Source organism: Thalassolituus sp. ST750PaO-4 (genome assembly GCF_020320405.1).
Classification (GTDB): Bacteria; Pseudomonadota; Gammaproteobacteria; order Pseudomonadales; family Oceanobacteraceae; genus Venatoribacter; species Venatoribacter alkanivorans.
Map to the genome: position 1 here is coordinate 258,672 of NZ_JABVCB010000005.1, position 57,060 is coordinate 315,731.

At 56.3% G+C, this 57,060-nt stretch carries 54 protein-coding genes (2 of these 54 running past the window's edge); 28 read left to right on the plus strand and 26 right to left on the minus strand.

What is annotated here, in order from left to right:
* Positions 1-191: the start of an alpha/beta fold hydrolase gene (locus HUF18_RS03605; RefSeq protein WP_225691179.1), read on the minus strand. The gene continues 778 nt to the left of window position 1, outside the view; the window shows 191 of its 969 coding nt (coding positions 1-191); its start codon is at positions 189-191; its stop codon lies off the left edge, out of view.
* A gap of 369 nt (positions 192-560) precedes the next feature.
* Between HUF18_RS03605 and hemB the strand changes: the two genes are divergently transcribed.
* Together hemB and ppk1 are read left to right on the plus strand one after the other, a co-directional pair.
* Entirely contained in the window at positions 561-1,571 is a 1,011-nt protein-coding gene (gene hemB / locus HUF18_RS03610) for a porphobilinogen synthase (RefSeq protein WP_145467637.1), read from the plus strand.
* A 9-nt stretch (positions 1,572-1,580) separates the two neighbouring features.
* Complete coding sequence (ppk1, locus tag HUF18_RS03615; RefSeq protein ID WP_225691180.1) at positions 1,581-3,677, plus strand: polyphosphate kinase 1; 2,097 nt, start codon at positions 1,581-1,583, stop codon at positions 3,675-3,677.
* 87 nt (positions 3,678-3,764) lie between these two features.
* On the opposite strand, the gene HUF18_RS03620 is transcribed toward ppk1, so the two are convergent.
* From HUF18_RS03620 to ppx, 8 genes are all read right to left on the minus strand, one after another.
* Complete coding sequence (locus tag HUF18_RS03620) at positions 3,765-4,976, minus strand: DUF1302 family protein (protein WP_225691181.1); 1,212 nt, start codon at positions 4,974-4,976, stop codon at positions 3,765-3,767.
* Positions 4,976-5,779 (minus strand): outer membrane lipoprotein-sorting protein, encoded by an 804-nt coding sequence (locus tag HUF18_RS03625; protein ID WP_225691182.1) that lies wholly within the window; start codon positions 5,777-5,779, stop codon positions 4,976-4,978. The genes HUF18_RS03620 and HUF18_RS03625 overlap by 1 nt, the downstream gene beginning before the upstream one ends.
* Positions 5,779-6,765 carry a hypothetical protein gene (locus tag HUF18_RS03630; protein ID WP_225691183.1) on the minus strand — a complete coding sequence of 329 codons (987 nt, stop codon included), beginning with the start codon at positions 6,763-6,765 and terminating at the stop codon, positions 5,779-5,781. Before HUF18_RS03630 ends, HUF18_RS03625 begins: the two co-directional genes overlap by 1 nt.
* The gene (locus HUF18_RS03635; RefSeq protein ID WP_225691184.1) at positions 6,758-9,319 is read right to left on the minus strand and encodes an efflux RND transporter permease subunit; all 2,562 of its coding nucleotides are present in this window, start codon (positions 9,317-9,319) and stop codon (positions 6,758-6,760) included. The genes HUF18_RS03630 and HUF18_RS03635 overlap by 8 nt, the downstream gene beginning before the upstream one ends.
* Complete coding sequence (locus HUF18_RS03640) at positions 9,316-10,560, minus strand: acyl-CoA dehydrogenase family protein (protein ID WP_225691185.1); 1,245 nt, start codon at positions 10,558-10,560, stop codon at positions 9,316-9,318. The genes HUF18_RS03635 and HUF18_RS03640 overlap by 4 nt, the downstream gene beginning before the upstream one ends.
* Positions 10,557-12,320, minus strand: coding sequence for a HesA/MoeB/ThiF family protein (locus tag HUF18_RS03645; RefSeq protein WP_225691186.1), 1,764 nt, complete (start codon positions 12,318-12,320; stop codon positions 10,557-10,559). The genes HUF18_RS03640 and HUF18_RS03645 overlap by 4 nt, the downstream gene beginning before the upstream one ends.
* Positions 12,321-12,714: 394 nt before the next feature.
* Entirely contained in the window at positions 12,715-13,602 is an 888-nt protein-coding gene (locus tag HUF18_RS03650) for a PAS domain S-box protein (RefSeq protein ID WP_225691187.1), read from the minus strand.
* 242 nt (positions 13,603-13,844) lie between these two features.
* Positions 13,845-15,347 carry an exopolyphosphatase gene (gene ppx / locus HUF18_RS03655; protein WP_225691188.1) on the minus strand — a complete coding sequence of 501 codons (1,503 nt, stop codon included), beginning with the start codon at positions 15,345-15,347 and terminating at the stop codon, positions 13,845-13,847.
* Positions 15,348-15,573: 226 nt separating this feature from the next.
* On the opposite strand from ppx, the gene trxA reads away from it, so the two are divergent.
* Positions 15,574-15,900: a thioredoxin TrxA gene (gene trxA, locus HUF18_RS03660; protein ID WP_145467618.1), complete on the plus strand. Its 327-nt coding sequence runs from the start codon at positions 15,574-15,576 to the stop codon at positions 15,898-15,900.
* Between the two features lie 179 nt (positions 15,901-16,079).
* Entirely contained in the window at positions 16,080-17,348 is a 1,269-nt protein-coding gene (rho, locus tag HUF18_RS03665) for a transcription termination factor Rho (protein WP_145467616.1), read from the plus strand.
* A 146-nt stretch (positions 17,349-17,494) separates the two neighbouring features.
* On the opposite strand, the gene rpoH is transcribed toward rho, so the two are convergent.
* The 4 genes from rpoH to ftsY all read right to left on the minus strand — a co-directional run bounded on the left by rpoH (position 17,495) and on the right by ftsY (position 21,470).
* On the minus strand, positions 17,495-18,364 hold the full coding sequence (gene rpoH / locus HUF18_RS03670) for an RNA polymerase sigma factor RpoH (RefSeq protein ID WP_145467614.1): 870 nt from the start codon (positions 18,362-18,364) through the stop codon (positions 17,495-17,497).
* 144 nt (positions 18,365-18,508) lie between these two features.
* The gene (gene ftsX / locus HUF18_RS03675) at positions 18,509-19,489 is read right to left on the minus strand and encodes a permease-like cell division protein FtsX (RefSeq protein WP_145467612.1); all 981 of its coding nucleotides are present in this window, start codon (positions 19,487-19,489) and stop codon (positions 18,509-18,511) included.
* Entirely contained in the window at positions 19,482-20,168 is a 687-nt protein-coding gene (gene ftsE, locus HUF18_RS03680; protein WP_145468118.1) for a cell division ATP-binding protein FtsE, read from the minus strand. The genes ftsX and ftsE overlap by 8 nt, the downstream gene beginning before the upstream one ends.
* Before the next feature lie 54 nt (positions 20,169-20,222).
* Positions 20,223-21,470 (minus strand): signal recognition particle-docking protein FtsY, encoded by a 1,248-nt coding sequence (gene ftsY, locus HUF18_RS03685; RefSeq protein WP_145467610.1) that lies wholly within the window; start codon positions 21,468-21,470, stop codon positions 20,223-20,225.
* Between the two features lie 247 nt (positions 21,471-21,717).
* On the opposite strand from ftsY, the gene HUF18_RS03690 reads away from it, so the two are divergent.
* The 3 genes from HUF18_RS03690 (at position 21,718) to HUF18_RS03700 (ending at position 24,055) form a co-directional block, all read left to right on the plus strand.
* Positions 21,718-22,548, plus strand: a complete 831-nt coding sequence (locus HUF18_RS03690; RefSeq protein ID WP_225691189.1) for a hypothetical protein — start codon at positions 21,718-21,720, stop codon at positions 22,546-22,548.
* Positions 22,549-22,555: 7 nt separating this feature from the next.
* Positions 22,556-23,119, plus strand: coding sequence for a 16S rRNA (guanine(966)-N(2))-methyltransferase RsmD (rsmD, locus tag HUF18_RS03695; protein ID WP_225691190.1), 564 nt, complete (start codon positions 22,556-22,558; stop codon positions 23,117-23,119).
* A gap of 129 nt (positions 23,120-23,248) precedes the next feature.
* Positions 23,249-24,055 carry a hypothetical protein gene (locus tag HUF18_RS03700; protein ID WP_225691191.1) on the plus strand — a complete coding sequence of 269 codons (807 nt, stop codon included), beginning with the start codon at positions 23,249-23,251 and terminating at the stop codon, positions 24,053-24,055.
* A 45-nt stretch (positions 24,056-24,100) separates the two neighbouring features.
* Here the strand turns inward: HUF18_RS03700 and HUF18_RS03705 are convergent, their stop codons facing one another.
* Positions 24,101-24,775 carry a TetR/AcrR family transcriptional regulator gene (locus HUF18_RS03705; RefSeq protein ID WP_145467606.1) on the minus strand — a complete coding sequence of 225 codons (675 nt, stop codon included), beginning with the start codon at positions 24,773-24,775 and terminating at the stop codon, positions 24,101-24,103.
* Positions 24,776-24,985: 210 nt separating this feature from the next.
* Here HUF18_RS03705 and HUF18_RS03710 point away from each other — a divergent pair, with 210 nt between their 5' ends.
* The 7 genes from HUF18_RS03710 (at position 24,986) to elyC (ending at position 32,166) form a co-directional block, all read left to right on the plus strand.
* A complete protein-coding gene (locus HUF18_RS03710; RefSeq protein ID WP_225691192.1) occupies positions 24,986-26,428 on the plus strand; it encodes a coniferyl aldehyde dehydrogenase in 1,443 nt (480 codons plus the stop codon).
* A gap of 11 nt (positions 26,429-26,439) precedes the next feature.
* Positions 26,440-26,973, plus strand: coding sequence for a twin-arginine translocation signal domain-containing protein (locus HUF18_RS03715; protein WP_225691193.1), 534 nt, complete (start codon positions 26,440-26,442; stop codon positions 26,971-26,973).
* Positions 26,974-27,000: 27 nt separating this feature from the next.
* Positions 27,001-28,635, plus strand: a complete 1,635-nt coding sequence (locus tag HUF18_RS03720) for a GMC family oxidoreductase (RefSeq protein WP_225691194.1) — start codon at positions 27,001-27,003, stop codon at positions 28,633-28,635.
* A 155-nt stretch (positions 28,636-28,790) separates the two neighbouring features.
* Entirely contained in the window at positions 28,791-29,267 is a 477-nt protein-coding gene (gene coaD / locus HUF18_RS03725; RefSeq protein WP_145467599.1) for a pantetheine-phosphate adenylyltransferase, read from the plus strand.
* Between the two features lie 23 nt (positions 29,268-29,290).
* On the plus strand, positions 29,291-29,548 hold the full coding sequence (locus HUF18_RS03730) for a YfhL family 4Fe-4S dicluster ferredoxin (RefSeq protein WP_145467597.1): 258 nt from the start codon (positions 29,291-29,293) through the stop codon (positions 29,546-29,548).
* Positions 29,549-29,642: 94 nt separating this feature from the next.
* Positions 29,643-31,409 (plus strand): gamma-glutamyltransferase, encoded by a 1,767-nt coding sequence (gene ggt, locus HUF18_RS03735; protein WP_225691195.1) that lies wholly within the window; start codon positions 29,643-29,645, stop codon positions 31,407-31,409.
* A 19-nt stretch (positions 31,410-31,428) separates the two neighbouring features.
* Complete coding sequence (elyC, locus tag HUF18_RS03740; protein WP_225691196.1) at positions 31,429-32,166, plus strand: envelope biogenesis factor ElyC; 738 nt, start codon at positions 31,429-31,431, stop codon at positions 32,164-32,166.
* Between the two features lie 65 nt (positions 32,167-32,231).
* Here the strand turns inward: elyC and HUF18_RS03745 are convergent, their stop codons facing one another.
* From HUF18_RS03745 to radC, 5 genes are all read right to left on the minus strand, one after another.
* On the minus strand, positions 32,232-33,059 hold the full coding sequence (locus HUF18_RS03745; protein WP_225691197.1) for an outer membrane beta-barrel protein: 828 nt from the start codon (positions 33,057-33,059) through the stop codon (positions 32,232-32,234).
* A 93-nt stretch (positions 33,060-33,152) separates the two neighbouring features.
* A complete protein-coding gene (gene mutM, locus HUF18_RS03750; RefSeq protein ID WP_225691198.1) occupies positions 33,153-33,962 on the minus strand; it encodes a bifunctional DNA-formamidopyrimidine glycosylase/DNA-(apurinic or apyrimidinic site) lyase in 810 nt (269 codons plus the stop codon).
* 145 nt (positions 33,963-34,107) lie between these two features.
* Positions 34,108-34,266 carry a 50S ribosomal protein L33 gene (gene rpmG / locus HUF18_RS03755; protein ID WP_145467589.1) on the minus strand — a complete coding sequence of 53 codons (159 nt, stop codon included), beginning with the start codon at positions 34,264-34,266 and terminating at the stop codon, positions 34,108-34,110.
* An 11-nt stretch (positions 34,267-34,277) separates the two neighbouring features.
* On the minus strand, positions 34,278-34,514 hold the full coding sequence (gene rpmB / locus HUF18_RS03760; RefSeq protein ID WP_145467587.1) for a 50S ribosomal protein L28: 237 nt from the start codon (positions 34,512-34,514) through the stop codon (positions 34,278-34,280).
* 185 nt (positions 34,515-34,699) lie between these two features.
* Positions 34,700-35,374, minus strand: coding sequence for a RadC family protein (radC, locus tag HUF18_RS03765; protein WP_145467584.1), 675 nt, complete (start codon positions 35,372-35,374; stop codon positions 34,700-34,702).
* A 126-nt stretch (positions 35,375-35,500) separates the two neighbouring features.
* Here radC and coaBC point away from each other — a divergent pair, with 126 nt between their 5' ends.
* The 5 genes from coaBC to slmA all read left to right on the plus strand — a co-directional run bounded on the left by coaBC (position 35,501) and on the right by slmA (position 41,427).
* Positions 35,501-36,727 (plus strand): bifunctional phosphopantothenoylcysteine decarboxylase/phosphopantothenate--cysteine ligase CoaBC, encoded by a 1,227-nt coding sequence (gene coaBC, locus HUF18_RS03770; protein ID WP_225691199.1) that lies wholly within the window; start codon positions 35,501-35,503, stop codon positions 36,725-36,727.
* Between the two features lie 16 nt (positions 36,728-36,743).
* Positions 36,744-37,199, plus strand: a complete 456-nt coding sequence (gene dut, locus HUF18_RS03775; RefSeq protein WP_222428499.1) for a dUTP diphosphatase — start codon at positions 36,744-36,746, stop codon at positions 37,197-37,199.
* 75 nt (positions 37,200-37,274) lie between these two features.
* Complete coding sequence (locus tag HUF18_RS03780; protein WP_225691200.1) at positions 37,275-39,761, plus strand: phosphomannomutase/phosphoglucomutase; 2,487 nt, start codon at positions 37,275-37,277, stop codon at positions 39,759-39,761.
* 132 nt (positions 39,762-39,893) lie between these two features.
* A complete protein-coding gene (gene argB, locus HUF18_RS03785) occupies positions 39,894-40,796 on the plus strand; it encodes an acetylglutamate kinase (protein WP_145467576.1) in 903 nt (300 codons plus the stop codon).
* 10 nt (positions 40,797-40,806) lie between these two features.
* A complete protein-coding gene (gene slmA, locus HUF18_RS03790; protein ID WP_145467573.1) occupies positions 40,807-41,427 on the plus strand; it encodes a nucleoid occlusion factor SlmA in 621 nt (206 codons plus the stop codon).
* Between the two features lie 40 nt (positions 41,428-41,467).
* On the opposite strand, the gene HUF18_RS03795 is transcribed toward slmA, so the two are convergent.
* Entirely contained in the window at positions 41,468-42,145 is a 678-nt protein-coding gene (locus HUF18_RS03795) for a hypothetical protein (RefSeq protein ID WP_225691201.1), read from the minus strand.
* A 42-nt stretch (positions 42,146-42,187) separates the two neighbouring features.
* The gene (pyrE, locus tag HUF18_RS03800) at positions 42,188-42,835 is read right to left on the minus strand and encodes an orotate phosphoribosyltransferase (protein ID WP_145467570.1); all 648 of its coding nucleotides are present in this window, start codon (positions 42,833-42,835) and stop codon (positions 42,188-42,190) included.
* Between the two features lie 162 nt (positions 42,836-42,997).
* Here pyrE and HUF18_RS03805 point away from each other — a divergent pair, with 162 nt between their 5' ends.
* A complete protein-coding gene (locus HUF18_RS03805) occupies positions 42,998-43,771 on the plus strand; it encodes an exodeoxyribonuclease III (RefSeq protein WP_145467568.1) in 774 nt (257 codons plus the stop codon).
* A 77-nt stretch (positions 43,772-43,848) separates the two neighbouring features.
* Here the strand turns inward: HUF18_RS03805 and rph are convergent, their stop codons facing one another.
* Entirely contained in the window at positions 43,849-44,565 is a 717-nt protein-coding gene (rph, locus tag HUF18_RS03810) for a ribonuclease PH (protein ID WP_145467566.1), read from the minus strand.
* A 101-nt stretch (positions 44,566-44,666) separates the two neighbouring features.
* Between rph and HUF18_RS03815 the strand changes: the two genes are divergently transcribed.
* The 5 genes from HUF18_RS03815 to HUF18_RS03835 all read left to right on the plus strand — a co-directional run bounded on the left by HUF18_RS03815 (position 44,667) and on the right by HUF18_RS03835 (position 49,040).
* On the plus strand, positions 44,667-45,530 hold the full coding sequence (locus tag HUF18_RS03815) for a YicC/YloC family endoribonuclease (protein WP_225691202.1): 864 nt from the start codon (positions 44,667-44,669) through the stop codon (positions 45,528-45,530).
* 37 nt (positions 45,531-45,567) lie between these two features.
* Entirely contained in the window at positions 45,568-46,182 is a 615-nt protein-coding gene (gene gmk, locus HUF18_RS03820) for a guanylate kinase (RefSeq protein ID WP_225691489.1), read from the plus strand.
* A gap of 93 nt (positions 46,183-46,275) precedes the next feature.
* Positions 46,276-46,506: a DNA-directed RNA polymerase subunit omega gene (rpoZ, locus tag HUF18_RS03825; RefSeq protein WP_145467562.1), complete on the plus strand. Its 231-nt coding sequence runs from the start codon at positions 46,276-46,278 to the stop codon at positions 46,504-46,506.
* A 27-nt stretch (positions 46,507-46,533) separates the two neighbouring features.
* On the plus strand, positions 46,534-48,648 hold the full coding sequence (spoT, locus tag HUF18_RS03830) for a bifunctional GTP diphosphokinase/guanosine-3',5'-bis pyrophosphate 3'-pyrophosphohydrolase (protein WP_145467560.1): 2,115 nt from the start codon (positions 46,534-46,536) through the stop codon (positions 48,646-48,648).
* A gap of 8 nt (positions 48,649-48,656) precedes the next feature.
* Complete coding sequence (locus HUF18_RS03835; RefSeq protein ID WP_145467558.1) at positions 48,657-49,040, plus strand: RidA family protein; 384 nt, start codon at positions 48,657-48,659, stop codon at positions 49,038-49,040.
* Between the two features lie 62 nt (positions 49,041-49,102).
* Here HUF18_RS03835 and HUF18_RS03840 read toward each other — a convergent pair whose 3' ends face one another.
* A complete protein-coding gene (locus HUF18_RS03840) occupies positions 49,103-49,954 on the minus strand; it encodes an SDR family oxidoreductase (RefSeq protein WP_225691203.1) in 852 nt (283 codons plus the stop codon).
* Between the two features lie 169 nt (positions 49,955-50,123).
* Here HUF18_RS03840 and HUF18_RS03845 point away from each other — a divergent pair, with 169 nt between their 5' ends.
* From HUF18_RS03845 to HUF18_RS03855, 3 genes are all read left to right on the plus strand, one after another.
* On the plus strand, positions 50,124-51,023 hold the full coding sequence (locus HUF18_RS03845; protein WP_145467553.1) for a hydrogen peroxide-inducible genes activator: 900 nt from the start codon (positions 50,124-50,126) through the stop codon (positions 51,021-51,023).
* A 13-nt stretch (positions 51,024-51,036) separates the two neighbouring features.
* Entirely contained in the window at positions 51,037-53,115 is a 2,079-nt protein-coding gene (gene recG, locus HUF18_RS03850) for an ATP-dependent DNA helicase RecG (RefSeq protein ID WP_225691204.1), read from the plus strand.
* 120 nt (positions 53,116-53,235) lie between these two features.
* Positions 53,236-54,630, plus strand: coding sequence for an HDOD domain-containing protein (locus HUF18_RS03855; protein WP_225691205.1), 1,395 nt, complete (start codon positions 53,236-53,238; stop codon positions 54,628-54,630).
* Between the two features lie 63 nt (positions 54,631-54,693).
* Here the strand turns inward: HUF18_RS03855 and HUF18_RS03860 are convergent, their stop codons facing one another.
* The 3 genes from HUF18_RS03860 to HUF18_RS03870 all read right to left on the minus strand — a co-directional run.
* On the minus strand, positions 54,694-55,515 hold the full coding sequence (locus tag HUF18_RS03860; protein ID WP_225691206.1) for a hypothetical protein: 822 nt from the start codon (positions 55,513-55,515) through the stop codon (positions 54,694-54,696).
* Positions 55,516-55,517: 2 nt separating this feature from the next.
* Positions 55,518-56,813: a dicarboxylate/amino acid:cation symporter gene (locus tag HUF18_RS03865; protein ID WP_225691207.1), complete on the minus strand. Its 1,296-nt coding sequence runs from the start codon at positions 56,811-56,813 to the stop codon at positions 55,518-55,520.
* A gap of 83 nt (positions 56,814-56,896) precedes the next feature.
* Positions 56,897-57,060: the 3' end of an SCP2 sterol-binding domain-containing protein gene (locus HUF18_RS03870; RefSeq protein WP_145467543.1), read on the minus strand. Its footprint extends 208 nt past the window's final position; only the last 164 of its 372 coding nucleotides appear in the window; the start codon falls outside the window, past its right edge; it ends in the stop codon at positions 56,897-56,899.

Genomic DNA, 57,060 nt, shown 5'->3' on the forward strand with positions numbered 1-57,060 from the left:
TGACCGGCACCGCGCACGTCGTAGGCAATCACATAAAACTGCTGCGCCAGACGTTCAGCCACCGCATCCCATACGCTGTGGTTATCGGGGTAACCATGCACCAGTACCAGCGCCGGATTTTCCGCTTCGCCACGGGTCAGGGCGTGCAGGCGCACAGAGCCCGACTGAATAATGTGTGTGCTTGCTGTCATACCAGCTCCTGTATTTTTATTGTATCGGGGCGGCCCCGCTCAGCAGGCCGGTAAAAGTAGCAAAGAACCGGAACCCGGATGCAGGTTCGCCGGCGCCAACTTTGTCCGCCAGAATCAGGCACACTCCTCTCCGGATCTGATCGCGGTGCCAATCAGCAGCAATACGCTTTTGCATAAAAGCTTCATAATCGCCCGGCATACTGCGCAGCACTTTACGGAAGGCTGAAAATCTGCAGAAATCCGCTGTTTAGCGCTAAGGCATCAACGCTGTGTTTATGAGCCACCGCTCAATAAAGTTGCGTTATATCAGCACCGATTCAGCTACAATTGGCATACTTTTCAATTCCCTTCCCGATCAGGAGATTCCTCATGGCTTTCAGCGATGCTCAACGCTTTTTCCCGGAAACCCGTCTGCGCCGTAACCGTCGTGACAACTTTTCCCGCCGCCTGATGCGTGAAACTCAGCTGACTGTCGACAGCCTGATCTACCCGATGTTTGTGCTGGAAGGTCATCAGGAACGCGAAGCCATTGCCTCAATGCCGGGGATTGATCGCCTGTCCATCGACCTGATGGTGGCCGAAGTTAAGCACCTGTATAAGCTCGGTATTCCGGCTGTTGCCCTGTTTCCGGTAACACCGGCCAGCGCCAAATCCGAATTTGCTGAAGAAGCCTTTAACCCTAACGGTCTGGCGCAGCGTGCGGTGCGTGCCATTAAAGATGCGGTACCGGAAATGGGCGTGATTACCGACGTTGCTCTCGACCCGTTCACCACCCATGGTCAGGACGGCATCATTGATCAGGACGGTTATGTGCTGAATGACCGCACGGTAGAAACCCTGGTACAGCAGGCCCTGTCGCATGCTGAAGCCGGTGCCGATATCGTTGCCCCGTCTGACATGATGGACGGCCGCATCGGTGATATCCGTCAGGCGCTGGAAGAAGAAAGCTTTGTAAACACCCGCATCATGGCGTACTCAGCCAAATACGCATCCGCTTATTACGGCCCGTTCCGTGATGCCGTAGGCTCAGCCGCCAACCTTGGCAAAGCCGATAAAAAGACCTACCAGATGGACCCGGCCAACAGCAACGAAGCCCTGCACGAAGTGGCGATGGATCTGGCCGAAGGCGCCGACATGGTGATGATTAAACCGGGCATGCCGTATCTGGATATCGTACGCCGGGTAAAAGATGAATTTCAGGTACCAACCTTCGTTTATCAGGTGAGTGGTGAGTACGCCATGCACAAAGCAGCTGCACAGAATGGCTGGCTGGATGATAACGCCGTCATGGCCGAATCCCTGATGTGTATGAAGCGCGCCGGTGCCGACGGCATTCTCACCTATTTTGCCAAGCAATATGCAGAATGGATTAATAAATAAGGACCGAACATGAGTGACGCAGCCGCAGAAAAAAACATCGATTTAAGCAGCAGCGAATATTATATAAACCGCGAATTAAGCCATTTGCAGTTTAATATTCGCGTACTGGAACAGGCACTGGATGACAGCTATCCATTACTGGAACGGCTGTTTTTTCTGTGTATTTTCAGCAAAAATCTCGATGAGTTTTATGAGGTTCGCGTCGCCAACCTGACCCAGCAATTAACCTTTGCGCGTGAGCAGACCGGTGCCGATGGTATGCACCCGCAACAGGTATTAAGCAGCATTCATGCATTATGCAGTGCGACCGTTGAGCGCCAGTATGAAATTCTGAATGACACTTTGCTGCCGGCACTGGAAAAAGAAAATATTCATTTTCTGCGCCGTGCCGACTGGAGTGAAGACCAGCGCAGCTGGGTTCGGGCCTATTTTGAAGACAGTATTCAACCGTTAATCAGCCCGATTGGGCTTGATCCTTCACATCCGTTTCCACGACTGGTTAATAAAAGCCTGAATTTTATTGTCGCCCTCGAAGGCAAAGATGCCTTTGGCCGTGAAACCGGTCTGGCGCTGATTCCGGCACCCCGTTCACTGCCACGCATTATCCGCGTACCGGACGAGCTCACCAAAGGCGGTGACAATTTTATTTTCCTGTCGTCAATGATTCATGAATATGCCGACGAACTGTTCCCCGGCATGACGGTAAAAGGCTGTTACCAGTTCCGTGTAACCCGTAACGCCGACCTTGAAATTGATCATGATGACACCGCCGACCTGGCATCGGCGCTGGAAGACGAATTGCATTCGCGTAACTTTGGCGAAGAAATGCGTCTGGAAGTCGCCGACAATTGCCCGGAAGAACTGGCGAACTTTCTGCTGAAACAATTCAACCTGGATACCACCGACCTGTACCGCGTAAACGGGCCGGTTAACCTGGGTCGTCTGATTGAAGTGATCGGCCAGATTTCACGACCAGATCTGCAATACACTCCGTTTACTCCGGGGCTGCCGAAAAATATTAACTTCAACAAAAGTATTTTCGAGAGTATCCGCGACAAGGATACGCTGTTGCTGCACCCGTTCGAGTCTTTTACGCCGGTGGTCGATCTGCTGCGTGAAGCAGCCAAAGACCCTAACGTACGTGCGATTAAACAGACCCTGTATCGTACCGGAGCAAAATCAGAAATTGTGAACGCTCTGGTGGATGCCGCCCGTAACGGCAAAGAAGTGACCGTGGTTATTGAACTGCGTGCGCGCTTTGACGAAGAAGAAAACCTCTACCTGGCTAACCGCTTGCAGGAAGCCGGAGCGGTGGTGGTCTATGGTGTGGTGGGCTATAAAACCCACGCCAAGATGATGCTGATTGTGCGCAAAGAAGGCGATAAATATAAACGTTATGTGCATTTGGGTACCGGTAATTATCATGCCGGTAACGCCCGTGCTTATACCGATTACAGCTTCCTGACCGGCGATGATTCCATCGGTGAAGACGTACACAAGGTTTTCCAGCAGTTAACCGGTATGGGCGAAGCACTGCGCATTAAAAAATTATTCCATGCACCTTTTACCCTGCATAAAAAACTGATTGAACTGGTTGATCGTGAACGTTCCCATGCCGAAGCCGGCAAACCCGCGCTGATCCGCATGAAGGCCAACGGTCTGACCGAGCCAAAATTAATCCGCGCACTGTATAAAGCTTCACAGGCCGGGGTAAAAATCGATCTGATTATCCGTGGTATGTGCTGTTTACGTCCGGGTGTGGAAGGGGTATCGGAGAATATCCGTGTACGCTCTATTATTGGCCGTTTCCTTGAGCATTCGCGTGTTTATTATTTTCTGAATAACGGCAAAGATGAAATCTACGCCGCCAGTGCCGATCTGATGGAACGTAACCTGTTACGCCGGGTAGAAACCGCTTTCCCGATTGAAACCAGCAAACTGAAAGAACGTATGAAAAGCGAACTGGAAGTGTACATGCTGGATAACTGTCAGGCCTGGGACTTACAGTCCGATGGCAGTTATATTCGCGCGCAACCTGCTGAAGGTGAAGACATGGTGAAAGCGCAGGCGATTCTGCTGGAAACACTGGCGGCAAGTTCGTCGTAAATCATTCCGCTTGGCATTGATAAAAAAAGAGCTTCTGTTGAAGCTCTTTTTTTATGCCCTGGTTTACAGAAGAAGCTACAGAGGAGGTTACAGCGCAAAATCCCGCCTTAAGGTCAGCATCAGACGATCCTGATCATCAAACTGACCAAACTGCGTATCGTCTTTACCATCAAAGGCAACAGCCGCAAAGCTGACTTTCCACTGTGGTAAAAATTCATAGCTTACGGTTGCGCGCCATAACTGACTGCTGTCGTCGACCCAGTTAACCAGCCATAACAGCCCTGTGGTTAAGCGGTATCGGCTCCAGTTTTTTTCTACCGAAACAGACGATTCCCAGATATCATCGTGATTGCTTTCTTCGTCGTACCAGTGGGTAGTCGCCAGCTGCAGATTCCAGGTCCATTCATTTTCCACCCGGTCAAATCCGAGCAGTGCCGAGGTACGGCTGCTGTCTTCAATACCTGCCGCGGTCTGCCGTCCTTCGCGCAGGTAATGCGCAATATCGCTGCGTAATACCCAGTCACCCATGGGGCGCGCCAGTGACGTACCCAGCATATCGCGTTTGGCCTGCTCGCGTACCAGCCGGGTATTTTCAGGGGTCAGCATTTCATCGGCGTGATAACCATGAAAGGCATACAGCTCAATATCGTTGCCACCCCAGAACAGTTTTCCGCGCCAGCCAATATCCACACCATTACCGTCCTCATGTGCTGGCGGCAGGCTGACAGGCATGCCATTGGCAGCAAAATCGCTGCCGGCCGGCGCCAGCCGGGTCGCTTTGCGTTGTGCGGCAATAATCAGCTGCTGTTCCCAGATATCACCAAAATAATCGGCAATTAACATTCCCCGCGGTTGCCGGCCGAGGGAATAATTATCGAAATAAGGTAAAAGAAATTCGCGCAGGTCGAGCGGATTCCACACATCAACGATGCGGAAGTAATCCGCGCGGCCCCATGCCTGCTGTTGTTTCCCTGCGCGAATTTCAAAGCGGTCAGCCGACCAGGTCAGGTAGAGCTCGCGCAATTCGGCATCGCTGCGCATTTCATCCCTTACCTCACCTTCGGCGTCGTCATACTGGCTGCGGTAACGGCCCAGTAAAATAGCGTTGGTTTTAAGCCGGCCGGTATTCATTTGCCCTTCCAGCAAACCTTCATAACGCTGACCGGGGTCTTCACCAGTGTTTTTTCCAGCCCTTTCCTGCTGGCGTATTTCTGCATGCCCTTTGCCACTGAACGAAGGTGCAGCAAGCGCCACACCATTCGCCAGTAACAGCGTAAATACAAGTGCAATCCGGATCATTACTGAATCCCGCTGCGCAGCGTACGCTCATTAAACAGACGGTCGGCAATGCCAACGTTGTAGGTTGTTTCTTTGCGCAGTAAGCGGGTAAAACCACCTTCGACATGGTTGGTCATTACCGCTTCGGTCACTGTCCAGTAGCCGTCGATTTCTTTCAGGCCGGTAACCTCAAAGGTTTTGATATGGCGCCCTTCGCGGTAAAACTCATCACGCATAATCAGCTGACGTTCGGCATCAACATAAATTACGCGCTGGCTGTAACCGGTGCGTGGATTTTCCAGACCATTGGCGGTATGTGCGGCAATTTTTTGCAGCGTTCGGCCGTTTATTTCTGCCGTACCCTGATCTTCGTAGAGGTAATCATCGACGCGCAGACGTTCGATATCGGCGAAGGAAAAATCGGTACCCAGAAACGGGCCTTCTTTCGAGTTTGTAGCAATACGGCGCGACTGACGCAGTGCCGGTAAATACAGCCACTGGTCATCGTCTTTACCACTGGCTTCTTCGTAGCTGAACATCAGAATGCCGGTGCCGGCGGTATCGGCCGGAGCGGTGAAATACAGCACGGCTTTACGCTCGGCGCCGAATTTTTTTTCCAGCATTAACAGCTCACGTTCACGCACAAAACCATCACTCATGGTCTGTTCCAGAATCATGCGCGAACGGCGGTCATCACCGTCATCACGGTCACGTACCTGTTCCAGCAGCGCTTCCGGTTTAATGCTTTTTTCGCTGACCGCAAAAGCAGGCAGCATGGTCAGACCCAGCAGCGTAAGTGCGGCACTTTTCAGCAGTAATTTCATTATTCAGTCTCCGACGTCACCAATGCCCGGGCGCGGCAATCCAGCACGCGGTAATCACGTGCAGACGCCTGCCAGATACTGGTATGGGTAAGTTGATATTGAGCAAGAGGAGGCGCGCTCAGTGGTGCTTTATGGCCCAGTACCACCAGCTGTAACTGGCGGAAATCCGGGCGAGCCAGAGCCTGCAGGTCACGGCTGCGCAGGCTCTCGGCCATCATGTACATCTGCGCCAGAGCGGCATTGCTTTGCGGCAGGCCATTGGCATCGAGCAGTTCGCCACCCAAAATGCCGCCCAGATACGACAGCAGATTCAGCGCCGAGTAATTACGTCCGTGCTGGCTGTCCGGCGCGCCCGGTACGTTTTGCAATTGCTGCTGTGCCGTTGCCAGAGCCTGCAACGCGGCCACGCCATCAGCACGCTGAGGCGTATCGTATTGCCACTGGGTCATATATAAACCGGCCAGCGGCCCCTGGTTTTCCGGCACGCTGACACATTGCGTACCGGCAGCGTGCAGGCTGGCCGCCAGATGCTCACTCAGCTGCTGCAAGCCTTCTGCGGTGGCCGGTTTTTTCAGCCGCAGCCACAGATGCGTGGCCTGAGCATCAGCCGATACCAGCCGCCGCTGCACCAGCGGATGCTCTTCCACCAGTGCTTGCAGACGCTGCATACCGGCGGCGTTCAGTTCGCCTTTTTCGATAATACGGCGGAAGCGCACTTCATCCTGCTGGGCGACGATCACATTCATGCTGGCCAGGCTGTCGATGGTGCGCAGCAAGGGCTCTCCGGCGCTGTCCTGCACCTGCCACAGCCCTTCAACAGCAGCCACCAGTTGCGGTAACAGCTCCGCCTGATACACGCCGTGCGGCGGGTACAGGCTGATCACCTGCCATTCGTTATCCTGTATGGCCGGCTCTGCCTGCGCCGCGGCAAAAGGCAGCGAGCAGGCAAACGAACAGGCCAGCAGCAGACGTTGCAGCCTACGCATTGGCAGGCTCCGCCAGACCATCGTCAGCACCTTCGGCAACACTGGCCTGTGGTGCATCCGGACGATGGAAGGCCGGCAGCACCAGCAACGCAAACAGTGCACTGAACAGCATGGTGAGCGAGATAAAGTAGCCCAGATTCACCAGTGCCTGATAACCCGACAGCGTCAGCACCAGGAAGCCAAAACCCAGCGCCAGGGTGTTGATCAGAATCGGCTTACCGCAGTATTGCAGCGCATTGGCCACCAGCTCGGCCTGATCCTGACCTTTGCTGAGACGCAGCGCGGCGATGGTGTGAATGGCGTAGTCGATGCCGATACCGAACGAAATCGCCGCAATAATGGATGTGCCGATATCCAGCGCGGTGCCGGTCAGCGCCATCAGGGTAAACACGCCCACCAGCGTGAACAGCAGTGGCAGCAACGCCAGCAGACCCAGACGCAGCGAACGCAGAATAGCGACCACCAGCAGCGCAATCAGCACCACCGCCAGCAGCAGACTCTGGATCTGACCGCCAACCACGGCATCGGTGGTGGACACCAGAATTTCACCATAACCGGCGGCGCGGATGCTGACCCCGGCCGGCAGCACAGTGCGCGCTTCGTTCATCACGCGCTCAATAACGGCGCCCACTTCGGATGAGCGGTCACTGTGCAGTACGGTAAGAATGCGGCCATTGGAGAAGCGGCGGTCGACCACATCGAACAGATCCTGACCGTTGGCGTTTTCGTACAGCAGGTAGTACTGCGCCAGCATCGGCTGGGTCAGGTCTGACGGCAGACGGTAATCTGCAGCACTGCCGCTGGTCTCACCTTCACCAGCGCTCAGCACCTGATGCATGCGCTCGATAAAGTTCACCGGCGAAATGGTAAAGCCCACCAGCGGATCGTTATTCAGCTGCTGCTGCAGTTTTTCCACCGCCAGCATCACCTGCGGCTGCTTGAAGGCATCCACGTCTTTGCTTTCCAGCAGGAAGCTGACCACGGTGGAACCACCGAAGTTGGCGTTGATCGCAGCGTCATCCTGACGGATACGGCTGTCCGGCTCGAAGTAACCAATCACCTGGTTGTCCACCGTCAGGTTCTGCTGGGTGTACACCAGCCCCACCACCATCAGTGCCAGCACCACCAGCACCACGGTTTTACCATGGCCGGCGACGCGGCCGAGCAGGCCCATAAAGCGGCTGATCAGATCGCTGACCAGTAAGCCAAAACGTGGCCGCGGGGCTTTCCACAGAATCACCAGCGCCGGTAAGAACAGCATGGTGACGATCCAGGCGAACATAACCCCCAGACCCACGAAGATGCCGAACTCACGGATAAAGATCACCTCGGTCCAGCTCAGGGCGAAGAAACCGGCCATAGTCGTCACGCTGGTTACCAGCATCGGCCAGAACAGCTTGCGCAAAGCATCCGAGGCCGCCTGAGTACGGGCCGCACGGTCCGGGTTATCCGGCAGCAGACGGTAATAGGTGGAAAGGAAGTGAATGGCATCGCAGACGGCGATGGCGATGATAAACACCGGCAGCATAGAGGTAACGATGTTCTGTTTTACGCCGAAAGCCGCCATGGCACCCAGCGTCCAGAACAGCGAAATCACGGCAATCAGCAGTGGCGCAACCACGCCCTGCAGACGGCCAAAGCTGAGCAGCAGCACGATAATAATCACCAGTAACACACCCGGCAGCAGGGTCTGGTTATCCTGCTCCATACTGGTGGCGGTCTGCGCGGCGATCATTGGCGGGCCGCTCAGGTACACGCGATCGCTGAAGCCTTCACGCGCGGAGATATCGTTAATAATGCGGCTGATTTCACCGTAGGCCAGCAGCATCGCCGGAGAGTCGTCTTCGGCGATATTGAACTCCACCTGAATGGTGGTGGCGTTACCTTTGGGCGATATCAGGCCGTTAATAAACATCGGGTTGGCCAGTACGGCTTCACGCAGCGCCTGACGCTCGGCATCGGTCTGCGGCAGGGTTTTCATCAGCGGACGAACATCCAAACCGCCGGTAAAGGCCTCGATATGTTCCATGCGCGCCAGGCTGCGCACACGTTTAACCGGACGCAGACGTACCGCCAGATTTTCCAGCCAGGCCTTATCCGGCACGCTCAGACCTTCCTGCTGCGCCAGACGCTGCAGTACAGGAATATCCTGCGGTGTAAGGCCATCCTGCAGCAGGGCATTGACCTGCGGCGTGGTCAGCACCTCTGCCGCCGCCAGCGCATTCAGGCGCTGGCTATCGGCATCGCTGATCAGCAGCATACGCTCAAAGGCACGGCTCAGTTCCAGCACGGTCGCCAGACTCTGGGCGTTGAAGACATTGCCTTCAGGGTTATCGATGGCGACAAAGGCCTGCTCACCGGAGTTGGAGAACAGACGCTTGGTGTCGTGATCGGCCACCCGGCTGGGATGGCTGTTATCGATCATGTAGGGCGTGCTGTTAATCTGCAGCTGGCCGGCAGCGCCGAGGGCGACAACGGTTACCAGCAACAAACCCAGCATCATCAGCCAGGGATGACGCTGCACCCCGGTAAACAATTGCATTACGGCGTTCATGCGATGGCCTCCTCAGCCGGTTTGCTGAAGGCGGTGGTGCCCTGATTCTGGTACACGCCAAGATTCAGACCTTCACGAGCCTGCTCACCACGGCGGAAACCTTCGACCAGATTGGTCCAGATCACATGGCGGTGAATTTCTATGGTGCCACCGGCAAAGAACACGCCGATGGAGTCACGCAGCAGACGCTCAAAATACTTGTCGCGGCGGTAGCCGGAATTACCGTGAATACGGATGGCGTTGATACAGGCTTCGTGCAGGCTTTCGGTGGCGATCATCTTCACCAGCGATGCCAGACTGGAACAGTCGATACCCTGCTCCATGCTGTCCATAGCCCGCAGCAGTACACTGCGCAGCACTTCAATCTGGCAGTACATTTCGACGATCTGGCCCTGAATATACTGGTTTTCACCAATCGGACGACCAAAGGCCAGACGCTCCTGACTGTAGCGCAGGCAGTCTTCCATCAGCGGTTCCATACAGCCGGTAATCACCAGACCGGTCAGCACACGCTCGACCAGGAAGGCGAAATACAGCACGTTCAGGCCACCGCCAACGCCGCCAACCACGGCCGATTCCGGCAGCAGGACGTTATTAAAGTTAAAGGCACCGATCGGCGTGCCACGGTTGCCCAGCAGTTCAAAGGGTTCGCTGCGTTCCAGCCCCGGCACATCAGTGCCGGTAATAAAACAGGTAACGGATTTATCACCGGCACCTTCGACATGGGCAAAGGTCATCACCACATCGGCCTGTGGCGCGTTGGTGATGTTCCACTTCTGACCGTTAATGCGGAAACCATCCAGCTCCTGAGAAGCGGCGAGTTTCATCGCCCGCACGTCCGAGCCACAGCCCTGTTCGGTGATGGCAAAGGAGCCCAGCAGCTCGCCACGGATCAGCCCCGGCAGCCAGCGCTGTTTCTGTTCTTCCGTTCCGTAGCTGAGCAGACCGGCCTGCACCAGACCGACCTGAGCAACAAAGGACACCAGCACGCCCATGTCCTGACAGCCACGGGCAAAACCTTCAAGGGCGGCGGCGAATTCGCGCAGGCCCAGACCACGGCCACCGAATTCTTCCGGCATATGCAGACCAAACAGACCGCTGGCGCCGAGGTCACGCCAGATCTGACGGTCAAAAGTCAGGGTCACATCACGCGAGGCGGCACTCGGGCGTACGCGCTTAAGGGCTACCTGTTCGTAAAAGTCACGGATTTCCTGCTGTTGTTCATTCCATACCGATTTCATAACTGAGCCTCCAATTCCTTAGCTGCGTTGCTGCGGCTTGCACTTAAGGCAGCCAGCAGTGCGTTGTCATCCAGATCGAGCAGAGCTTCTACTTCATCGGCACGCGCCTGATTAATGTCCGCCAGCAACAGCCAGAACGGACGCACATCGCGGCCAACATAACGGTGGTGATAGAGATGATCCGCCGGCAGGCAGGATTCGCGCGCCGGCAGCAGTTGCGGGTTAAAACCGAAGAAAGTGAGGTTGCGCAGGGTGACGTTTTTCTCGCCGTCACCAACAAAGGCGCTGATGCCATAACGGCTATCAGAGACCACCCGACGATAAGCGGTCAGCAGCATGATACCGACACGGGCATTACGCACCGGATCATCCAGCTCGGCTTTGGTTACCCGGCCAATTTCACGCACAGCTGCGGTTGGCAGGGCCTGCAGTTCGCTGACCGCGGCATACAGATCGCGGCCAAACGCCTGCTCAACACCAAAGTGCGGACGTTCTGCACTGGAAAACGGCAGGCTGTCAGACAACGGCGCTTTCAGCGTGGAATAACCCAGCAGCTGGCTATTGTCGGTGTCGATCAGCACCAGATGCACATCCTGCGGATGCAGGTTGCTCAGTGGCTCGTGATGCAGCAGGCGGCGCGCGGCCTGATCAGGGTTGATAAAACCAACACGGGCGTAATGCACAAAGGCAAAACGCAACAGTTGGCGTGCCAGCCGCCCGGCCAGTTGCTCATGGGGAATAGCAAAGGCCGAGATGCCGGCACGTTCGGTCAGCAGCTGATCGCGGTAGTTGTGCAACTCCGGCATCAGCGGCAATTGGTAGTGACGCAGCGAGCGCTCAAGAAAGAACGGATCACTGTCGCCGCCCGGGCCGTTAGCCCAGGCACGCAGACCCGTGCGCAGTTCATTCAGCGCCGCTTCATCGCGGGCCTGATCATCACTGACCCGGGGCTTGCGCATCAGGCTCCACAGGTCGACGTAGTTTTCAGTTTCAACCGCACGGTCGTTAATAATATCAAGCACCAGCGTCGAACCCAACACACCGAATAAATTCGCCGCCAGACACAGCTGCGAGGTGTAATCCTTACCCTGCTGGTGACGTGCCAGTTCATCAAACATTTCCACCGGAATAAATTCATCCGGAATAAGCCGGGCACAGGCCTGCAGCGGGTCCAGCGTTGCGACCTCTTCGGCGTTCAGCAGTCCGGCCATTAATGGCAGTGTGCCATCGCGGTAATCAAACACCGGTACGTACTGCGCGGCAGCCATGTCGTAACCACAGATCACGGCTTTTTTATTGCGGTGCGCCACTTCGTGCAGCAGGAATTTCATTTCCAGCCCCGAGCGACCGGTAACATCCACCGCATCCACAATGACATCCGCCCATTCAACCAGAGCATCGACGTTGTCGGGGGTAATGCCATTGCCATAACCGTCGATTTGTACAAACGGATTTATCTGGCTCATACGCTCGTGGAAAACCTCCACTTTGGAGCGGCCGACATCGGTCAGTACCATATTCTGACGGTTGGCATTATTCAGTTCATAACTGCCGTTATCGGCCAGCACCAGATGCTCTGCACCGCTGCGCACCAGCACCTCAATAACACTGCCACCGGTCGAACCACAGCCGGCAATCAGGATGTGTGCATTGCGCAAACGCTGTTGTTCTTCATCGCTGATAAAACCCGCATTGCGCAGCGTAAATTCGTGATAAAAACTTTGGGCGTCTCCCGACCAGCCCGGATTTTGCTCTGCCATAATCCCCTCCTGACAAGCTGCCATTCCATCCTGAAAATTAATTCCACAGATCTGCCGGTATTGATGCGGACACGGAAAAACAAGGGTTTTTCGTTGCGTATGCCACACGACCGTTCTGCTCAGGTCTGCGGAGCCCGGATGCTAGGGAGGGCATTCATGACAGCACAACCACCGATTCCGGATTGCTGTCATGAAAAAAACTGCTGAGTTTTCTGATAATAAAAATTGTGTAAAAACTGCAATAAAAGTGACACGACCGTACAGTCAAAATAGGCGGCGGACAACGCAATAAGGTCGGTGAAATACAATACGGAAGTGGTTGATTTTTAAGCGCTGGTAAAATGAAGTTAAAAAAAACAGCGCTCATGGCGCTGTTTTTTATGCTGTATTTTTTTCAGGCCGAAGCCGGTAATAAACGATGCAGATCGGGCGGCACCTGTGCCAGATCCCAAAGGAAACTGTCCAGTTTGAACGTTGCATTACGGATCTGATGATCAATCTGTGCCAGCTCCTGCTGTACCTGTAAAAAACGCTGCTGGCGACGCATAGCCGACAAAGCCAGTTTTACTTTTTCCGGATCGGAACCCACATACTGGCGTTTGCGCTTACCATTTTTCTGCGGCTCAATCAGATACAGATAACGCCCCTGATGCCAGAACGGAGTGGCATCAACCCTTGGCAATTGCCGCATATCATCCAGTTCGCTGAGTAAATGCGTGCGTAATACTTTCAGGCGTTCCAGCTGATCGTGAATACGTTCAACTTTATCGCCCAGTAATTGCTGATCTCCCATTCCCTGTAAATGAATCTGCTGCCGCGATAAATCGGTCACGGTCATCATACAACCACGGAAACTGCCATCACTGCTGGGAATTGCGGTAGCGGAAATCTGCACCCAGTGCATATCGCGGCTGCGGCTGATCAGACGGACGGTAAAACGGCTGCTGCCCTGCATGCTGAATAACCGCTGGCGTAATAATTCGGCGTCGTCGCGCGGCATCAGTTCGGTTAAGGGCCGCCCGGCCAGTTCCGCCGGAGCATAACCACAGAGACGAACCAGATACGGATTCATATAGGTGATATGTCCGCCGGCATTCACCACCAGCATGCCGTCTTCGGCAAGCTCTACCAGTGTTTCATAGCAGCGGCTGCGCTCATTGCTGGTACAGGTAGTGATTTTTGGCAGTGGCGTTTCATCCACTGCGCTGTGCGAAAAAGACACCGGTACTTCCATATCAGGATCGTACTGGCTCAGCAGGTGAATCAGATCTGCGGCACGCATTGGCCAATCCTCCGTGATACTGCGCCAAAAGACTCTGCGGCGGGAGTCACGATGCTGAATCATTTCACGCATCGTAATCCTGTCGCCAAAAGACAATAGTCACGATGCTGAATCATTTCATACATCGTAATCCTGTCGCCAAAAGACAATAGTCACGATGCTGAATCAGCTCATGCATCGTAATCCTGTCGCCAAAAGACATTGGCCGCGATGATGAATGAGCCGGACAGGCGACGCAAGCTTCAGGCGATTTCGAGGCTGAAACCTGCACCTTTCTGCTGACTGACTTCCGCCGCCAGATCGCGGGCGGTCAGCGGATGCTCTGCCAGCCAGCCTTCCGGCAATACCAGTTGCAGACGATCGCCCTCGCTGCGCAACAGCGGACAGGGAACCGGATGCGCGCCACGACTGTGATTGAGCACCACCGCCAGACGCAATAAGCGCGTGATCTGAATCATCGCCGTGCGGCTGGCCGGAGCGATTTCGGAGAAACACTCAGGCAGAAATTTACGCCGGTGGCTGCGAACCATGGCCGCCAGTTTGGCTTGCCCCTGACGGGTAAAACCGAGTAAATCCGCATGCTGCACTAAATAAGCGCCGTGTTTATGGAAGCCACTGTGCGCAATGCTCAGACCGATTTCATGTAACTGTGACGCCCAGTCGAGCCAGTAACCCCAGCCGTTATCGAGCTTCCAGTCTTTCTGTACCTGAGCAAACAGGGCGCGCGCCATTTCTTTCACCCGCTGCGCCTGAGCAGTATCGACATAAAAGCGCTCGGCCATGGCCTGTACCGTACGTTCGCGGACATTCTCATGGGTAGAACGCCCGACCAGGTCCCACAATGCGCCTTCGCGCAGCGCTCCATCGGAATAAATCATGCGTTCCAGACCGAAGGTATCGAACACCGCCTGCAGAATCGCCAGTCCGCCGATAAATACCTGACGCCGTTCCGGTTTCACCCCCGGCAGACTGACATCATCGGTAGTAGCGTATTGCAGCATCTGTTTGCGCAGTTTTTTCAGCCCGGCAGGCGTGATGCCTTCCGCTTCCCAGCCGTTTTCCACCAGTGCCTGTTCCGCCGCACGGATAGTACCGGAGGAACCCACCGCGCTGTGCCAGCCCAGCTGTTTGTAATGGGTTTCGATGTTCAGCAGTTCCTGACGCGCCGCATCAACGGCGTCATCAAAACGCGCTTCGGTTATCACCCCATCCGGGAAAAACTGTTTCGTATAGGAAACGCAGCCCATATGCAGGCTTTCCAGCGCCTTGGGTTCAAAGCGTTCGCCAATAATAAATTCGGTACTGCCACCGCCGATATCCACCACCAGACGGCGACCGGCATCGTCAGCCAGCGTGTGCGCCACACCGAGATAAATAAGGCGTGCTTCTTCGCGCCCGGCAATGACTTCAATCGGGTAACCCAGAATCTCTTCAGCGCGTTCAATAAACTGCTGACGGTTGCGCGCCGCGCGCAGTGCATTGGTGGCCAGCACACTCACCCGGCGTGGTTCCATGCCCTGCATAAACTGCGCAAACTCGCGCAGGCACTCAAGTCCGCGCTGTTGCGCTTCTTCCGACAGAATGCCGCGTTCATCCAGACCGGCAGCCAGCTGAACCTTCTGACCACGACGTTCAAGAGTACGTATTTCGCCCTGAAACTCCTGTGCGATGACCATATGAAAACTGTTGGAACCCAGGTCCACCGCTGCGATCAGATCGTTCATCGCGCCAGTGTTATCTGTCATAACTACTTTCCTGAATACTGGTAACCCTGCACCGCGAATACACCGGATGCGGGTTTATGCTCTGCCGGAACAGACTTTAAAAGTGCTGCCGCCGACCCCATTTAGCGAATAAGACTGAATATGCAGCCAGCGACATCCTACGTCCAGCGGAGAATCGGTAATTGATTCCAGACAAAGCCGGCGTACAATGCGGGGCTGCGAAACTTAAATTCCACAGGGGAAACACATGAGCGACAACATCCTGACCGTAACCGACGACTCCTTCGATGCCGATGTACTGGGCTCTGACGTACCTGTACTGGTTGATTTCTGGGCTGAGTGGTGTGGTCCGTGCAAAATGATTGCGCCGGTGCTGGAAGAGATTGCCGAAGAATATGACGGCAAACTGAAAATCGCCAAACTGAACATCGACCAGAACGAAGCCACTGCACCTAAGTTTGGTATCCGCTCTATCCCTACCCTGATCCTGTTCAAAAATGGTCAGGCTGAAGCCACCAAAATTGGTGCGATGAGCAAATCTGAACTGGCTGCTTTCATCGAGCAGGCTCTCTGATAAGCCATTGCCTACCTTGGTAGCAGCTTGTTTATAAAAAGGCGCCACAGGCGCCTTTTTCTGTAGACACCCAAAAACAATGTGTCTATAGTCTGTTGATGTTCGGGGTTCCCCCACGCATTCCTCTCTTGATGAATCATCAAAAATCCTTCAATAACTGCAATAAACACCAGCCCTTTATGAATCTTTCTGATCTGAAACTGAAGTCCGTTCCTCAGCTCCTGGAAATAGCCAAGGAGATGAATCTTGAGAACGTCAGCCGCACCCGCAAACAGGACATTATCTTTGCCATCCTGAAACACCACGCGAAAAGCGGTGAAGACATCTACGGTGATGGCGTACTGGAAATTCTTCAGGATGGTTTTGGCTTCCTGCGCAGTGCCAACAGCTCCTACCTTGCAGGCCCCGACGATATCTACGTGTCACCGAGTCAGATCCGTCGTTTTAACCTGCGTAAAGGTGATGAGGTTGCCGGTAAAATCCGCCCACCGAAAGAAGGCGAACGCTACTTCGCGTTACTGAAGGTTAACCAGATTAACGGCGATAAGCCGGAAAACACCAAATCCAAAGTCCTGTTCGAAAACCTTACCCCACTGTTCCCACAAGAGCGTTTTGTCCTCGAACAGGGTAACGGCTCTACCGAAGATTTATCCTCCCGTGTACTCGACCTGGTGGCGCCAATCGGTAAAGGCCAGCGTGGTCTGATCGTGGCACCGCCAAAAGCCGGTAAAACCATGCTGCTGCAGACCATTGCACAGTCAATTACCCGCAATAATCCGGAATGTGACCTGATCGTTCTGCTGATCGACGAACGTCCGGAAGAGGTAACCGAGATGAAACGCTCGGTACGCGGTGAAGTGGTTGCCTCGACGTTCGATGAGCCACCGGCACGTCACGTTCAGGTTGCTGAAATGGTGATCGAAAAAGCCAAGCGTCTGGTTGAACACAAACGCGACGTGGTGATTCTGCTCGACTCCATTACCCGTCTGGCCCGTGCTTACAACACCGTTGTGCCAAGCTCAGGCAAGGTACTGACCGGTGGTGTGGATGCCAACGCGCTGGAAAAACCAAAGCGCTTCTTCGGTGCTGCCCGTAATGTTGAAGAAGGCGGCTCGCTGACCATTATCGCCACCACGCTGGTTGATACCGGCTCGAAGATGGACGAAGTGATCTACGAAGAATTCAAGGGTACCGGTAACCAGGAACTGCACCTCGACCGTAAAGTGGCCGAGAAGCGTATCTACCCGGCCATCAACATCCGTCGTTCCGGCACCCGCCGTGAAGATATGATGTTTGATGAAATGTCGCTGCAGCGTCTGTGGATTCTGCGTCGCCTGCTGACCGAGATGGAAGATGTTCAGGCCATCGAGTTCCTGCTCGATAAGCTGCGTCAGACTAAAACCAATGACGACTTCTTCGACTCCATGCGCGGTGGTTCAGGCAAATAAGCCTGACCTGCGCGACCAGAAAGGCCTCCCTTGCGGAGGCTTTTTTGTGTCTGCAGGAAACGCGTGCATACAAACAGCGCGCATAAAAAAACCGCCAGCAGGCGGTTTTATAAGAGAGGCGGTTTAATCATAAAACCGCATCGGCATCAGGCTGGCAGTAATGCCCCACCCATAGCTTCTTTCAGTTTCTTCATCGCGTTCTTTTCCAGCTGACGGATACGCTCAGCAGATACCTGATAAACCGCCGCCAGATCGTGCAGAGTGGCTTTTTCTTCACTCAGCCAGCGCTGCTGCAGAATCGCACGGCTGCGCTCATCCAGCTGATCCAGCGCCATATGCAGACGGTCGTTGGAATCCTGCTCGAAGTTATCGGACTCAACCATCAGCGCCGGGTCGGCACTGTGATCTTCCAGATAATGAGCCGGAGCCTGATAGGCGGTTTCGTCATCGTCATCGACGCCGGCATCAAAGGCCGCATCGTAAGCATTCAGACGACCTTCCATCTCGAATACGGTTTTGGTTTCCACACCGAGATCTTCGGCAATGGATTTGGCTTCTGCCTGGCTCAGCCAGCCCAGACGCTTCTTCTGGCTGCGCAGGTTAAAGAACAGCTTACGCTGGGCCTTGGTGGTGGCCACTTTAACGATGCGCCAGTTGCGCAGAATAAATTCGTGAATTTCGGCCTTGATCCAGTGCACAGCGAAGGACACCAGACGCACACCCACTTCCGGGTTAAAACGCTTAACAGCCTTCATCAGACCAACGTTACCTTCCTGAATCAGGTCAGCCTGATTCAGACCATAGCCGGAGTAGCTGCGGGCAATATGGACAACAAAACGCATGTGCGCCATAACCAGACGGCGTGCGGCTTCGAGATCGGCGTGATAATGAAGTTGTTCCGCCAGATGCTTCTCTTCTTCCGGGGTGAGCACAGGAATCGCATTAACCGTGGCAATGTACGACTCCAGGTTTGCACCAGGGGACAAAGCGTTAACGGCTTGCATACCTTTGTTCATTGAACCTTCCTCTTAATGCCTCTGTGAGGTGCTTTTTGCAGCCTCTGCGAAGTATGTTGGCGACTGAGTTTAGCACTTGCAAAGTCTGACAGCCAATATGCCATTGAGTTCCTTTACGGAACAATACATTCAGTTTCGACCAGATCAGGGCTCTATATGATCTAAATGCCGACTGACCGACCACCAGGCGCCTAACCAGCCCAGCAACATCGCCGCCAGCAGCAACACCATCGCGGCTCCTGCCGACAGCGGTTTCAGTTCAAAGCCCGAACCATAAAGCTCAGCCAGATCCGCCACCGGGCCGTTCAGCAACGCCCAGCACAGAATCAGCAATAACCAGGCCAGCAGGCCACCCACCATGCCATACCATAACCCGGTATACAGGAACGGGCGGCGCACATAAGCGTTGGTACCACCGACCAGCTTCACCACGCGGATTTCGTCCACCCGTGCGGCAATCGCCAGACGGATGGTATTGCCAACCACCAGCAGAATCGCCAGCGCCAGCAACACACCCAGCACGCCGATTAAACGCTCGGCCAGTGCCAGCATCGCCTGTAGCCGTTCCACCCAGGCCATATCCAGCTGCACACTATCGACCAGCTGATAGGATTTAAGTTGCTCAATCAGGCGTAACAACGCGGCCTGTTCGATGCCCAGCGGCGGCTCTACAAGAATGACGGCAGGCAACGGATTTTCCGGCAGAAAATCCAGTGCTGCCTGCAGGCCACTGTTGTCGCGGAAATCATCCAGTGCGGTATCGGCATCGATAAATTCGGTATTGGCCACGCTGTCGAGGGCGGCAATGCGGTCACTCAGCTGCTGACCCTGCTGCTCGGTCGCCTTTGGTGTCAGATACAGCGTGATCCGGCCCGATGCCTGAAAGCGGCCGCTGAGCTGCTCCATATTATCCAGCGCCATCCACAGCGCGCCCGGTAAGGTCAGGGCAATGGCAATCACCATCCAGGTCAGCAGGCTGCCCAGCGGTTTGCTCAGCAGACGCATCAGGGTTTCCACCGCCACTAGCTGATGGTTCGCCGCCCAGGCATTCAGCCGTTTGCGCATGCCGATTTCCTGCAGCGATGCACCGGCCTGGGTTTTTACGCTGTTTTTCGGCTCAGCCATAAATACCTCCGGCACCGGCGATCTGACCTTCGTGTAGATGACCGTGATCGAGGATCAGGCGGCGGTGCCCCATGCGTTCAATCAGGGCGATATCGTGGCTGGCAATCAGCACGGTGACGCCCACCTGCTGGAAGCGCAGAAACAGATTCATAATCTCGGCCGACAATTCAGGGTCGAGGTTACCGGTTGGCTCATCCGCCAGCAGCAGTGCCGGCTTGTTCACCACCGCACGGGCAATACCAACGCGCTGTTGCTCACCGCCGGACAGTTCGATCGGGTTGCGTTTTTCCATGCCCAGCAAACCAACCGAATCAAGGGCAGCACGCACACGGCGTCCGGCTTCGGCGGGGGTATAACCGGCAATCTGCAGAGGGAGGGCGACGTTATCAAAGACGCTGCGGTCAAACAGCAGCTGGTGATTCTGGAACACCACGCCGACTTTGCGGCGCAGGTAAGGGATCTGCCCGGCGCGCAGACGCCCGAGATTCTGACCATCGACAAACACCTGACCACGGGAAGGACGCTCCATCAGCATCATCAGCTTCAGCAACGTACTTTTGCCGGCACCGCTGTGCCCGGTAAGAAAGGCAAATTCGCCACGGGCCAGCTCAAAGCTGATGCCACTGAGGGCTTCTTTGCCTCCGGGGTAACGTTTACCGACCCGGTCAAACTGCACCATGGTCATATCCGGCTCCTGTTTTTATGTTTGTTCGGCTGGACCTGTTCGCGGCCATCAGCCGTTGTCGTTCTGCTCGCGCTGGAACAGTGCGCGGGTAAATTCTTCGGCATTAAAAGGACGCAGGTCATCGATGCCCTCGCCCACGCCGATATAACGCACCGGCAGGCCAAAGTGGCGGGCCAGCGCAAAGATAATACCGCCCTTGGCAGTGCCATCGAGCTTGGTCAGGGTCAAGCCGGTCACGCCGACCGCCTGCTGGAACTGACGCGCCTGGTTAATGGCGTTCTGGCCGGTTCCCGCATCCAGCACCAGCATCACTTCGTGTGGTGCGCTGTCGTCGAGTTTTTTCATGACCCGCACGACTTTTTCCAGCTCCTGCATCAGGTTGTCTTTGGTATGCAGACGACCGGCAGTATCGGCAATCAGAACATCGACTTTACGCGCTTTGGCCGCTTCCAGCGCATCGTACAGTACCGAAGCTGAATCGGCGCCGGTGTGCTGGGCAATCACCGGCACATTGTTGCGTTCACCCCAGACCTGCAGCTGCTCAACCGCTGCGGCACGGAAGGTATCACCGGCCGCCAGCATGACGTTTTTGCCATCGCTCTGGAATTGCTTGGCCAGCTTACCGATAGTGGTGGTTTTCCCCACACCGTTAATACCAACCATCAGAATCACATAAGGCTTTTTGCTGCTGTCGATCACCAGCGGGGCCTGCACATCGCCCAGCGTGTCCTGCAGCTCGCCGATTAAGGCGTTATAGAGGGCATCGGAATCGCTCAGTTCCTTACGGCTGACGCGGGCGGTCAGGCGGCTCATGATGTCCTGCGTGGCTTCGACACCCACGTCGGCCATGATCAGCTGGGTTTCCAGTTCTTCCAGCAGGTCATCGTCGATTTCTTTTTTGCCCAGCAACAGGTTGGCCAGGCCATCGCTCAGGCCGCTGCGGGTTTTGCTCAGGCCCTGACGGATACGGCTGAAAAAGCCCGGCTTTTTCGTGCCCTGATTATCCAGCGGTTTATCCTGAGTCTGCGGCTGGGCCGGAGCCGGAACTTCAGCAACCGGAGCTTCAACTGGTTCGTCGTCAGCAACTGCTTCATCTTCAGTAACGGGGCTTGCTGCGGCCACCGGCGTCACCACTTCAGCGGCTGGTGCTGCTGCCGCTTCGGTTACGGCTTCCGTACTGTCAGCCTGCACCTGTTCAGGAGACGGTTCAGCAGATTGTTCTGGGGATTCAGATTCCGCCGGGGTTTCTTTGGCGGCTTCCGGAGCATTTTTTTTGCGCTTAAAAAAATCAAACATCGGGGCACTCAGACATCAGGGACAATAATGGATGTTCGTTATGCGCCGGTTTTGCGGGGTGTTGTGGGGTTTTGCGAAACAGTGCAATCGGGCCAAAGCCCATCACGTTATTTCCGCACCCGGCGTCAGGGCGCTATCCTACCATCATTCCGCCGTATGTAATCGGCAGCGGATAAATTTCACCCCGCATTCAGGGCATGTTTGCACCTGAAACCGGCAACCACCATCAAACCGGGATAACCGCCCTATGCTGCACGGCTTCAGCCGCACCACCCTGAGCGCTCTGATTATCATCTGCCTGCTGCTGATCAGCTGGATTAATCTCGGTTGGAAAGATGAAGAGCAACAGCCATTACCGGCGCGGCAGCAACCGCCGCTGGCCGCTGCTGGTTGGCAGTTCTGGCAGAGTCTGGAAGGTGTCGGTGTTTATCTGCGCAGTGCCGGCGATGTGAATGGTGGCTATCTGGCACTGCGCACCACCAGCGCGGTGTACACACTGCAACTGCCTGCCACAGACTGGGCCGAAAACCTGAAACAGCAACTGCCGGGTAACCTGAAAGGAGGCCCGGCGCTGCTGCTGATTGCCGGGCCATGGGATGAACTCAGCCAGAAAACCATGGCCGCTTACGTCATCCGCAGTCTGGATCTGCAGCCGCTGGAACCTCTCAGCGGGTCTCTGCCGGCCTGTATCCAGGAGCATCTGGCGGGCGCCTTGTGGCTGACTCAGGCGCTGTTACCTGCGTCGGCGCTACAACCGGCACACGCCTGGGCAACCCTTTACAGCTTGCCGGACAGCCTTGATATGCTGATCAGTCCCGATACACAAGCCAAAACCGCAGAACCAACACGCAGCGCCTGGGCCGAATGGCGGCTTGAGCAGGCCCGGTTGCTGCGCCAAAGCTGGCAGGATGACCGTGATCAGATCGACATTCAGGCCGATCTTGCCTACTATCGCCTGCCGGAAGACCTCTACCGCCAGCTGTATCATCAGCTCGGCCAGAGCCAGAAAACCGCTCCCGCTGAATTGCTGCACTGTCTGTCGGCAACTCAGCCGCAGCGCGAACCCAGCCAGCACTGAAGAACTCATGAGCAAAATCCAATCCCAGCAACTGCGTATTATTGGTGGCCAGTGGCGCTCCCGCCGCCTGCGTTTTCCCGCCGTCGATGGCCTGCGTCCGACCATGGACCGCGTACGTGAAACCGTCTTTAACTGGCTGCAGTACGATGTCGAAGGCGCACGCACACTGGATGCCTTTGCCGGTTCCGGCGCGCTGGGCTTCGAAGCACTGTCGCGCGGTGCGAAGGAAGTGATTTTTCTCGAGAAGCATCCCAATGCGGCCCTGCAGCTGCGCGAAAATCTGGAAATTCTGCAGGCCCGCAACGCTCAGGTCTGGGCCGGCGATGCCCTGCTGTGGCTGCAACAGAATCCGGAGCCTTTTGATCTGGTGTTTCTCGATCCGCCGTTTGGCAAAGACCTGCTGCAACCGGCCATCGATGCCCTGCGCCTGCTGCCCGGAGCACTGGTGTATATCGAGCATGAAGTTCGCCTGCAGCCACTGTTTCCGGCCAACTGGCAGGAAATCAAACATAAGGAAACCAAGGAGTTCTGTTTCCGCCTGTTTGAAGTAATGGCGGACCCGGAGCCCTGATTTTTATTGTTTTTTGATTGAGTTATCAAAAGGGCTGAAGAATTCCCGGGCAGGCGATGATAAAGTAGCGCCGCCTGCCATTTAGCGGCAGCTGAATTCTGCTCAATCAGCTATCAATAAGGACATTCCATGCTGAAAACCCTTTCTTTTCTTACCCTTTGCCTGTTAACCGCATTCCGTGCCCAGGCTATTGAAGTCGTTGACTACCCGGTATATCTCGGCGGCGCGCAGTCGCTGAAGGCCGTGATTCTGCCGCTGAAAAACGACGACAGCAAAGCGCTGGTACAGGTTTCCGGTGTTAACCACGCGGTCGACCGGGTGGTCTTTCTGGCAGAAATGCAGGACCGCGGTCAGGGCTCTGTTGCCTACCGCATCGCTTACGATGGCCAGCCAAGAACCCTGATTTTAAAAGGCATGAACTGGGGCAATGAGTACTTTCAGGTATTCCTGCCGGACACCGGCCGTGACGGTGTAAATGTTGGCACGGTTGAGCAAGGTGAAACCGACCCGACCCGTGAAGCGCTGGTTGAACGCTACGGTCTGCAAAACAGCGAAGGCATCCAGAAAAAGCTGGCTCAGTTTAACCGTGATAAACACGTTAAGAACACCGAAACCATGCTCAGCGAAAAAGACAACGAAGCCAGCCAGGCCTGCGGCAGCACCATCAAGACCCGTATTGACTGGACCAGCGTGAATGACGGCCTGCTGAAAGATGTCAGCATTGGCGCTTACTGCTCACAGGTTGCCGGTGAAATGGCCCGTATCTGTCAGTATCACCCACAGTTCAAGGCCGATCTGGCGGCACTGCAGACGGTGCAATGCAAGTTTGGTGAGGTTCTGAAGCTGCGCCGTCAGGGCAACGAAATAACCTTTATGACGGCAAAAGACGCCGCCAACCAGTCTGATTTTGTTAACGCCTACCTGCGTAATTTCTGATTACCGCCATCGTACTTCCGGCCCGCTAACGGGCCGGAAACCACGTTAGCCGACGGTTTCTTCGTCGGCCTCCAGCCAGCTCGGACGCGGAATAAACTGCTGTTGCAGCTGATTCATCGCCTCTCGGTACTCGTCGGTCAGATAGGGCCGCTCCAGCGTAAACACCTGATAAATACCGCCGCGCAACAGCTCCGGCGAAATCGCATCAACGTCAGCATTGAGCAGATTGCAGCGCAAGAAAGAAAACCAGGACGTCACCACAATCCAGGTATTCAGCGCCAGACTGGCGATGTCAGCTTCGCTGATGCGGATAATGCCAGCCTCGGCCAGCCCACGGAAAATCTGCTGCACCCGTTGCAGACACAGGCGGAAAAACGCGCGGTAACGGGCATGCAGTTCAGCGTCTGCCAGTAACAGATGTTCCATATCGCGGTGCATAAAGCGGTAGTCCCACAAACCGGTAAAGATGTCCTGCAGATAACGCAGTTTATCCAGTGGTTGCAGCGCGCGTTCTTCCGGCACCTGCAGAATATCCAGCACCCGGCTTTCATAGCGCTCAAACAGGGCAAAGATAATCGCCTGCTTATTCTTGAAGTGGTAATACAGATTGCCCGGCGAAATCGCCAGATGGGCGGCAATATGATTGGTTGTTACCTTGCGCTCACCCTGCTCATTAAAGAGCTGCAGGCTGGCGTCGAGAATTCGTTCTTTAGTACTCATGCCGTTTCCGCTGTCGCTGCCCGTATTACTGATAAAACGCCGGGCGTCATGTTGTCAGGCGCAGGCTCACACAGATTGGCCGCAAATGCCATGCGCAGAAGGTTGATCTTCGCCATCATTCTTTTACAGTGTTGACCTTTTAGAGTAATGACTCTAATAATACCAACCGACGAAAGCAAACCAATAATAACTATCCCGCAGGAGCCCAGTATGGTCGCGACGGTTACCAGTCTCCACTCTCCCAATGAAGAGCTCGAGCGCATGCACAGCCTGTTCAAACAACAGCAACAGGCGTTCCGTAACAACCCGATGCCGTCCGCCGACGAGCGCATTGCCGATCTGAAGCGTCTGAAGGCTGCCATCCTGAAGTATCAGGATGAACTGGCTGCTGCGGTGAACCAGGATTTCAGCTGCCGTTCAACCGACGAAACCATGATCGCCGAGATCATGACCAGCGTTGAAGGCATCAACTACGCCTGCAAACGTCTGCGCGGCTGGATGAAACCGTCCAAGCGCCACGTCAGCATGCTGTTTGCGCCGTCACACAACCATGTGATGTACCAGCCACTGGGCGTGATTGGCATTATGGTGCCGTGGAATTACCCGATTCAGCTGGCACTGCTGCCGCTGATGACCGCACTGGCCGCCGGTAACCGCGCCATGATCAAGATGTCTGAGTTCACGCCGGTGACCAACAAGGTGCTGAAGAAACTGCTGGCGGAAGTATTCAACGAGAATCAGGTGGCCCTGATCGAAGGTGAAGTGGAAGTATCCTCCGCCTTTGCCGAAATTCCCTGGGATCATCTGGTGTTCACCGGCTCAACCGCCGTTGGCCGCATCGTCATGTCCGCCGCAGCGAAAAACCTGACGCCGGTTACCCTGGAGCTGGGCGGTAAATCACCGGCCATTATCGCACCGGGCGCCAGCATGAAAGACGCCGTCGAGCGCATCTGTTTCGGCAAATCCCTGAATGCCGGTCAGACCTGTATCGCCCCGGATTACGTGCTGCTGCCTGCCGGTAAAGAGCAGGAGTTTATCGACACCTATCAGGCCACCTTCGCCCGTATGTATCCAACCATCCGCGACAACAATGATTACACCGCGGTGGTGAACGAACGTCAGCACCAGCGCCTGCAGGCCTGGGTCGCCGATGCGAAAGAGAAAGGCGCCAAAATCACCGTGGTGAATCCGGCCAACGAAGACTTCAGCGGCACCCGCAAGATGCCACTGCATCTTGTCGAAAACGGCACTGCCGAGATGAAAGTGCTGCAGGAAGAACTCTTTGGCCCGGTGATGCCGGTGGTGCCTTACCGCTCGCTGGACGATGCCATCGACTACGTTAACGACCGCGACCGCCCGCTGGCGCTGTACTTCTTCAGCTACGACAAAACACAGCAGAAGAAAGTGCTGGAGCGCACCCACGCCGGTGGTGTCACCATCAACGATACACTGATGCACATCGCGCAGGATGATATGCCATTCGGTGGTGTCGGCCCGTCCGGTATGGGTCATTACCACGGTAAAGAAGGTTTTATCGCCCTGTCGAAAGCCAAAGCGGTACACCGCAAAGGCCGCTTTAACAGCGGACAGTTTATCTACCCACCGTACGGCGGCGCGATTCAGGGCCTGATCCGCAAGCTGTTTATCCGCTGAGGAGGCGTTTTATGTTCAACACCTCCCGTCGTGGATTTTTACAACTCAGTGCCAGCTCCGCTGCGGCACTGACCGTGGGCGCCTCGCTGGCCGGTCTGACCGGCTGCAGCAAGGTGCCTGCCGCCGAAGGCTACAAGCTGCTGCGCGCCGGCGATATTGAATTCCTCAGCGCGCTGGCGCCGGTCATTCTGAATAAAAGCTATCCCGGCACACTGGCCGCCGACGCTCCGGTGCGCCTGACCAAAGCGCTGGATACCCTGATCGGCACCCTCGAAGACTATTCCAGAAGCCAGCTGATACAGCTGCTGGACGTGATGCAGGTTGCTCCGATCCGTACCGCCATGGGCGCGCAATGGGGCAGCTGGAGTGAGGCCAGCGCCGGGCAGATTGAAGCCTTTTTACAGGACTGGAAAACCAGCAGCATCCAGCTGAAGCGCATGGGCTATGGCTCGCTGTGTAAGCTTCTGACCATGTGCTGGTACTCTCAGCCAGAAACCTTTGTCAGCAGCGGCTACCCGGGCGCGCCAAAGAAAATCCCGGCCTGATAACACAGAATAAAAAGAGACAAGGCAATGCAGAATAATAATCAACGCCAGCCCGATATCCCGGTGGTTGCCGGTATTCCCGACCCCATTCTGGACGGTATCGCCAACGGCTGGAACGTACGTGAATCGACCGAAGTCGCCGACGGCAGCGTCATCGAAGCCGACGTCATCATTATCGGTACCGGCGCCGGTGGCGGCACCACCGCAGAGATTCTGGCCAAGGCCGGACTGAAAGTGCTGATGCTGGAAGAAGGCCCGCTGAAAAGCACCAACGATTTCCGCATGGACGAGCGTGAAGCCTACCGCGACCTGTATCAGGAAAGCGCCGGGCGCATGAGCAAAGACGGCGCGATGTCGATCCTGCAGGGTCGCTGCGTTGGCGGCACCACCGTGATCAACTGGACCTCCAGCTTCCGTACCCCGGAGCCAACCCTCGACTACTGGCAGCAGGAGTTTGGCGTTGAAGGTTTCAGCCGCGCTGAAATGGACCCCTGGTTCGAGAAGATGGAACAGCGCCTAAACGTTGCTCCGTGGCAGGTGCCGCCGAATGAAAACAACTCGGTACTGGCCCGCGGCGCCACTCAGCTGGGTATCGACTGGCATGTAATTCCGCGTAACGTATCCGGCTGCTGGAACCTCGGTTACTGCGGTACCGGCTGTCCGACCAACGCCAAGCAATCCATGCTGGTCACCACCATTCCGGCGGCGCTGGATAACCATTCTGAGCTGGTGTACAGCGCCCGTGCCGAACGCCTGATTATGGAAGGCCGCAAAGTACTGGGCGTGGAAGTCACCGCCCTCGGCCGTGATTATCAGCCAAGCGGTAAAAGCTTCGTCGCCAAAGCGCCGCACGTGGTGATGGCCTGTGGTGCGATCAACGGCCCGGCGCTGTTGCTGCGCTCCAAAGCACCGGACCCGCACAAGCGTATCGGTAAGCGTACCTTCTTCCATCCGACCACCTTCTGCTTTGCCGAATTCGAACAGGTGATCGATCCTTACTATGGCGCGCCACAGTCGATTTACTCCGACCACTTCCAGTGGCTCGAAGTCAGCGGCAAAGTGGGCTACAAACTCGAAGTACCACCACTGCAGCCAGGGCTGACCTCGGTACTGCTGCTCGGCCATGGTGCTCAGCACTTTGAGGACATCAGCAAGCTGCCGAACCTGCACGCCATGATTGCCCTGCTGCGCGACGGCTTCCACGCCGACAGCGAAGGCGGCAGCATTGAGCTGGCCTCCGATGGCACGCCGATCATCGACTACGAGATCAACGACTACCTGTGGGACGGGGTAATACGCTCCTGGCTGACCATGGCTGAAATTCAGTTTGCTGCCGGTGCCAAAGCGGTACGCGCCTCCCACGTTGATTCGCCGTGGTTCCGCAGCTGGGAAGAGGCCAAAGCCGGTATCAGTCAGCTGGAGTTCCGCTCCAATGCCTTTACCGCCGGCTCTGCTCACTGCATGGGTGGCCTGACCATGGGTGAAGATCAGAGCCGTTGTCTGGTCGACAGTCATGGTAAGTACCATCACCTCGATAACCTCTATGTGTTTGACGGTTCGGCCTTCCCGACCAGTATCGGCGCTAACCCACAGCTGTCGATCTATGGTCTGGCCTGCAAGCAGGCAAACAAACTGCTGGAAACCATCAAAGCCAGCGCCTGACGATTCCTCTGTCAGCTGCCGTGGATCATTTGATCCACGGCAAACTTACTCTTGTTATCCGCCCCTGCACGTAACAGCCACCAGCGTTTTATTGTTTGCCGTGCGGCTTTTGTTTACTATGCGGCGCATTTCCAGCGCACGCAGAAGGCTCATTCATGAATATTGCTGTCTACCCTGGCACGTTCGATCCGATCACCAACGGTCATACCGATCTGGTCGAACGGGCGGCGCGTATGTTTGACCACATCATTCTTGCGGTGGCCGACAATCCGAAGAAAAAGCCGATGCTGGACCTCGAAACCCGTGTCGATCTGGCACGCAGCGTACTCGGCCATCTGGCCAACGTTGAAGTGGTTGGTTTCAGCAACCTGCTGGCTGATTTCGTTAAAGAGAAAAACGCCAACATCATCCTGCGCGGTCTGCGTGCGGTGTCTGATTTTGAATACGAATTCCAGCTCGCCAATATGAACCGTGTACTGGCGCCGAACGTGGAAAGTCTGTTCCTGACTCCGGCTGAGCACTTCTCTTACATTTCATCTACGCTGGTCAGAGAAATCGCCTCACTGGGCGGAGATGTCAGCAATTTTGTAAATCCTCAGGTAGCCAAAGCCCTGAAGAAATGTGTGAATTAACCCGCCCCTGACGGAGGTAAGTCATGGCCCTGATTATCACTGACGAATGCATCAACTGTGATGTATGCGAACCGGAATGTCCGAACGAAGCTATTTCTGCCGGCGAAGAAATTTACGAGATTGACCCGTCCAAGTGCACCGAATGTGTGGGCCACTACGACGAGCCACAGTGCCAGTTAGTTTGTCCGGTGGATTGTATTCCACAGGACGAAAACCGTATGGAAACCCAGGAAGAACTGGAAGCCAAATACGAAAAACTGACCGGCAAAAAAATCGCCTGATCAGCGCGGAAGCAGACGCGGAGCCTGCACCACGACGGTTGCACCGCTGACTGACCTCCCACACACTAAGGCCTCCCACAAGGAGGCCTTTTTTATGCGCCCGATGTTACATACTGCGTCGCGTCCGCTGACCCTGATTCCACTGCTGTTTGCCCTGTTACTCAGCGCCTGTAGTACACCACAGAACACTACCGGTGCCGAACGCAGCAGCGCGCCCACCAGCGCAGCCAGCAGCCACAACAGCGCTCCCGGCCAGGCCGCTATTGCCAGTGCACACCCGCTGGCAACCGCCGCCGGTATGGCGGTACTGGAACAGGGTGGCAACGCCTTTGATGCCGCCATTGCCGTGGCTGCCAGTCTGGGCGTGGTTGAGCCTTACAGTGCCGGTATCGGTGGCGGCGGCTTCTGGCTGCTGTACGACGCCAAAGCAGCACAGTACCGCTTTATCGACGCCCGGGAGACCGCCCCGGCTGCCGCCCACCGCGACTACTATCTGAACGCCGACGGCAGCGTAAACCGCGACAAAGCGGTCAACGGTGCAACCGCTGCAGCCATTCCCGGCCAGGCCGCCGCCTTTGCCTATATCAGCGAACGCTATGGCGAGCTGTCGTTAAAGAAAACGCTGCGTGCAGCCATTCAACAGGCCCGCGACGGCTTCGCGGTGGACGAGCACTACCGCATGCTGATGGGCTACCGTCTGCAGGCGGTACGCCGCTATGAAGAAAGTGCACGCCTGTTTCTCGATGACAACGAGATTCCGGCTGCGGGCTTTGAGCTGCAGCAACCCGAACTGGCACAGACACTGGAAGCGCTGGCCAATAATGGCTTCGATGGTTTTTATAAAGGCCCGGTTGCGCAGCGTCTGCTTTCAGCGGTGAACAGCAACGGCGGCGAGTGGACAGCCGCAGACCTGGCCAATTACCGCGTGGTCGAACGCGAGCCGGTACACGTGCGTTACGGTGCACTGGAAGTTATCAGCGCACCACCTCCATCCTCCGGCGGTATCGCCATTGTGCAGATGCTGAATATGCTCAGTCATTTCAGCTGGCAGACCATGACGCCTGTGGATCAGACCCACCTGTTAACCGAAGTGATGCGCCGCGCCTACCGTGACCGCGCCGAGTTTCTCGGCGACCCGGATTTTGTCGATGTCCCGGTATCCGGATTGTTATCCGAAGCACGGGCACAAGTCTGGGCCGAAAGTATCGATCCGGTACAGGCCACTCCGAGCCTTGATCTGGCCGGGCCAAAAAACCTTAACGAAGGCTTCCACACCACCCATCTGTCGGTGCTGGATAAAGACGGCAATATGGTCTCGGCCACGCTGAGTATTAACCTGCCCTTCGGCTCGGCCTTTACCGCCGCCGGAACAGGAATTCTGCTGAATAACGAAATGGACGACTTCTCTGCCAAGCCAAGCGCCCCCAACGCCTATGGCCTGACCGGTAACGAAGCCAACGCCATCGCCGCGGGTAAGCGGCCACTGTCGAGCATGACACCGACCATTATCAACAGCCCGCAGCAAACCGCGATTATCGGCACCCCCGGCGGCAGCCGTATTATCAGCATGGTGCTGCTGGGCACGCTGGAACATCTGCAGGGCAAAGCGGTAAGTGACTGGGTCAGCCGCCCGCGTTTTCATCATCAGTATCTGCCGGATGTACTGCAACACGAACCCGGCGCTTTCAGCGCGCAACAGGAGGTTGCCCTGACCCGTATGGGACACCGCCTGCAGACCGCAGGACGCCAGTACGGCAATATGCAGGCGATCCTATGGGATAAGCGCAAACAGCAGGTGACGGCCGCCTCCGACCCGCGTGGTATCGGCAGCGCTGTCGTGAATCCGGAACATAAGCCATGAAGAAGGTCGCTCAAGCACAATGATCGCGTTCACCCTGAAGAAAATCGTCGGCATGTTGCTGATGCCCATTCCGCTGACGCTGATCGCACTGCTGGCCGGACTGTTACTGCTTAAGCACCGTCCGGCATTGGGCAAAGGGCTGATCAGTGTCGCCGCGTTGTGGCTTGCCCTGACCAGCTGGCATCCGTTTGCAGATCGCTGGCTGGCACCTTTTGAAGATGACTTCCCTGCCTTCGATCTCAGACAACCAGTCAGCATTGTAGTCGTACTGGGCGGATGTCACGCCAGTGATGACAGCATGCCGCCGGCCGCGCAGTTGTGTTCCAGCTCACTGTTCCGCCTGAGCGAAGGCCTGCGCATCCTGGCTGCGAATCCACAGGCGCAGCTGTTTGTCTCCGGTTATGCAGGCAACGACAGCCGCCCCCATGCTGAGGTTATGCGTGACATCGCACTGAGCATGGGGATCGCTGCGGAGCGCATCCGCACATTCCCGCAAGCCAGAGATACCGAAGAAGAAGCACAGCTGATGACGCCCTTCCTGACCGGGCAGAGCTTTGCACTGGTCAGCGAAGCCTCGCACCTGCCGCGGGCGCTGGTGTTTTTTCAGCGTCAGGGACTGCAGCCAATACCTGCGCCAGCGGTACGTCTGAGTACCGATAACAGCGACTGGCGGATTGAAGCGCGGGCAGCACTGAAAAGCGAACGTGCCATGTACGAAGGTATTGGCCAGCTCTGGCAGTGGCTGAAAAGTATCTGAGCCGCACAAAAAGCAGAAACAAAAACGCCGGGCAGTGCCCGGCGTTTTTTATCACAACCTGATGATCAGAACAGGTAGCTGACGTTCAGATCCAGCGTATCGATACCGGCATCATAACCGTCGTCTTTGTTTTCCATCGAGTAGCTGGTGTAATCCAGACCTACACGCAGCTTGTCACCCAAACCTGTATCCAGACCTACACCCCAGAGGAAATCGTTACCAGAGGTGTCGCCCTTCGAGCCAGTGTTCAGCTTGCGCTCGGCTGACCAGTGGTGAGCACCCAATTTGAACATCAGATCCACATTGCCGAAGACTTCACGGCCAAAGCGGCTGACGATCTGATAAGAGGTTGCCGAATCTTTGAATGTACCTGTGGAAGCTTTGATCTCTGTTTCCGCCAGACGCTTAGCCCCCAGCATCACATCAAAGCGGCTCTTATCGGTCAGCTCAAAATGAGTACCCAGATACAAGCCATAAGTGGCACCGTTACCGGTTTCGCCATCCGTATCCAGCTGCGCAGCACCACCGCTGAGCATAACGAAGTGACGGATACGTTTGCCGTCACCTTCGTTCAGGGAGCCCACTTCGTTTTCAATCTTGCCACAGCCCAGACAACGCACGAAAGCCGCCTGTAAAGGCGTTACTACCAGAGTTTCCGCCGCCTGATCAGCATTGCCGCCGAGCAGGGTAAACGGCAGTGTGGCGCCGTAAATCAATGCACCGGCCTGAGATAATACGAAATACAACGGACGGGCAATCACTGCATCTGCCACCATGGCACCAGCGCTTGGGCTTTCTTCAATCCGTTCAGCGCTGGCAAGAGAACTCATGCCCAGCAATGCGGTGGCCACAGCAATATTTACCGAAGTCCGTAAGGTCGCCATCAGTTGCATTGTTCTTCCTCTTTTGATGCAGATGCGAATAGGCCTGACTATATCAGCACCTGCGCGCCTCGTCACGGCTGGCGGTATGGGCTTTGCGGCAGGTTAACGCTGGCAGGCCGGGCAATAAACCGTCGCTCGCTGGCCCTGGCGGATTTCTTTCAGCACGCTGCTGCACACCTTGCATTGTTCACCCCCACGGCCGTAAACAAAAAGCTGCTGGGCAAAATAACCCGGCTTACCATCGCCACCAACGAAATCACGCAGAGTCGTGCCGCCCTGTTCAATCGCCCGCGCCAGCACCTGTTTAATTTCGCTGACCAGGCGCTCATAGCGCGCCAGGCTGATTTTTCCGGCTGCCGTCGCCGGACGAATACCGGCCAGAAACAGGCTCTCGTTAGCGTAAATATTACCGACGCCGACCACGACCTTACCGTCCATCACAAAGGTTTTGATCGCCTGACTTTTGCCACGGGAACGGCGGAACAGATACTCGGCGGTAAAATCATCCGTCAGAGGCTCCGGCCCAAGGTGGGTTAAATGAGCACTGTCGGTTCCGGGCTCAACCCACAACAAGGCGCCAAAACGGCGCGGATCGTGGTAACGCAGCACCTTGCCGTTACCCAGCTGCCAGTCGATATGATCGTGTTTACCAGCCGGCGCAGAGGGCTCGACCAGACGCAGCGAACCCGACATACCCAGATGCCAGATGGCGGTGCCTATATCGGTCTCTACCAGAATGTACTTCGCCCGACGACTCAGACCACGTACGGTCTGGCCTTCCAGCAGTTTTAATTCATCCACCACCGGCCAGCGCAGCTGTGGCTGGCGCACCACCACACGCTCAATACGCTGATTCAGCAGCCAGGGTTCAATACCGCGCTTGGTGGTTTCGACTTCAGGTAGTTCAGGCATAAGGATGTCAGACGTCTGAGTAAAAACGCGATTATGCCAGAAGAGAGAAAGAAGGCGCTAAACGCGAATTCGCAGCACAGGCCGCCATGGATGGCGGCCATAAAAAAACCCGGCACAGGCCGGGTTCTTTTCAAGCGAAAGAAGCTTACTTAATTTTGGCTTCTTTATACATCACGTGCTGACGGATCACGGGATCAAATTTTTTGATCTCCATTTTCTCAGGCATGGTGCGCTTGTTTTTGTCAGTGGTGTAGAAGTGACCGGTACCGGCACTAGACACTAAACGGATCTTATCGCGTGGCATAACAGGTCTCCTTAGACTTTTTCGCCGCGTGCACGCAGTTCTGCCAGAACAGCATCGATACCTTTCTTATCGATGATGCGCATACCTTTGGTAGAAATACGCAGACGCACAAAACGGTTTTCGCTTTCTACCCAGAAACGGTGCTGTTGCAGGTTAGGCAGAAAACGGCGCTTGGTTTTAATGTTTGAGTGGGAAACGTTATTCCCGGTTACAGGACCTTTACCTGTAACTTGGCAAACCTTAGACATTGATCTCGCCCCGATTTTTAACTGTATCGAACAAATTGGAAATTCGTTACCAACCGTGGGCGTTCGTCATCAAAATCTTGATTCGCGACGGCCCTGGCTGAAAAGAGTTGCGCTTTATACCAAAACGCCCCGGCCGTCGCAAGCGAAAGCTTATTTTTTATACGAATGGCAGGCGCGCCCGCAGATTATATCCAGCCGCGTTCAGCAAAGGATACACAGTGCCCGTCACCCACTACCAGATGATCCAGCACGCGGATATCCACCAGCCCCAGTGCCTGCTGCAAGCGGTCGGTCAGCGCCCGGTCTGCATGACTGGGTTCGGCCACACCGGACGGATGATTGTGCGCCAGTATCACGGCGGCGGCGCCATGGCTCAGCGCCAGCTTAACCACTTCACGCGGATACACAGCCGCGCCGTCGATGGTGCCGCGGAACAGCTCGTGGTATTTCAGTACCCGGTGCTGATTATCCAGCAACAGACAGGCAAACACTTCATGATCACGGTCACGCAGCTGAGCCAGCAGATACTGCCGGGTCAGATCAGGACTGGTTAAGGCATCACCACGGGCCAGTTGCTCCGCCAGGTGTCGCCGCGCCATTTCCAGCACCGCCTGCAACTGGGCATATTTGGCACTGCCAAGGCCCAGCGGCTTACAGAATGCGGTTAAATCGGCGGTCAGCAGGGCGCGCAGACTGCCGAATTCCTGCAGCAGCTCACGCGCCAGATCGACGGCACTTTTGCCTTTTACCCCGGTACGCAGAAAAATTGCCAACAGCTCGGCATCCGACAAACTGCCGGCGCCCTGAGCCAACAGTTTTTCCCTTGGCCGCTCAGCGCTGGGCCAGTCACATATCGCCATCCCTACCTCCCTGCAGGTCTGTGATTTACTGAGTCATAAGTCTGACAACCGCACTCCGCTGCGTTGCAGACTTGTCATACGCTTCCTTATATACTCAGGCTCATTCTAGTCAGCGTGAAACCAGCCATGCAACAACTCTGTAATAAGCGTATTTTGCTCGGAATCACCGGTGGGATTGCCGCCTATAAAGCCGCCGAACTGGTGCGGATTCTGAAGAAAGCCGGAGCCGAAGTGCGGGTTGTTATGACCGCCGGCGCCATGGAATTCATCACCCCCCTGACCCTGCAGGCCTTATCCGGTAACCCGGTACATCACGCTCTGCTCGACCCGGAAGCCGAAGCCGGCATGGGCCATATCGAGCTGGCCAAGTGGGCAGACCTGCTGCTGGTAGCCCCGGCATCGGCCAACTTTATTGCCCGCCTGACCCAGGGTTCCGGCGATGACCTGCTGACCACCATCTGCCTGGCAACCGAGGCTCCAATAGCTCTGGCTCCGGCGATGAATCAGGCGATGTGGCGCGAACCTATTACTCAGGCCAATATCGCCCGCCTGACCGACCTTAAAGGCAGCAAACTGCATATGTTTGGCCCCGCCGAAGGCGTGCAGGCCTGTGGCGATGTTGGCCCCGGCCGCATGCTGGAGCCGGAGCAGATTGCCGCCCACGCCGCAGATCTGTTTGAAACCGGTCTGCTGGCCGGGCTGGAAGTCGTTATCACTGCCGGTCCAACCCGCGAAGCCATCGATCCGGTGCGCTATATCTCCAATCACAGTTCCGGCAAGATGGGCTACGCCATTGCCGCCGCCGCCCGTGATGCCGGCGCCAGAGTAACGCTGATCAGCGGTCCGGTGGTGATTCCGGCACCGGAACGCGTCAACTGCGTACGCACCGAAAGCGCCCGCGATATGCTGGATGCCTCACTGGCCATGCTTGGTCGCTGCAATATTTTTATCGCCGCAGCCGCCGTCGCCGATTACCGGCCGATGACCGCCGCTCACCAGAAAATCAAAAAATCAGCTGACAGCATGGAACTGACCCTGGTGAAAAACCCCGACGTAGTCGCCACCGTGGCCGCCCACGAACTGCGCCCCTTTACCGTGGGTTTTGCGGCAGAAACCCAGGATGTGGATGTCTACGCCCGCGATAAGCTGGTGCGTAAGAATCTCGACATGATTGTCGCCAATGACGTCTCCCTGAGCGAAATCGGCTTTAACAGCGACCAGAATGCCGTCACCGTTTTCTGGGCAGAAAACCAGCAGAGCTTTGCCCAGATGAGTAAACAGGCGCTGGCGCGCGAACTGGTCGAGCTGATTGCACACCGCTATCAGCAGACCCAGACACAAAAAATCTCTTAATGCGGACAGAATGACAATGCAAAAGTTACAGGTAAAAGTACTGGATGAACGTCTGGGCAACAGCATCCCACTGCCGGAATACGCTACCACCGGCTCCGCCGGACTGGATCTGCGCGCCTGTCTGGATGCGCCCCTGACGCTGCATCCGGGTGAAACTCAGCTTATCCGTACCGGTCTGGCAATCTATATTGAAGATCCGGGTCTGGCTGCCATGATTCTGCCGCGCTCTGGCCTCGGTCATAAACACGGCATCGTACTTGGCAATCTGGTTGGTCTGATCGACTCTGATTATCAGGGCGAGCTGATGGTCAGCTGCTGGAACCGTGGCAAAGACAGCTTCACCATCGATGTCGGCGAACGTCTGGCGCAGCTGGTGCTGGTGCCTGTTGTACAGGCAGAATTCGAGATTGTGGAGCAGTTTGAAACCACCGAGCGTGGCGCCGGCGGTTTTGGCCACTCCGGGCGCAGCTGAAGCGCCGCACAATCTGCTTGCCTCATACAACAATAAATCAGGGGTAGTGCACAGCCCCGGCCGAAAGGAAGCAACATGAGAACAAAAGCCCGCACGCCCAAACGTACCATCGTCTTTTACAGCCGCCTCACCATCTGGCTGGCGCTGCTGTTTATTGCCGGCGGGCTTTCTTTTCAGAGTATTCAGGTCAACCTGTTTACCCAGTCTGATGTTGACCGTGCCTTTGCCGACGCCATGGCCGAGCAGATGGCACACTCGCTCAGCACCCGCCTGCAGGACACCCGCCGCCTGCAGACAGCGGCCAGTCGCCACCCGCTGACCGTACGCGCACTGGAAGAAAACGATCCGGCCTGGAAGGCAACCCTGCGCCAGTTTTTATCTGGCGTATCCTCATTGCAGCTGATCCGCCGGGAAGATGCGATGGGCCTGCAAAGCAGCCACGGTTATGCCGTACAGGAACTGGTCAGCCGTACTCTCAGTGGCGCCGATATGCGCCTTGAGGCCGTACAGCGCAATGGCAGCCTGCATTTCTACTGGGCTTCACCTATCCGCAATGAACAAAACCAGATCGCCGGCGTGTTACTGGCCGAATACGGCTCAGGCTGGCTGTCGCAGTTTCAGTCCGGCACCAGCCAGACCATGGGACAGATTGTGGTTAACCAGTTTGTCGATAACGACCGCAGCCGTGGTCTGGAAATTTTCCGTATCGGCCAGGAAGTCAAACGCGCCGGCACTATTGTCACCAAGCCAATTAATGATTACTGGTATCTGACCTACATTCCTTCTGACGAGCGCCCGCAACTTGAGCTGGTGCCACTGGCTACGCCCTGGCTCATCGTGCTGGCCGCGACCTTTGTCGGCCTGTTTGTGCTGGTCGGCATGCAGAAGCGCGACATTCTGCGCAACCAGCTGAAGCTGCTGACCTATGTGCGTAACCTCAGCCGCAAAGGCATTGATGAGCAGCCGGTATTTACCCTGGCGCTGTTCCACGAACTGGCGGTCAGCATGCAACACCTGATCAATACCGTACGCCCTGATGTCACCGACAATGGCAAAGCGAATGGCAACAGCCGAGAGCGTCAGGAAATCGCTCTGGAACAGCCAAAGAAGATCACCACCGTCAGCAACGCCAAACGCCAGACACTGCCGGAACTGATGGTCGAAGAAGTTGAACACGAGCACCCTATCGAAGTGGCGCAGGGTATTTTCCGCGCTTACGACATCCGCGGCATCGTCGGTCAGGATCTGACCGGAGATACCTGCTACTGGATCGGCCGCGCGCTGGGGGCTGAAGTACAGGAACGCGGCTTCAGCAAAATCAGCCTTGCCTGGGATGGCCGGGAATCCAGCCCGCAGCTGGCAGCACAGCTGCAGCTCGGTCTGAATGACAGCGGCTGTCATGTGATCCGCCTTGGCGCACAGCCAACCGGCCTGCTCTATTTCGCCACCCACGAGCTGGATACGCCATGCGGTGTAGTCGTGACCGGCAGCCATAATCCGTCGGAGTTTAACGGCCTGAAAATCGTTATCGACCAGCATACCCTGGCGCAGGATGAACTCATGGCGCTGTACCACCGCATCATGCGCCGCGACCTGCCACAAGGGTCTGGCCAGACCGAAGAGCGTGAGCTGGCGGACACCTATCTGCAGCGTATCGAGGGCGACGTGCAGCTCGCCCGCAGCATGAAGATTGTGATTGATGCCGGCAATGGTATCGCCGGCCCTCTGGCCGAAAAACTGATGGCCATGATCGGACTGGAGGCCGAATGCCTGTTCTGCGACGTCGACGGCCGCTTCCCGAATCACCACCCGGACCCAAGCCAGCCAAAAAATCTGCAGGCGTTACAGGATGCGGTTAAAGCTCATAACGCCGATCTGGGCCTGGCGTTTGACGGTGATGGCGACCGTGTTGCACTGGTCGACAACAACGGCAAAATCATCTGGCCGGACCGCCTGCTGATGTTGCTGGTTGACGATATTCTGCCGCGTAATCCCGGCCGCGATGTCATCTACGACGTGAAGTCTTCGCGCCATCTGGCTTCACTGATCAGCCGCCATGGTGGCCGCCCGACCATGTGGAAAACCGGCCACTCGCTGATGAAGCGCAAGATGCAGGAACTGAACGCCGTGGTCGGCGGTGAGTTCAGCGGCCACTTCTATATTCAGGACCGCTGGTACGGCTTTGACGATGGCCTGTATACCGCCGTCCGTTTGCTGGAGATTATCAGTCAGAGAAATCTGCCGGTGGATCAGCTGTTTGCCGCCCTGCCGGAAGATGTCAGTACGCCGGAGATCACCATCGACTGCGATGATGTGCGCAAATTCAGCCTGCTGCAGGAGCTCTCCGCCGACAGCGAACTGACTGCCGGCGCACGGGTATTCAGCACCGACGGTCTGCGCATCGAGTTTGCCGACGGCTGGGGGCTGATCCGGCCGTCCAATACCACGCCCAAGCTGACCCTGCGCTTTGCCGGCAACAATGCCGAAGCCATTGCCCGGATTCAGCAACGAATGAAGCAGGCACTTACCCGCCACGCGCCGGAACTCAAGGTTCCGTTCTGAGAAAGACGTCAATTCCCGTTGGCAGGGGCGCGCCGTATAACGTTATAATGCGGCGCGGTACATCAGGCTGCTGAGCGATGCCGCAGCCTGCCCGACCGTTTCTTATTTATCCGCTCATCAAGGAGCCCGACCATGCCATTGTCGCGTGACAGCGCCATGAATACCGCCAAAGTTCTCAGTGAAGCCCTGCCCTATCTGCAGCGTTTCGTCGGCAAAACCATTGTCGTTAAATACGGCGGCAACGCCATGATCGACGAAGACCTGAAGAACAGCTTTGCGCGCGATATGGTGATGCTGAAACTGATCGGTATTAACCCGATTGTGGTGCATGGCGGCGGCCCTCAGATCGGCGACCTGCTCAACAAACTGAATATCGAAAGTAAGTTTGTGAATGGTATGCGCGTCACCACCGGCGAAACCATGGACGTGGTGGAGATGGTACTCGGCGGTCTGGTAAACAAAGACATCGTCAACCTGATCAACCAGAACGGCGGCAAAGCCATTGGCCTGACCGGTAAAGACGGCCAGCTGCTGCACGCAAAAAAGCTGCACGTTACCAAGAGCTCGCCGGAGCTGGAAAAACCTGAAATTATCGATATCGGTCATGTGGGCGAAGTATCGCGCATCAACACCCAGGTGCTGGATATGCTGACCAACAGTGACTTTATTCCGGTGATTGCGCCAATCGGTGTTGGCGAAGACGGTGCTTCTTACAACATCAACGCCGATCTGGTAGCCGGTAAAGTGGCAGAAGTATTACGCGCCGAAAAACTGATCCTGCTGACCAATATTGCCGGCCTGATGGATAAAGAAGGCAAGGTACTGACCGGCCTGTCCACCAAACAGGTGGATGATCTGATCGCCGACGGCACCATCTATGGCGGCATGCTGCCGAAGATTCAGTGCGCCCTGGATGCCGTACACGCAGGTGTAACCAGTGCCCATATCATCGACGGCCGGGTTGCTCACTCAACCTTACTCGAACTGTTCACCGACGAAGGTGTTGGTACCCTGATCACCAACCGCCGCAGCTGAGGAAGGTTACATGACTGAGACCGCCGACAAGCTGTCACGACGCGATCAGATTCTGCAGGCGCTGGCGCATATGCTGGAAACCAATCCCGGCGCCCGCATCACCACCGCCAGCCTGGCAAAAGCCGTGGGCGTTTCGGAAGCGGCGTTGTATCGCCATTTTCCGTCCAAGGCAAAGATGTTCGAAGGCCTGATCAGCTTTATCGAAGAAGCGGTGTTCTCCCGGGTCAGCCGTATCCTGCAGGATTTTGAGCAGGCCGATCAGCGCTGCGAACGGACCCTGACACTGGTACTGACCTTCGCCGAGAAGAATCCGGGCATGTGCCGACTGTTATCCGGCGATGCACTGTCCGGTGAAACCGAACGTCTGCGCCAGCGCATTCAGCAGTTCTTTGAACGTATTGAAATGCAGTTCAAACAGATCCTGCGTGAAGCCGAAATGCGCGAAGGCAAAGTGCCGCTGCAGACCATCAGTGCGGCTGCCAATCTGCTCACCGCCGTACTGGAAGGCCGTATCCGCCAGTATGTACGCACCGAGTTTGACACCCGTCCGACCCAGTACTGGGACGAACAGTGGCAGCTGCTGCAACCACTGTTGCTGCGCGAAAAAAACCTTACCAGCCTGACGGTGTAAACCGCAGGCAAAAAAATCCCGGGACATGCCCGGGATTTTTTTAATCTTTTTTGCCTTCCAGCTCGCGGTCGACTTTATCCAGATCGACATCATCATCCAGCGTACCGGCCGGGTAAACCTGCAGAATGCGCACACGCTCGTATTGCTCAGCAAAATCGCGGGTACTCTCTTTCATTTCCTGCTGACGCGCCTTGATGTTACCTTCGCTGTCACGGATACCATTCTGCAACTGCACAATTTCAAGGCGCATATCGGCAGGAACCTCCTGACCACGGCGCTCAATATTGGCTGCCTGCGCCTGAGATTTTTCCAGTTTCTGTTCCAGGTCAACAATGCGCCGGCGTTGCAGCTGAATGTAGGAGTCGATTTCATCGGCTTTGCGCTGCCGCGCACGTTCCACATCCGAAGGCTTGGCATACAGACGCAGTAAGTCGAGATCCAGCTTGCGCTGGGCAGTAATAGCATCCTGACGGGCTTTTTTGGCGGCCTCTGCCGCGCGGCGCTGTGCAAGCTCTTCCGCGGTCGGAGCCGGAGCAACGGTTTTCACCACCATGCCGCTGCTGTTCAGCACTTCGTAACCCAGATGACTGTACTCGGTGGGAATATGATCTTTAACCACCACACGGCCATCGACAGTGAAACGATACAGTTTGTTAGCAAAGCTTGGACCCGAGGCCAGTAAGCAAACAACGGCAAACAGCCCAACCAGTGGCTTCATTGTTACAACACTCCTTTTGGTGCGCTTTATACCCGCACTTTTTTACTCAACCCCGTAACGATCGCGGTAAGCACTGATAGCGGCGGCATACTGCGCCAGCTCTGGTTTTTCAGATACATAATCCAGCACCTGATTCAGACCCACGATGCTGATCACTTTCATGCCGAAGTCACGCTCAACTTCCTGAATGGCTGACAGCTCACCCTGACCTTTTTCCTGACGGTCCAGGGCAATCAGGGCAGCGGCCGGCGTTGCACCTTCTGCGGCGTTAATCATAGCCATGACTTCACGGATAGCCGTACCGGCGGTAATAACATCGTCTACGATAAGTACACGGCCGGTCAGCGGTGCGCCGACAAGGTTACCGCCTTCGCCGTGGGTTTTGGCTTCTTTACGATTAAAAACGTAAGGCATGTCTTTGTTGTAGTGGTCAGCCAGCGCCACCGACAGAGTCGCGGCCAGTGGAATACCCTTATAAGCCGGGCCAAAGACCACATCGTAGTCAACACCGGACGCTTCCAGTGCTGCCGCATAAAAACGTCCAAGCTTGGCCAGCGCGGCACCGCTGTTAAACAGGCCGGCATTAAAAAAATAAGGACTGACCCGGCCGGATTTCAGGGTAAATTCGCCAAATTTGAGTACACCCTGAGCGATGGCGAATTCGATAAATTCTTTCTGATACGTCTGCATACGAAACCTGAGATTCAACCGCCAGCACAGGCCGGCAAAATAGTTCGGACGGAAGGGAGAAATACCGGCAATGCGTGACCAGAAGCACAACATTCTCGCCCATATTTACCCGCTTTCCAAAGGATGCGGTATGATACACGCTTCACCAGTTGGGAACCATGTATGAGGATTATCAGTTTACACGTCAACGGCCTGAAACAAGCGGTCGAAAAAGGGCTGTATACCTGGCTGCAAACCGCGCAGGCTGATGTGGTTGCCATTCAGGGGTTACTGGCCAAGGAATACCAGCTGCCTGATTCCGTCGTGTATCCCGATGGTTACAACGCCTATTTCTTCGATGCCGAAGCCGACAACTATTCCGGCGTGGCCATCCTTACCCGTGAAGTGCCGAAAGCCATTATGACCGGTCTGGCATTCCCGCAGTGCGATATGCAGGGGCGCTTTATTCAGGCGGATTTCGATCATGTCAGCGTTGGCTCCATCCTGTTCCCGACGGTTGATGAGCACAACACCCTGGAAGATAAACTGGCCTTCCAGAAATCCTTCCTGGAGCATCTGAATAAAACCCGGCGCAAACGCCGCGAGTTTATTTTCTGCGGTAACTTTGAAGCGGCACATAAAACCGTTGATCTGGCCGACTGGCAGAGCAATCAGGACACACCGGGCTTCCTGCCGGAAGAACGCGCCTGGTTCGATCAGATGTTTGGCCCGGCCGGTTATGTCGATGCCTTCCGCGAAGCCAATTTCGGCGAGAACCAGTTTACCTGGTGGCCGGACGCCGAAAGCGCGCGCCGCAATCAGCACGGCTGGCGCAAGGATTATCAGATCTGTACACCGGGCATCCGTCAGTTTGTGGTGGAAGCCAAGCTCGATACCAACCTGCGCTTTGGTGATCACGCCGCGGTCATGGTGGAATACGAGTTCGACGAAGACTGACCGCAGGCAGATAACGGACAAATAAAAAAGGCGCCACCGGCGCCTTTTTTAGTACTGCAGACTGATCACTGCAACGATCAGCCAGCCAGCGCTTCCTTCTGTTTCGCGCTCAGCTCACCGATGGCTTTCTGTGCCAGTGCCAGCATGGCGTTCAGCTCATCCGGTGTGAAGGCTTCACCTTCGGCGGTGCCCTGAATCTCCACGAAACCACCGTTCTCGGTCATGATCACATTCAGATCGGTTTCCGCTGTGGAGTCTTCGGCGTAATCCAGATCCAGCACCGCTTCACCGTTGTAGATGCCCACAGAGACGGCCGCAATCATCTGCTTCAGCGGCTCACCTTTTACTTTGCCTTTGGCTTTAAGCCAGTTAATGGCATCGACCAGCGCTACACAGGCACCGGTAATCGAGGCGGTACGGGTGCCGCCGTCGGCCTGAATCACATCACAGTCGATGGTGATGGTGTTTTCGCCCAGCGCCGTCAGATCAATCGCGGCGCGCAGGCTGCGGCCGATCAGGCGGGAAATTTCCACGGTACGGCCCTGTTGTTTGCCTTTGGCCGCTTCTCGGATCATGCGCGAGCCGGTCGAACGCGGCAGCATGCCGTATTCCGCCGTCACCCAGCCCTGACCTTTGCCACGCAGAAACGGCGGCACGCTGGTTTCAACCGACGCGGTACAAATCACTTTGGTGTCACCGAATTCCACCAGTACAGAACCTTCGGCATGTTTGGTGAAATTGCGGGTAATGCGCACATCACGCAGCTGATCGGTTGTACGGCCACTGGGTCTCATAAGCGGAATCCTTGAATCTGATATTGAGTAAAGGCCGGCATTATAGCGGCAAAAAGCCCCAGCCCTTACAATGCAGGGGAATTTATTAACGCGAGAGACTTATGGTTTTCAGTATGACGGCCTTTGCCCGTGCCGGCAGCGAATGCCCGCAGGGACGTTTTACCTGGGAAATCCGCTCGGTGAACAGCCGCTACCTGGAACTGCACTTCCGCTTGCCGGATGCTTTCCGCGATCTGGAACCGGCCCTGCGCGAGCGCCTGAAAAAATCCCTCAGCCGCGGCAAAGTCGAATGCGCCCTGCGCTTTCAGCCGTTACAGGGCGAAAACAAACTCAGCGTTAACCACGAACTGGTACACGAGCTGAACCGTGCCGCCGATGAAGTACATGCCATCATCGGCCCCGGCAACGCCATGAATGTGCTCGAAGTGCTGGCCTGGCCCGGCGTAATCAGCAGTGCGGAAACCGACGGCAAAGCACTGCAACAGGCGGCACTGCAGGCGTTCGACGATTGCCTGCGCAACAGTTGCGATGCCCGGGCACGGGAAGGCGAAGAACTGGCCACACTAATCCGCCAGCGACTGGAAAAAATGCAGCAGATTGTTGCCAGCGTTGCTGCAGCGATGCCCCAGGCACTGGCCGCCCAGCGCCAGCAGCTGGAAGATAAAATCGCCGAGCTGAATATCAACTTCGACAGCAGCCGGCTGGAAACCGAAATGGTGTTACTGGCACAGAAAGCCGATGTCGCCGAAGAACTCGACCGCCTGAACACCCATATTCAGGAAGTCGGCCGTATTCTCAGCCAGGACGAACCCATCGGCCGCCGCCTCGATTTTATGATGCAGGAGCTGAATCGCGAGGCGAATACGCTATCCTCTAAATCACTGACTACCAGCATTACCCAGGCCGCCGTTGACCTGAAAGTGCTGATCGAACAAATGCGTGAGCAGGTACAGAACATTGAATAACCCAACCCCAACGTCCGGCCAGAACAGCGAGCTTCCTATGATTGGTACCCTGTTTATCTTCTCAGCTCCGTCCGGTGCCGGTAAAACCAGTCTGGTGAAAGCCCTGCTGCAATCCACCGGCTATATCGGCGTGTCCGTATCCCACACCACCCGCGCGCCGCGTCCGGGCGAAGTGGACGGCAAAGATTATCACTTTATCTCCGTGGCCGAATTTCAGGACATGGTCAGCCGTGGCGCCTTTCTTGAGCACGCTCAGGTGTTCGATAACTTCTACGGCACCTCACAGGAATGGGTCGAATCCGAGCTTTCCGCCGGTCGTGATGTAATTCTGGAAATCGACTGGCAGGGCGCGCAGCAGGTGCGTCACCTGATGCCGGATGCCGTCAGCGTATTTATTGCACCGCCGTCTATTGCGGCGTTGCGTGAACGCCTGCAGAAGCGTGGCCAGGACAGCGAAGACATTATCGAACGCCGCATGCGCGATGCGCGTAACGAGATGAGCCACTACGGTGAATACAACTATCTGATTATTAACGATAATTTTGAAAACACCGTCGAAGAACTGCGTGCCATCGTGATTGCCCGCCGCCATCGTCTGAGCGCCCAGCAGGTGCGCCACGAAGATGTGCTGCAGGAATTACTGAACGGCTGATCATGTCCGGAGCCCGCTGGCCTCTTCCCTTGCCGGCGGATTCCGCTACAATACCCGGTTCCACCGAATTCATCTGATTCCACAGGATATCCCATGGCACGCGTTACCGTAGAAGATTGCTTAACCAACGTTGATAACCGCTTTGAACTGGTCATGCTGGCCACCAAACGTGCCCGCCAGATCGCGGTACAGGGTGCCGAGCCACTGGTTGCGGAAGAAAACGACAAGCCAACCGTACTGGCTCTGCGTGAAATCGCTGAAAACCTGGTAACGCCAACCACCATGGCCGCCCAGGAAGAAGCCGCACGAGCGGAACAGTACTAAGCAGACCCAGCCTGAGGTTCTGCTTAAGTGCCCACCATTGACGCCTTATCGGAGCGGCTTTCCCACTATCTGAGCAACCCTCAGATTCAGCAGGTCAGCCGCGCCTATTACTACGCCGAACAAGCCCACGATGGCCAGCGCCGTCGCAGCGGCGAGCCTTACATCATCCATCCGTTAGCGGTCGCCAATATCCTGGCCGACATGCATCTCGACCATCAGAGCCTGATGGCCGCCATGCTGCACGATGTGATTGAAGACACCGGCGTACCCAAAACCGCTCTGGCAAAACAGTTCGGCGATGTGGTCACCGATCTGGTTGATGGTGTGTCCAAGCTCACCAATATTCACTTCGAAAGCAAAGAACACCAGCAGGCCGAAAACTTCCAGAAGATGGCCATGGCCATGGCCAAAGACATCCGCGTCATTCTGGTAAAACTCGCCGACCGCCTGCACAACCTGCGCACTCTGGGCTCGCTGAAGCCCGAAAAGCGCCGCCGCATCGCCAAAGAAACCCTCGATATCTACGCCCCTATCGCCAACCGCCTGGGTCTGAATAGTATCCGCGTGGAGATGGAAGAGCTGTGTTTCGAAGCCATGTATCCGATGCGTTCGGAGATGATCCGCAAAGCGGTAAAGGCAGCGCGCGGTCACCGTTCTGAGATTGTGAATAACATCGCCACCGCCGTGCGCAACCGCCTGACCGAGGTGGGTATCAGCGCCCGGGTGGTTGGCCGTGAAAAGCATCTGTTCAGCATTTACAGCAAGATGCGTGATCAGCGTAAATCGCTGACCGATATTATGGATGTCTACGGTTTCCGCATCATCGCCGACTCCGTCGATTCCTGTTACCGCATCCTCGGCGCCATGCACAGTCTGTATAAGCCGATTCCGGGGCGCTTCAAAGACTATATCGCCATTCCCAAAACCAACGGTTACCAGTCGCTACACACCACGCTGATCGGTATCGGTGGTGTGCCGATTGAAATCCAGATCCGCACCGAAGAAATGGAAGCCATGGCCAACCATGGTATTGCCGCCCACTGGCTGTATAAATCGGAAAGCGATCAGGCCAGCGGCACCCAGCGTGCACGGCAGTGGGTGCAGAACCTGCTCGAGCTGCAGAAAAACGCCGGCAGCCCGCTGGAGTTTGTTGAGCACGTTAAAGTCGATCTGTTCCCGGATGAGATTTACGTGTTCACGCCAAAAGGCAAAATTCTCGAATTACCGTCCGGTTCCACCGCCATCGATTTTGCTTACGCGGTGCATACCGATGTGGGCAACCACTGCATCGCCTGCCGTATTAACCGTCAGCTGGCGCCGCTGAGTGCGCGTCTGCAGAACGGTCAGACCGTGCAGATTGTGACCGCACCGGGCGGCCAGCCGAATCCGGCCTGGCTCAACTTTGTGGTCACCGGCAAGGCGCGCTCCAATATCCGTAATTACCTCAAGAGCCAGCGCCGCTCCGAATCGGTGGCACTGGGTGAGCGTCTGCTGAATAAAGCGCTGAATGCGCTGGGTAAAACGCTGGAAGATATCGACCAGCAGCATATTGATCTGGTGCTGCGTGAAACCGGCCTCGATGAACTCGGCGACCTGCTCGAAGATATTGGTGCCGGTAACCGTATGGCGCCGCTGCTGGCGCGCCGCCTGCTGGTTGCCAACAAAGAATCCGACATCGATCTGGAATCGGTTGAACAATCACCGCTGGCGATTAAAGGCACCGAAGGCCTGGTAGTGAATTTCGCCAAGTGCTGCAGCCCGATTCCCGGCGACCCGATTATTGGTTACGTCAGTTCCGGCCGTGGTCTGGTGATTCATACCGAAAGCTGTAAAAACGTCGAAGAATTCCGCGATAACCCGGAAAAATGCGTCATTCTCAGCTGGGACAAAGACATCGACAGCGAATTTACCGTCGACCTTAAAGTCTATCTGGAAAACCGCCGCGGCATCGTCGCCGAACTGGCAAGCGCCATTACCCAGGCGGAAGCCAATATCGAAAAAATCAGTGTGGAAGAGCGCGATGCCCGCCTCAGCGTTACCCATCTGAGTCTCAGCGTGCACGGCCGTAAACATCTGGCCCGCGCGATCCGCCGCCTGCGCAATATCCGCGGCGTAAATAAAATTGTCCGCAGTAAAAATTAAGGATTGTTATGAGCCGCGAAATCATCGCTACAGAAAAAGCCCCGGCCGCTATAGGCACCTATTCCCAGGCTGTTAAAGTCGGAAAAACCGTTTACCTGTCCGGGCAGATTCCGCTGGTACCGGAAACCATGGAAATGGTTGAAGGCGATATTGAAGCGCGCATTCATCAGGTATTTAAAAACCTGAGCGCAGTATGTGAAGCCGCCGGCGGTTCTCTGCAGCAGATTGCCAAGCTGAATATTTTCCTGACCGATCTGGGCAACTTCGCCACCGTTAATAAAGTGATGGCAGAATACTTTGAGCAGCCATACCCGGCCCGCGCTGCGGTCGGCGTGGCACAGCTGCCACGCGATGCCGGCGTGGAAATGGACGGCGTACTGGAACTCGACTGAGTTTCTTTGCTGCATAAAAAAAGCGCTCACCGAGCGCTTTTTTTATGGCCGTTAACCGCAGGCTAAATCAGCCCCATCTCGGTCAGCAGCTGGTCATAGCCTTCACGATAATTGCTGAATTTAAAATCGTAACCCAGCTCACGCAGACGCTTATTAGAGCAGCGACGGTTAGCACGGCGTGAGGCTTCCGGCACATCGTGATCCGGTTCCACATCACCGATACGGTCTTTCATCCATTCCAGCACATCAAACAGCGTGGCTGGTTCATCGTCGGTGGCCAGATAAATATCATCCAGCGGTTTATCCGTCAGCGCCCGTTCAATCAGCAACTGCAATACGCCCAGGCAATCATCACGGTGAATACGGTTGGTCCACACCGGTGGTTCCGGATCACAGTGGCTGCCCTGCCGTGCCTGCTCAATCATGCGGGTGCGGCCGGGACCATAAATGCCGGTAAAGCGCACAACAGTACCAGGCAGTTTATCGTTCAGCAGCGCCTGTTCTGCGGCCAGCATTTCTTTACCGGCGAAGCTGCCGGGTTTGGTTTCACTGGTTTCATCGACCCATTCGGCGTTCATCTGGTGATAAACACTGGAACTGGAAACAAAGAACGCACGTTTCAGCTTCTGGCCTTTCAGAGCCCGCAGCACATTACGCAATCCTTTGTAGTAATAATCGTGGTAGCCCTCTTTCGAGAACACCGGAGAAGCCACGCTGTAAACCAGGATATCCAGATCCTCAGGTAACTCCTGCAGCGTTTCTGAGTCCGCCACATCGGCCTGAATCAGGCCAATACCGTCACCGATTGGTTTATCGGAGCGGCGGACACCCCATACCTGATGCCCGTCAGCATGCAGCCGCTGAGCCAGATTACCGCCAATATCTCCTGCCCCCACAATCAGAATCCGAGCCATGTAATTCTCCTCTTGCGCTCAGTCTGGTGCAGCCCTCTGGGCCGCGCATTCATTGTTATTTTAGCCAAGTGACAGCATTCAGCCCCCACGGGCTTTATTCACCCGGATTTAATAGGTAAGCTAAATCAATTTTCCGGCACCCATACAAGGTAACAATTAAGGAACCCTTATGACGCTGACCGAACTCAAGTACATCGTGACTCTTGCCCAGGAACGTCATTTTGGCCGGGCGGCGGAAAAGTGCTTTGTCAGCCAGCCGACGCTGAGCGTAGCGATAAAAAAACTGGAAAGCGAGTTAGACATTGCGATATTTGAACGCAGCAAAAGCTCGGTTACCGTTACGCCGCTCGGTGAGCGCATCGTTACCCAGGCGCAAAGGGTGCTGGAAGAAGCCCGCACCATCCGCGAACTGGCCAGTGCCGGCAAGGATCAGCTCAGCACACCGCTGAAGCTTGGCGCTATTTTCACCATCGGGCCTTACCTGTTTCCGCATCTGGTGCCGCAGATTCACCAGCAGGCGCCAACCATGCCGCTGTATCTGGAAGAGAACTACACCGGCGTACTGCGCCGCCAGCTGCGTGACGGTGAACTGGATGCCATCATCGTCGCCCTGCCCTTTACCGAAGCCGATGTGCTGACCCGGCCGCTGTACGACGAAAACTTCGTCGTGGTGCTGCCGAAAAACCACCCCTGGTGCAAACAGAAAAGCATTGAAGCCGAACAACTGGCCGATGAAGATCTGCTGATGCTGGGCGAAGGCCACTGCTTCCGTGATCAGGTATTCGAACACTGCCCGGCGCTGGCGCGTAAGCATCACACCCGCCTCGGCAGCGTGCTCGAAGGCAGCTCACTGGAAACCCTGAAGCATATGGTCGCCACCGGGCTCGGCATTACCGTACTGCCGGAGTCGGCAGTCAGTAATCTCGACCAGAATCTCGTTACCACGCGTCCGTTCAAGGCTCCGGCACCGTTCCGTACCGTGGCACTGGCCTGGCGTGCCAGCTTCCCGCGCGGTCAGGCTATCGACCTGTTGCTGAGCACCGCCCGTCAGTGCCGTCTGGAACCCTGAGGGCAGGTAACGCGTGGCAAAACTCAGCCAGATCACCGAGCTGAAAGGCGTCGGCCCGAAACTGGCCGAACAGCTGCATAAACTACAGATCCGCAGTCTGGCGGATCTGTTTTTCCACCTGCCTTTCCGCTACGAAGACCGCAGCCAGATCACCCCGATCGGCGCCCTGCAACCGATGCGCCCGGCGGTGATTCAGGGCGAAGTGCGCGGCGCCACCGTGTTGTTTGGCAAACGCCGCAGTCTGCTGGTGAAACTGCAGGACCACAGCGGCGTGATCAGCCTGCGCTTTTACCATTTCAGCGCCGCGCAGAAAAATCAGTTCAGCACCGGCACCACGATCCGCTGCTACGGCGAACCGCGCCGTGGCGCCAGCGGGCTGGAGCTGTATCACCCCGAATACACCCGGCTGGAAGAAGGCCTCGATTTACCGTTGGAGCCGAGCCTGACGCCGGTTTACCCGGCCACCGATGGCATCAGCCAGCAGCGCCTGCGTTTGCTGCATGAGCAGGCGCTGGAGCTGCTGAAAGCCGATCAGGTCGATCTGACCGATCTGCTGCCCGCCGCCTGGCTACAACAGTGGCGCCTGCCAACGCTGAAAGACGCGCTGCTGTTTCTGCATACGCCACCACGGGAAACCAATCTGGCATTGCTCGAAAGCGGCCAGCACCCGGCGCAGAAACGCCTGATACTGGAAGAACTCCTCGCCCACCAGCTGTCCTTGCATAAGCTGCGCGCACAGGTTCAGGCCGACGAAGCTCCGGCCATCCACAGCGATAAAACCCTGCAGCGGGCGTTACTGCAGCAGCTGCCCTTTACCCCGACCGGCGCCCAGCAACGGGTGGTGAGCGAAATCGAACAGGATCTGACCCAGCCTTACCCTATGCTGCGCCTGGTGCAGGGCGATGTCGGCTCCGGCAAAACCCTGGTTGCCGCCCTCGCGGCCTGTGATCTGCTGCAGGCCGGTTTTCAGGTGGCGCTGATGGCACCGACCGAAATTCTCGCCGAACAGCACCTCAACAACCTGTCAGGCTGGTTTGAACCTCTGGGCATCAGGCTTGGCTGGCTGGCCGGCAAGGTCAAAGGCAAGGCGCGCGAGCGCTCGCTGGCGGAGATTGCCAGTGGTGAAGCGCAACTGGTGGTCGGTACCCACGCGCTGTTTCAGGACGATGTGCACTTCGCCCGGCTGGGGCTGATTATCATCGACGAGCAGCACCGCTTTGGCGTGCATCAGCGCCTGTCGTTGCGGGAAAAAGGGGTGGCGCAAAAGTTATCGCCACACCAGCTGATCATGACCGCCACACCGATTCCGCGCACACTGGCGATGAGCGCTTACGCCGATCTGGACACCTCGGTGATCGACGAACTGCCTCCCGGCCGCAGCCCGATTACCACCGTCGCTATCGGCGAGCAGCGCCGCCCGGAAGTGATTGAACGGGTCAATGGTGCCTGTGCGGAAGGTGCGCAGGCTTACTGGGTCTGCACCCTGATTGAAGAGAGCGAGGCATTGCAGTGTCAGGCGGCGGAGAACACCGCACAGGAACTGGCCGAAGCCTTACCGCATCTGCGTATCGGCCTGGTACACGGGCGCATGAAAGCTGCCGAGAAAGCCGACATCATGGCGCGCTTTAAAGCCCATGAGCTGGATCTGCTGGTTGCCACCACGGTGATCGAGGTTGGCGTCGATGTGCCCAACGCCAGCCTGATGATTATCGAAAACCCCGAACGCCTGGGTCTGGCACAGCTGCACCAGTTGCGCGGCCGGGTCGGGCGGGGCAGCGCCAAGAGTCACTGCGTACTGCTGTATAAAGCACCGCTGTCGTTCACCAGCAAACAGCGTCTGCAGGTGATGCGCGACAGCCAGGACGGTTTCTATATTGCCGAACAGGATCTGCAGATCCGCGGCCCCGGCGAGCTGCTGGGTACACGCCAGACCGGCTTGCAGATGCTGCGCGTCGCCGATCTGCAGCGCGATGGCGATCTTCTGCCACAGGTACGCGATATGGCCCAGCAACTGTGGACGCTGCACCCGCACACGGTCGAACCCCTGATTCAGCGCTGGCTGGGCGACGCCGAACGTTTCGCCAACGTCTGATTTCTCGGCTTTTACCACTGGTCGGAATCATGACCTCAATCACGCTCTCTGCCGCAGCAGATGCAGAAGGCTGGTCTATAGTTATCTCCACCCCTAAACGATCAGCAAACGGATTTCACCATGGCCATCCCTGCCACCGTAATGAAAGTACTGGACGACTGGCACATTGATTACAGCCTGACCGACGACGAGGAGCTGTTCCACCTTATGCAAAGCAATCCACCGGCCTCCTACTCTGCCAAAGTTGCCAATGTCGTCTTCCTTAAGGACGACCTGGGCAAGGTGCAGGTTGTGATCCCCGGCAACCGCATGCTCGACCTGAATCAGCTGGCACATCAGCTCGGCCGGCAATTTACCGCGCTGTCCGCCACCGAGCTGGAACGCCTGAAAAAACAGCACGGTCTGGATGAGTTTCCGGCCCTGCCACAGGTCACCAAGCTGGAGAGTCTGGTCGATGATTCCCTGTTACTGCAGAACGAGCTGTTTATCGTCTCAGGAGCCGGGCACGAGTGGCTGAAGGTGCCGATGGAGCAATTCCGCAACCTCACCACCAGCTCGCGCATCGGCAGCTATACCGCACCGCTGATGACCGACATTCACTACAACGATCCGCAGCAGGATCTGGAAGATGTGCATGCCGCCATCCGCCAGTTCACTCCGCTGCGTATCAAACAACGTCTGGCCGAAACCCTCGACCTGCCGCCGCTGCCGGAAACCGCACGGCGCATTATCGAACTGCGGGTTGATCCCAATGCCGATACCACCTCACTGGCGCAAGCAGTTGAGCTTGACCCGGGCATGTCGGCACAGGTGGTAAGCTGGGCGCGTTCGCCTTACTACGGCGTGCGCGGCGAGATCAAAACCGTGGAAGAAGCGGTGATCCGCGTGCTGGGCTTCGATCTGGTCATCAATCTGGCGCTGGGTCTGGCACTGGGCCGCACCCTGTCAGTCCCTAAAGAGGGCCCGCATGGCTATGCTCCTTTCTGGCAGCAGGCGGTGGTAACTGCCGCACTGTGCGGCGAGCTGGCCAAACTGATGCCCGCCCGTCATCGTCCCAGTCAGGGGCTGGCGTACCTGTGCGGCCTGCTGCATAACTTTGGATTCCTGATTCTGGGCCATGTATTTCCGCCACAGTTTTCACTGGTTAACCGCCATATCGAAGCTAACCCGCATATCAACCGCTTCTACGTTGAGCGTCATTTGCTGGGTCTGACCCGGGAACAGATTTCCGCCTGTCTGCTGCAGCAATGGCGTATGCCGGAAGAACTGGTGACCGCCATGCGTCAGCAGCACAACCCTTACTACGAGGGCGAGCACGCCGACTATGCCCGCCTGCTGTATGTTGCGACCCGCAGCCTGCGTCGCCACGGTTTTGGTGACGGCCCGTTCGAGCAGCCGGAAGACTTCCTGCTGGATACCTTATTCCTGCGCGCAGACAGCGTGGATGAGGTAACGGTGAATCTGCTGGAACGCATGGACGATCTGAGCGAGATGGTGCAGATGCTGAATCACTGAGTGCCCGTTTCCGGGTATAAAAAAAGCCGCAGTTGCGGCTTTTTTTATACCCGGAAACAGGCGTTACCCAGCCTGCCCGCTCAGGCTTTGTTTCACACCCGCCAGCCACTGCTGCAGTACCGGCTCACGGTAGGCCTGAGCCAATCGCTGCAGTTCGTCATTCGGGGTGGTGCGGTGAACGTAGAGCAGAAACTCCGTCACGTCGCGCTGCAGACCGGCCTGCCAGTTTTCCGGTGGCTGCCAGTCGCGCAGCACCGCCTGCAGTTGCGGATACACACTGCTGCGGGTAACGCTGAGCAAGGCCGAGAACTGCATGGCTTCGTCCAGCTGTTTAATCAGCGCTACCCGTGCAGGTGCTGGCGGCTGCTGACGCAGACGGCTGATATAGTCCTGATAGTTACGGCTGTTCTGATCAGCAATGGCACTGAGTTCTTTGTTACGCGCGTTCTGCAGACGACGGCTGTTAAGGGTGCTCTGTAATAACTCGCGCTGCTGATCATCGAGAGAGGCCAGCGCACTGGCCAGGGTATTCTGCAGAGCATCCGGCGCCCACAGCGGCGTCAGCCGGTCGACGACATCGTACTGAAAACCGAGCGGCGCCTGGGTTTCATTCAGAACCTGCTGTGCCAGATTACGTGCCTGTTCCCCCAGTCCCTGCAGACCAGAAGCGCCGATAATGGCTTCGAGCTGTTGCTGCGCCTGTTCGGCGGCCTGTTGCCTTGCCAGCTCCTCAGCACTCAGCTGAGCACCCGCTTCAGCATTGCTTGCCACCGGCATGGAGATGGCACTAATACCCCGCTCCGCATTAATACCGCCCTGCTCCGCACTGATTGCCGGCATCGCTATCGTGCTGGCCAGCAGCACTGCCAGCATAGAACGCTGCATCTTCAATTCTGTTCTCCCGCTTTGGGGTTGTTGTAAGTGTCATGGTCAAGCGCCCCTTCACTGCGCGCCACCACCACCGAAACCATAGCATCGCCGGTAACATTCACGGCGGTGCGCATCATATCGAGAATCCGGTCAACGCCGATAATCAGCGCGATCCCTTCGACCGGTAATTGTACCTGTTCCAGCACCAGCGCCAGAGTAACAAGGCCAACCCCGGGCACACCGGCGGTACCGATTGAGGCCAGCATGGCGGTCAGTACCACCAGCAGATACTGGCTCAGAGTCAGATCAATACCATAGGCCTGGGCAATAAAGGCTGTCGCCACGCCCTGCATAATCGCCGTGCCATCCATATTGATGGTTGCCCCCAGCGGGACGGAGAACGCCGCCACACGATTCTGAACCCCGAGACGCTGCTCAACCGCACGCAGGGTAACGGGTACCGTAGCCGTACTGGAGGCGGTGCTGAAGGCAAATAACTGCACATTGCGCATTTTACGCAGAAAAACTCTCGGTGACAGACCAGACAGTCCTTTCAGCAATAAGGGGTAAACCACAAAGCCATGCAATAACAACACGCTGGTGACGGTCAGCATATAGAGCGCCAGATCACCGACCTTACCAATCCCCTGTTCGGCAAACAGGGTAAACAGCAAACAGAACACACCGTAGGGCGCGAAGCTCATCAGCAGGGTTACCAGCTTCATCAGCACTTCGTTCCAGTCGTTGAAATGGCTGCCAATGCGCTCACCGTATTCACCGGCCCGGCCAATGGCCACACCGATCAGCAGGGCAAAAACAATCACCTGCAGCATGGTACCTTCGGCCATCGCCTGCACCGGATTGCTGGGGAAAATATTGGCCAGCACGTCGATCAGCGCCATCGGCTGCGGCGGCACATAATCGCCCCCGGTGTTCTTATCGACACCGGCACCGGGTTGCCACCAACCAGCCAGCAGCAGCGCCAGCGAAATCGCCAGACCGGTTGTCGCCAGATAGAGCACGATGGTTTTCAGACTCAGGCGACCGAGAGAGCCCTGATCGCGCAGATGGCAGACACCACAGACCAGCGATACAAACACCAGCGGCACCACCAGCACTTTCAGGCTGGCAATAAAGATTTTGCCGCCCAGCAGAAACAGCCCATGGGTAAGAAAATCATCAAGGAAGTAGTGCAGATACCCCTGCCACACAGGGTCACTCAGCAGGTCAGGAATCAGCAGCAAACGCTGGGTCAGACTGCCCAGCAGAATGGCAGCGGTCATGGCTATCAGAATCTGACGAGTAAGGCTCATACGGATATCCTATTGGCCGGGCCGCCGCGACCGGAGCCGGACGGTAAAGCAAAACCGCGGACGGTGCCGCGGTTTTTATGTTGTTATTTTTTTTTCGGTTTCAGGTATTTGCTCACACCCTGGAACCACATGACCAGTGACAGATCACCGGCAATTTTAATGTCTTTATCCTGAATGCCTTTCATAAAAGCATTTTTGTCTTTCGACGTCAGGATACGCAGGCCAGTATCAGCGTTTTTGAAGCTGA

Coding starts and splice junctions, on each gene's coding strand:
- hemB (WP_145467637.1), top strand. CDS start 561: ATGGCTTTCAGCGATGCTCAACGCTTTTTCCCGGAAACCCGTCTGCGC.
- ppk1 (WP_225691180.1), top strand. CDS start 1,581: ATGAGTGACGCAGCCGCAGAAAAAAACATCGATTTAAGCAGCAGCGAA.
- HUF18_RS03620 (WP_225691181.1), bottom strand. CDS start 4,976: ATGATCCGGATTGCACTTGTATTTACGCTGTTACTGGCGAATGGTGTG.
- HUF18_RS03625 (WP_225691182.1), bottom strand. CDS start 5,779: ATGAAATTACTGCTGAAAAGTGCCGCACTTACGCTGCTGGGTCTGACC.
- HUF18_RS03630 (WP_225691183.1), bottom strand. CDS start 6,765: ATGCGTAGGCTGCAACGTCTGCTGCTGGCCTGTTCGTTTGCCTGCTCG.
- HUF18_RS03635 (WP_225691184.1), bottom strand. CDS start 9,319: ATGAACGCCGTAATGCAATTGTTTACCGGGGTGCAGCGTCATCCCTGG.
- HUF18_RS03640 (WP_225691185.1), bottom strand. CDS start 10,560: ATGAAATCGGTATGGAATGAACAACAGCAGGAAATCCGTGACTTTTAC.
- HUF18_RS03645 (WP_225691186.1), bottom strand. CDS start 12,320: ATGGCAGAGCAAAATCCGGGCTGGTCGGGAGACGCCCAAAGTTTTTAT.
- HUF18_RS03650 (WP_225691187.1), bottom strand. CDS start 13,602: ATGCGTGCCGCAGATCTGATTCACCTGCTGAGCCAGTACGATCCTGAT.
- ppx (WP_225691188.1), bottom strand. CDS start 15,347: ATGACAGATAACACTGGCGCGATGAACGATCTGATCGCAGCGGTGGAC.
- trxA (WP_145467618.1), top strand. CDS start 15,574: ATGAGCGACAACATCCTGACCGTAACCGACGACTCCTTCGATGCCGAT.
- rho (WP_145467616.1), top strand. CDS start 16,080: ATGAATCTTTCTGATCTGAAACTGAAGTCCGTTCCTCAGCTCCTGGAA.
- rpoH (WP_145467614.1), bottom strand. CDS start 18,364: ATGAACAAAGGTATGCAAGCCGTTAACGCTTTGTCCCCTGGTGCAAAC.
- ftsX (WP_145467612.1), bottom strand. CDS start 19,489: ATGGCTGAGCCGAAAAACAGCGTAAAAACCCAGGCCGGTGCATCGCTG.
- ftsE (WP_145468118.1), bottom strand. CDS start 20,168: ATGGTGCAGTTTGACCGGGTCGGTAAACGTTACCCCGGAGGCAAAGAA.
- ftsY (WP_145467610.1), bottom strand. CDS start 21,470: ATGTTTGATTTTTTTAAGCGCAAAAAAAATGCTCCGGAAGCCGCCAAA.
- HUF18_RS03690 (WP_225691189.1), top strand. CDS start 21,718: ATGCTGCACGGCTTCAGCCGCACCACCCTGAGCGCTCTGATTATCATC.
- rsmD (WP_225691190.1), top strand. CDS start 22,556: ATGAGCAAAATCCAATCCCAGCAACTGCGTATTATTGGTGGCCAGTGG.
- HUF18_RS03700 (WP_225691191.1), top strand. CDS start 23,249: ATGCTGAAAACCCTTTCTTTTCTTACCCTTTGCCTGTTAACCGCATTC.
- HUF18_RS03705 (WP_145467606.1), bottom strand. CDS start 24,775: ATGAGTACTAAAGAACGAATTCTCGACGCCAGCCTGCAGCTCTTTAAT.
- HUF18_RS03710 (WP_225691192.1), top strand. CDS start 24,986: ATGGTCGCGACGGTTACCAGTCTCCACTCTCCCAATGAAGAGCTCGAG.
- HUF18_RS03715 (WP_225691193.1), top strand. CDS start 26,440: ATGTTCAACACCTCCCGTCGTGGATTTTTACAACTCAGTGCCAGCTCC.
- HUF18_RS03720 (WP_225691194.1), top strand. CDS start 27,001: ATGCAGAATAATAATCAACGCCAGCCCGATATCCCGGTGGTTGCCGGT.
- coaD (WP_145467599.1), top strand. CDS start 28,791: ATGAATATTGCTGTCTACCCTGGCACGTTCGATCCGATCACCAACGGT.
- HUF18_RS03730 (WP_145467597.1), top strand. CDS start 29,291: ATGGCCCTGATTATCACTGACGAATGCATCAACTGTGATGTATGCGAA.
- ggt (WP_225691195.1), top strand. CDS start 29,643: ATGCGCCCGATGTTACATACTGCGTCGCGTCCGCTGACCCTGATTCCA.
- elyC (WP_225691196.1), top strand. CDS start 31,429: ATGATCGCGTTCACCCTGAAGAAAATCGTCGGCATGTTGCTGATGCCC.
- HUF18_RS03745 (WP_225691197.1), bottom strand. CDS start 33,059: ATGCAACTGATGGCGACCTTACGGACTTCGGTAAATATTGCTGTGGCC.
- mutM (WP_225691198.1), bottom strand. CDS start 33,962: ATGCCTGAACTACCTGAAGTCGAAACCACCAAGCGCGGTATTGAACCC.
- rpmG (WP_145467589.1), bottom strand. CDS start 34,266: ATGCCACGCGATAAGATCCGTTTAGTGTCTAGTGCCGGTACCGGTCAC.
- rpmB (WP_145467587.1), bottom strand. CDS start 34,514: ATGTCTAAGGTTTGCCAAGTTACAGGTAAAGGTCCTGTAACCGGGAAT.
- radC (WP_145467584.1), bottom strand. CDS start 35,374: ATGGCGATATGTGACTGGCCCAGCGCTGAGCGGCCAAGGGAAAAACTG.
- coaBC (WP_225691199.1), top strand. CDS start 35,501: ATGCAACAACTCTGTAATAAGCGTATTTTGCTCGGAATCACCGGTGGG.
- dut (WP_222428499.1), top strand. CDS start 36,744: ATGCAAAAGTTACAGGTAAAAGTACTGGATGAACGTCTGGGCAACAGC.
- HUF18_RS03780 (WP_225691200.1), top strand. CDS start 37,275: ATGAGAACAAAAGCCCGCACGCCCAAACGTACCATCGTCTTTTACAGC.
- argB (WP_145467576.1), top strand. CDS start 39,894: ATGCCATTGTCGCGTGACAGCGCCATGAATACCGCCAAAGTTCTCAGT.
- slmA (WP_145467573.1), top strand. CDS start 40,807: ATGACTGAGACCGCCGACAAGCTGTCACGACGCGATCAGATTCTGCAG.
- HUF18_RS03795 (WP_225691201.1), bottom strand. CDS start 42,145: ATGAAGCCACTGGTTGGGCTGTTTGCCGTTGTTTGCTTACTGGCCTCG.
- pyrE (WP_145467570.1), bottom strand. CDS start 42,835: ATGCAGACGTATCAGAAAGAATTTATCGAATTCGCCATCGCTCAGGGT.
- HUF18_RS03805 (WP_145467568.1), top strand. CDS start 42,998: ATGAGGATTATCAGTTTACACGTCAACGGCCTGAAACAAGCGGTCGAA.
- rph (WP_145467566.1), bottom strand. CDS start 44,565: ATGAGACCCAGTGGCCGTACAACCGATCAGCTGCGTGATGTGCGCATT.
- HUF18_RS03815 (WP_225691202.1), top strand. CDS start 44,667: ATGGTTTTCAGTATGACGGCCTTTGCCCGTGCCGGCAGCGAATGCCCG.
- gmk (WP_225691489.1), top strand. CDS start 45,568: ATGATTGGTACCCTGTTTATCTTCTCAGCTCCGTCCGGTGCCGGTAAA.
- rpoZ (WP_145467562.1), top strand. CDS start 46,276: ATGGCACGCGTTACCGTAGAAGATTGCTTAACCAACGTTGATAACCGC.
- HUF18_RS03835 (WP_145467558.1), top strand. CDS start 48,657: ATGAGCCGCGAAATCATCGCTACAGAAAAAGCCCCGGCCGCTATAGGC.
- HUF18_RS03840 (WP_225691203.1), bottom strand. CDS start 49,954: ATGGCTCGGATTCTGATTGTGGGGGCAGGAGATATTGGCGGTAATCTG.
- HUF18_RS03845 (WP_145467553.1), top strand. CDS start 50,124: ATGACGCTGACCGAACTCAAGTACATCGTGACTCTTGCCCAGGAACGT.
- HUF18_RS03855 (WP_225691205.1), top strand. CDS start 53,236: ATGGCCATCCCTGCCACCGTAATGAAAGTACTGGACGACTGGCACATT.
- HUF18_RS03860 (WP_225691206.1), bottom strand. CDS start 55,515: ATGCAGCGTTCTATGCTGGCAGTGCTGCTGGCCAGCACGATAGCGATG.
- HUF18_RS03865 (WP_225691207.1), bottom strand. CDS start 56,813: ATGAGCCTTACTCGTCAGATTCTGATAGCCATGACCGCTGCCATTCTG.